43 protein-coding genes, 6 pseudogenes and 1 riboswitch (1 of these 50 cut by a window edge) are annotated in these 57671 nt (G+C 61.3%); of the genes and pseudogenes, 22 read left to right on the forward strand and 27 right to left on the reverse strand.

The window, feature by feature from the left end:
* From AC5RWD_RS03320 to AC5RWD_RS03335, 4 genes are all read left to right on the forward strand, one after another.
* Positions 1 to 710, forward strand: the final stretch of a protein-coding gene (locus tag AC5RWD_RS03320) for a sugar ABC transporter ATP-binding protein (RefSeq protein WP_494018676.1). It extends 811 nt beyond the left edge of the window; the window shows 710 of its 1521 coding nt (coding positions 812–1521); its start codon lies off the left edge, out of view; it ends in the stop codon at positions 708 to 710.
* A gap of 18 nt (positions 711 to 728) precedes the next feature.
* Positions 729 to 1769 (forward strand): ABC transporter permease, encoded by a 1041-nt coding sequence (locus AC5RWD_RS03325; protein WP_494018677.1) that lies wholly within the window; start codon positions 729 to 731, stop codon positions 1767 to 1769.
* Between the two features lie 78 nt (positions 1770 to 1847).
* The gene (locus AC5RWD_RS03330; protein ID WP_494018678.1) at positions 1848 to 3410 is read left to right on the forward strand and encodes an FGGY-family carbohydrate kinase; all 1563 of its coding nucleotides are present in this window, start codon (positions 1848 to 1850) and stop codon (positions 3408 to 3410) included.
* A 118-nt stretch (positions 3411 to 3528) separates the two neighbouring features.
* The gene (locus AC5RWD_RS03335) at positions 3529 to 4296 is read left to right on the forward strand and encodes an SDR family oxidoreductase (protein WP_494018679.1); all 768 of its coding nucleotides are present in this window, start codon (positions 3529 to 3531) and stop codon (positions 4294 to 4296) included.
* A gap of 468 nt (positions 4297 to 4764) precedes the next feature.
* Here the strand turns inward: AC5RWD_RS03335 and AC5RWD_RS03340 are convergent, their stop codons facing one another.
* The 5 genes from AC5RWD_RS03340 to tkt form a co-directional block, all read right to left on the reverse strand.
* Positions 4765 to 6072, reverse strand: a complete 1308-nt coding sequence (locus tag AC5RWD_RS03340) for an MFS transporter (RefSeq protein WP_494018680.1) — start codon at positions 6070 to 6072, stop codon at positions 4765 to 4767.
* Between the two features lie 172 nt (positions 6073 to 6244).
* Positions 6245 to 7057, reverse strand: coding sequence for a triose-phosphate isomerase (gene tpiA / locus AC5RWD_RS03345; protein ID WP_494018681.1), 813 nt, complete (start codon positions 7055 to 7057; stop codon positions 6245 to 6247).
* A 99-nt stretch (positions 7058 to 7156) separates the two neighbouring features.
* Positions 7157 to 7420, reverse strand: coding sequence for a hypothetical protein (locus AC5RWD_RS03350; RefSeq protein ID WP_494018682.1), 264 nt, complete (start codon positions 7418 to 7420; stop codon positions 7157 to 7159).
* The gene (gene tal / locus AC5RWD_RS03355) at positions 7417 to 8565 is read right to left on the reverse strand and encodes a transaldolase (RefSeq protein ID WP_494018683.1); all 1149 of its coding nucleotides are present in this window, start codon (positions 8563 to 8565) and stop codon (positions 7417 to 7419) included. Before tal ends, AC5RWD_RS03350 begins: the two co-directional genes overlap by 4 nt.
* A gap of 31 nt (positions 8566 to 8596) precedes the next feature.
* A complete protein-coding gene (tkt, locus tag AC5RWD_RS03360; protein WP_494018684.1) occupies positions 8597 to 10747 on the reverse strand; it encodes a transketolase in 2151 nt (716 codons plus the stop codon).
* A 173-nt stretch (positions 10748 to 10920) separates the two neighbouring features.
* On the opposite strand from tkt, the pseudogene ribB reads away from it, so the two are divergent.
* Positions 10921 to 11520 (forward strand): annotated as a pseudogene (ribB, locus tag AC5RWD_RS03365) (3,4-dihydroxy-2-butanone-4-phosphate synthase); the annotation flags it as partial.
* A 34-nt stretch (positions 11521 to 11554) separates the two neighbouring features.
* On the opposite strand, the gene AC5RWD_RS03370 reads toward ribB, so the two are convergent.
* The 9 genes from AC5RWD_RS03370 to AC5RWD_RS03410 form a co-directional block, all read right to left on the reverse strand.
* Positions 11555 to 12325: an SDR family oxidoreductase gene (locus AC5RWD_RS03370; RefSeq protein WP_494018685.1), complete on the reverse strand. Its 771-nt coding sequence runs from the start codon at positions 12323 to 12325 to the stop codon at positions 11555 to 11557.
* 18 nt (positions 12326 to 12343) lie between these two features.
* Entirely contained in the window at positions 12344 to 13324 is a 981-nt protein-coding gene (locus tag AC5RWD_RS03375) for a sugar-binding transcriptional regulator (RefSeq protein ID WP_494018686.1), read from the reverse strand.
* A 58-nt stretch (positions 13325 to 13382) separates the two neighbouring features.
* Positions 13383 to 14870, reverse strand: a complete 1488-nt coding sequence (locus tag AC5RWD_RS03380; protein ID WP_494018687.1) for a sugar ABC transporter ATP-binding protein — start codon at positions 14868 to 14870, stop codon at positions 13383 to 13385.
* Positions 14871 to 14941: 71 nt separating this feature from the next.
* Positions 14942 to 15898: a sugar ABC transporter substrate-binding protein gene (locus AC5RWD_RS03385; protein ID WP_494018688.1), complete on the reverse strand. Its 957-nt coding sequence runs from the start codon at positions 15896 to 15898 to the stop codon at positions 14942 to 14944.
* A 69-nt stretch (positions 15899 to 15967) separates the two neighbouring features.
* On the reverse strand, positions 15968 to 16894 hold the full coding sequence (locus AC5RWD_RS03390; protein WP_314192316.1) for an ABC transporter permease: 927 nt from the start codon (positions 16892 to 16894) through the stop codon (positions 15968 to 15970).
* Between the two features lie 118 nt (positions 16895 to 17012).
* Positions 17013 to 17819: an SDR family NAD(P)-dependent oxidoreductase gene (locus AC5RWD_RS03395; RefSeq protein WP_494018689.1), complete on the reverse strand. Its 807-nt coding sequence runs from the start codon at positions 17817 to 17819 to the stop codon at positions 17013 to 17015.
* A 5-nt stretch (positions 17820 to 17824) separates the two neighbouring features.
* Positions 17825 to 19384: an FGGY-family carbohydrate kinase gene (locus AC5RWD_RS03400; RefSeq protein ID WP_494018690.1), complete on the reverse strand. Its 1560-nt coding sequence runs from the start codon at positions 19382 to 19384 to the stop codon at positions 17825 to 17827.
* Positions 19377 to 20348, reverse strand: a complete 972-nt coding sequence (locus tag AC5RWD_RS03405) for a transketolase family protein (protein WP_494018691.1) — start codon at positions 20346 to 20348, stop codon at positions 19377 to 19379. The genes AC5RWD_RS03400 and AC5RWD_RS03405 overlap by 8 nt, the downstream gene beginning before the upstream one ends.
* On the reverse strand, positions 20345 to 21223 hold the full coding sequence (locus AC5RWD_RS03410; protein WP_494018692.1) for a transketolase: 879 nt from the start codon (positions 21221 to 21223) through the stop codon (positions 20345 to 20347). The genes AC5RWD_RS03405 and AC5RWD_RS03410 overlap by 4 nt, the downstream gene beginning before the upstream one ends.
* 292 nt (positions 21224 to 21515) lie before the next feature.
* Positions 21516 to 21657, forward strand: a riboswitch (TPP riboswitch).
* 70 nt (positions 21658 to 21727) lie between these two features.
* Between AC5RWD_RS03410 and AC5RWD_RS03415 the strand changes: the two genes are divergently transcribed.
* The 3 genes from AC5RWD_RS03415 (at position 21728) to AC5RWD_RS03425 (ending at position 23538) form a co-directional block, all read left to right on the forward strand.
* Positions 21728 to 22348, forward strand: a complete 621-nt coding sequence (locus AC5RWD_RS03415; RefSeq protein ID WP_494018693.1) for an ECF transporter S component — start codon at positions 21728 to 21730, stop codon at positions 22346 to 22348.
* Positions 22349 to 22429: 81 nt separating this feature from the next.
* Complete coding sequence (locus tag AC5RWD_RS03420; RefSeq protein WP_494018694.1) at positions 22430 to 22924, forward strand: ribose-5-phosphate isomerase; 495 nt, start codon at positions 22430 to 22432, stop codon at positions 22922 to 22924.
* A 161-nt stretch (positions 22925 to 23085) separates the two neighbouring features.
* The gene (locus AC5RWD_RS03425) at positions 23086 to 23538 is read left to right on the forward strand and encodes a 6,7-dimethyl-8-ribityllumazine synthase (RefSeq protein WP_494018695.1); all 453 of its coding nucleotides are present in this window, start codon (positions 23086 to 23088) and stop codon (positions 23536 to 23538) included.
* A 930-nt stretch (positions 23539 to 24468) separates the two neighbouring features.
* Here AC5RWD_RS03425 and AC5RWD_RS03430 read toward each other — a convergent pair.
* Both AC5RWD_RS03430 and AC5RWD_RS03435 read right to left on the reverse strand, forming a co-directional pair.
* Positions 24469 to 24891, reverse strand: coding sequence for a hypothetical protein (locus tag AC5RWD_RS03430; protein ID WP_494018696.1), 423 nt, complete (start codon positions 24889 to 24891; stop codon positions 24469 to 24471).
* Positions 24892 to 24916: 25 nt separating this feature from the next.
* Positions 24917 to 25216, reverse strand: a complete 300-nt coding sequence (locus tag AC5RWD_RS03435; protein ID WP_494018697.1) for a DUF4193 domain-containing protein — start codon at positions 25214 to 25216, stop codon at positions 24917 to 24919.
* A 112-nt stretch (positions 25217 to 25328) separates the two neighbouring features.
* Between AC5RWD_RS03435 and AC5RWD_RS03440 the strand changes: the two are divergent.
* Positions 25329 to 25558: pseudogene (locus AC5RWD_RS03440) on the forward strand (SOS response-associated peptidase family protein); the annotation flags it as partial.
* 101 nt (positions 25559 to 25659) lie between these two features.
* On the opposite strand, the gene AC5RWD_RS03445 reads toward AC5RWD_RS03440, so the two are convergent.
* Both AC5RWD_RS03445 and AC5RWD_RS03450 read right to left on the reverse strand, forming a co-directional pair.
* The gene (locus AC5RWD_RS03445) at positions 25660 to 26088 is read right to left on the reverse strand and encodes a hypothetical protein (RefSeq protein ID WP_494018698.1); all 429 of its coding nucleotides are present in this window, start codon (positions 26086 to 26088) and stop codon (positions 25660 to 25662) included.
* A 176-nt stretch (positions 26089 to 26264) separates the two neighbouring features.
* Positions 26265 to 26831, reverse strand: a pseudogene (locus AC5RWD_RS03450) (recombinase family protein).
* 471 nt (positions 26832 to 27302) lie between these two features.
* On the opposite strand from AC5RWD_RS03450, the gene AC5RWD_RS03455 reads away from it, so the two are divergent.
* The 3 genes and pseudogenes from AC5RWD_RS03455 to AC5RWD_RS03465 all read left to right on the forward strand — a co-directional run bounded on the left by AC5RWD_RS03455 (position 27303) and on the right by AC5RWD_RS03465 (position 34392).
* A complete protein-coding gene (locus tag AC5RWD_RS03455) occupies positions 27303 to 30227 on the forward strand; it encodes a hypothetical protein (protein WP_494018699.1) in 2925 nt (974 codons plus the stop codon).
* 472 nt (positions 30228 to 30699) lie between these two features.
* Complete coding sequence (locus AC5RWD_RS03460; RefSeq protein ID WP_494018700.1) at positions 30700 to 32925, forward strand: OmpA family protein; 2226 nt, start codon at positions 30700 to 30702, stop codon at positions 32923 to 32925.
* Between the two features lie 402 nt (positions 32926 to 33327).
* Positions 33328 to 34392: pseudogene (locus tag AC5RWD_RS03465) on the forward strand (transposase).
* Positions 34393 to 34475: 83 nt separating this feature from the next.
* On the opposite strand, the pseudogene AC5RWD_RS03470 reads toward AC5RWD_RS03465, so the two are convergent.
* The 3 genes and pseudogenes from AC5RWD_RS03470 to AC5RWD_RS03480 form a co-directional block, all read right to left on the reverse strand.
* Positions 34476 to 35041, reverse strand: a pseudogene (locus AC5RWD_RS03470) (recombinase family protein).
* Between the two features lie 570 nt (positions 35042 to 35611).
* The gene (locus AC5RWD_RS03475; protein ID WP_494018701.1) at positions 35612 to 36676 is read right to left on the reverse strand and encodes a radical SAM protein; all 1065 of its coding nucleotides are present in this window, start codon (positions 36674 to 36676) and stop codon (positions 35612 to 35614) included.
* Complete coding sequence (locus AC5RWD_RS03480; protein WP_494018702.1) at positions 36673 to 37461, reverse strand: hypothetical protein; 789 nt, start codon at positions 37459 to 37461, stop codon at positions 36673 to 36675. The genes AC5RWD_RS03475 and AC5RWD_RS03480 overlap by 4 nt, the downstream gene beginning before the upstream one ends.
* 762 nt (positions 37462 to 38223) lie before the next feature.
* Between AC5RWD_RS03480 and AC5RWD_RS03485 the strand changes: the two genes are divergently transcribed.
* Positions 38224 to 39132 carry a hypothetical protein gene (locus AC5RWD_RS03485; protein WP_494018703.1) on the forward strand — a complete coding sequence of 303 codons (909 nt, stop codon included), beginning with the start codon at positions 38224 to 38226 and terminating at the stop codon, positions 39130 to 39132.
* A gap of 489 nt (positions 39133 to 39621) precedes the next feature.
* Here the strand turns inward: AC5RWD_RS03485 and AC5RWD_RS03490 are convergent, their stop codons facing one another.
* The 5 genes from AC5RWD_RS03490 to AC5RWD_RS03510 all read right to left on the reverse strand — a co-directional run bounded on the left by AC5RWD_RS03490 (position 39622) and on the right by AC5RWD_RS03510 (position 44602).
* The gene (locus AC5RWD_RS03490) at positions 39622 to 41046 is read right to left on the reverse strand and encodes a site-specific integrase (protein WP_494018704.1); all 1425 of its coding nucleotides are present in this window, start codon (positions 41044 to 41046) and stop codon (positions 39622 to 39624) included.
* A complete protein-coding gene (locus AC5RWD_RS03495; protein ID WP_494018705.1) occupies positions 41036 to 41374 on the reverse strand; it encodes a helix-turn-helix domain-containing protein in 339 nt (112 codons plus the stop codon). Before AC5RWD_RS03495 ends, AC5RWD_RS03490 begins: the two co-directional genes overlap by 11 nt.
* Entirely contained in the window at positions 41371 to 42477 is a 1107-nt protein-coding gene (locus tag AC5RWD_RS03500) for a tyrosine-type recombinase/integrase (RefSeq protein WP_494018706.1), read from the reverse strand. The genes AC5RWD_RS03495 and AC5RWD_RS03500 overlap by 4 nt, the downstream gene beginning before the upstream one ends.
* Positions 42478 to 42837: 360 nt before the next feature.
* Positions 42838 to 43479 (reverse strand): plasmid pRiA4b ORF-3 family protein, encoded by a 642-nt coding sequence (locus AC5RWD_RS03505; RefSeq protein ID WP_494018707.1) that lies wholly within the window; start codon positions 43477 to 43479, stop codon positions 42838 to 42840.
* Between the two features lie 211 nt (positions 43480 to 43690).
* Positions 43691 to 44602 (reverse strand): LysR substrate-binding domain-containing protein, encoded by a 912-nt coding sequence (locus AC5RWD_RS03510; protein WP_494018708.1) that lies wholly within the window; start codon positions 44600 to 44602, stop codon positions 43691 to 43693.
* A 111-nt stretch (positions 44603 to 44713) separates the two neighbouring features.
* Here AC5RWD_RS03510 and AC5RWD_RS03515 point away from each other — a divergent pair, with 111 nt between their 5' ends.
* The 5 genes and pseudogenes from AC5RWD_RS03515 to AC5RWD_RS03535 form a co-directional block, all read left to right on the forward strand.
* A complete protein-coding gene (locus AC5RWD_RS03515) occupies positions 44714 to 46030 on the forward strand; it encodes a cytochrome P450 (RefSeq protein WP_494018709.1) in 1317 nt (438 codons plus the stop codon).
* Between the two features lie 34 nt (positions 46031 to 46064).
* The gene (locus AC5RWD_RS03520; protein WP_494018710.1) at positions 46065 to 46388 is read left to right on the forward strand and encodes a 2Fe-2S iron-sulfur cluster-binding protein; all 324 of its coding nucleotides are present in this window, start codon (positions 46065 to 46067) and stop codon (positions 46386 to 46388) included.
* Positions 46389 to 46391: 3 nt separating this feature from the next.
* Positions 46392 to 47630 carry an NAD(P)/FAD-dependent oxidoreductase gene (locus AC5RWD_RS03525; protein WP_494018711.1) on the forward strand — a complete coding sequence of 413 codons (1239 nt, stop codon included), beginning with the start codon at positions 46392 to 46394 and terminating at the stop codon, positions 47628 to 47630.
* Positions 47631 to 47676: 46 nt separating this feature from the next.
* Positions 47677 to 49059: an MFS transporter gene (locus tag AC5RWD_RS03530; RefSeq protein WP_494018712.1), complete on the forward strand. Its 1383-nt coding sequence runs from the start codon at positions 47677 to 47679 to the stop codon at positions 49057 to 49059.
* A gap of 33 nt (positions 49060 to 49092) precedes the next feature.
* Positions 49093 to 49242, forward strand: a pseudogene (locus AC5RWD_RS03535) (aldehyde dehydrogenase family protein); the annotation flags it as partial.
* A gap of 831 nt (positions 49243 to 50073) precedes the next feature.
* On the opposite strand, the gene AC5RWD_RS03540 reads toward AC5RWD_RS03535, so the two are convergent.
* Positions 50074 to 50802: a hypothetical protein gene (locus AC5RWD_RS03540; protein WP_494018713.1), complete on the reverse strand. Its 729-nt coding sequence runs from the start codon at positions 50800 to 50802 to the stop codon at positions 50074 to 50076.
* A 485-nt stretch (positions 50803 to 51287) separates the two neighbouring features.
* On the opposite strand from AC5RWD_RS03540, the gene AC5RWD_RS03545 reads away from it, so the two are divergent.
* The 4 genes from AC5RWD_RS03545 to AC5RWD_RS03560 all read left to right on the forward strand — a co-directional run bounded on the left by AC5RWD_RS03545 (position 51288) and on the right by AC5RWD_RS03560 (position 56936).
* Positions 51288 to 52010 (forward strand): HNH endonuclease family protein, encoded by a 723-nt coding sequence (locus AC5RWD_RS03545; RefSeq protein ID WP_494018714.1) that lies wholly within the window; start codon positions 51288 to 51290, stop codon positions 52008 to 52010.
* Between the two features lie 335 nt (positions 52011 to 52345).
* A complete protein-coding gene (locus tag AC5RWD_RS03550; protein WP_494018715.1) occupies positions 52346 to 54079 on the forward strand; it encodes a hypothetical protein in 1734 nt (577 codons plus the stop codon).
* Positions 54080 to 54200: 121 nt separating this feature from the next.
* Positions 54201 to 54494 (forward strand): hypothetical protein, encoded by a 294-nt coding sequence (locus AC5RWD_RS03555; RefSeq protein ID WP_494018716.1) that lies wholly within the window; start codon positions 54201 to 54203, stop codon positions 54492 to 54494.
* 1737 nt (positions 54495 to 56231) lie between these two features.
* Entirely contained in the window at positions 56232 to 56936 is a 705-nt protein-coding gene (locus AC5RWD_RS03560; RefSeq protein ID WP_494018717.1) for a hypothetical protein, read from the forward strand.
* The last annotated feature ends 735 nt before the right edge of the window (positions 56937 to 57671 follow it).

A 57671-nucleotide genomic window follows, 5' to 3' on the forward strand; every position in this document is an offset into this window, starting at 1 on the left:
AGCTCCGGGACCTCGTTCTGCCCAGCCTGGCAGAACCCGTGAACCTGGTTCTGCAACCGGGGGAGGTCGTTGCACTCATCGGAGAATCCGAGGAAAAGACACAGATCGCCCGGTGCATTTCGGGGCTGCTGAAACCATCATCCGGTGAAGTCCTGGTTAACGGGACAAAGGTTCCGCCAGCCGTCAAGGGCGCCCTTGAGGCTGGCGTGAGGTTTGTTCCCGCGGACCGGGGAGGGGAGGGGCTCTCGCTCCTTCACTCCGTTCAGGACAATCTGGCCCTGGGTGCCATGGCTGCCGAGCGCCGCCAGGACCTTGCCCGCAAACCAAAGGCTGAGAAGGCCTTCGCCCAAGACCTCGTTTCCAAATACGGGGTGAAGATTGCCGGCCTGGAACAGGCCTCCGGTTCCCTGTCCGGCGGCAATCAGCAAAAGCTCCTTGTGGCCCGTGCCATGTCCGACGCGGCGCAGGTCATCGTGTTGGACAAACCGACGCGCGGCATCGACGTCCACGCAAAATCCGAGATTTTCCGCCTCATCCTGGAAGCGTCGGACCGCGGTGTTTCCGTCCTCGTCGCCAGCGACGAACCGGAAGAACTTATGCCGATCTGCGACCGGCTTATCGCCTTCCGCAATGGAAAGGTCAGCGCAGAATTCAATTGCCGGTCCGGAGCAGAACCCACGCTGACCGAACTTGCAGCAGCAACCTCTTAGTTTCAAGGGAGAATCAACATGAGTTCAGAACCACTGGCAGCCCCAAAGCCGCCCGCCAGCACCGGCAGCCCGCGAAAAGGACCCGCCCCCGGGCTAAACGGCCCGAAGGCCATGTCCGCCTACATGAACCGTGACCGGCTGCAGACACTTCTGCTGTTCGCGGCCCTGCTCATCCTGCCGATCGTCTTTGCCTCCATGAATCCGCAGTACCTCTCACCGGGCAACCTCGACAGCATGATGCGCCAAGCCTCCGTGCTGCTCCTCGTCGTCGCTGCCGGAACCGCTCCGATCCTCCTGGGATCCATTGACTTGTCGGTCGGCGCGATAGTGTCCCTGTGCGCGGTGTCGGCTGCACTGCTGGCCCAGTCCATGGGACAGGCAGCCGTGTTCCTCGTGCTGCCGCTTGGGCTGCTCATCGGACTGTTCAATGGTGTGATCTGCTCCTACATCAAGCTCCCCTCATTCCTCGTGACATTGGGAACGTCCTTCGCCTTTGGCGGCATCGCCCTCCTGCTGTCCGGAGGCTTTCCCGTCCAGCTGATCAGCGGTCCCCTTAACGCTGCCTTCCAGCGCAGCCTCTTCGGTATCTTCCCCCTGCCCCTGGTGTACGCCGTCATCCTCTGGCTGTTGCTGATCGTCTTCCTCAGGCGCACCGCAACCGGCCGCTTCATTTACGCAATCGGCGGGAACGAACGCGCCGCGAAAGTATGCGGCGTTAATGTCCCCTGGGTAAAGTCTCTGGCCTTCGCCGCCAGCGGCCTGTGCTGTGCCCTGGCCGGGGTGCTCGTACTCTTCTCGACCACCGCTGCCACCCCTGATATCGGGAACTCCTTCCTCCTGCCCTCCATCGCCGCTATCGTCATGGGCGGCACTCCGCTCTCAGGCGGGCAGGGCGGTGCGGCACGAGGCCTCATCGGCACTCTGATCCTGGTCGAGCTCACCAACGGAATGCTGATCATCGGCCTGCCGCCCGCGGCGCAGCAGATCGTCCAGGGACTCGTGGTCATCCTCGCGGTTCTGTTGACCTTCGACCGCCGCGGAGTGTCAGTAGTTAAATAGCGCCACCGCAGGCCCGATTACACTACAGCGACGGGTCCAATGCACGCTCACGCTGTACCGCAACTAGGAGAAAATCAGATGGCCACTCGGCTACTTGGGATAGATTTCGGCACAGGCGGCGCCAAAGCCTGTATCATCGATGATCAGGGCGAAGTCCTCGCGTACGCGTTCCGTGAATACCCCATCTTCCACCCCCGTCCGGGGTGGTCAGAACACGACCCGGAGACCTACTGGCGCGTGACGTGCGAGATGATTCAGCAGGTGCTGCGGGACACCCAGTGCCTTCCCCAGGAAATCGCGGGAATCGCCGTGTCCAGCGCGTTGCCCTCAATGGTGCTGGTGGATTCCCAGGGCCGCCCCGTGGCCCCTGCCATGAATCTCATGGACCGCCGTGCCCTGGAAGAAGTCAACGTCATCAGGAACGTGGTCGGGGAGTCCGTTATCGAAGACGTGACGGCCAACCGCATCGAGGACCACCCCAACCTGGTCAACCTGTTCTGGTATCAGCGGAACAAGCCGCAGATCTATGACAAGGTCTACAAGGCCCTGACCATCGACGGCTTCATCGTGTCCCGGCTCACGGGTGAGTTCACACTCAACACCAGCTCCGCCGTTTTCTTCGGAGTAGCCTTCGACATCCGCAAGGGCGTGTTCCACAACGAGATCCTGGAAAAGCTCCAAATCGACCCGGAAATCCTGCCGCGCCTTTGCGACAGCACCGACGTCGTGGGAAGCATCACGGTGGAGGCGGCGGGGGCCACCGGCCTCCACGCCGGCACCCGCGTCGTCGGGGGACAGGTCGACTGCAATGCCGGCTGGATCGCCGGCGGAGCGGTCGAACCCGGTGATATGCAGCTGAACCTCGGGACGAGCGGCGTCCTCGGGGTCGTGCACCAGAACATGGACTACCTCAGCTCCCCGGACGGTCTGCGGATGGTCAACATCCCCTACACCACGTCGCCACGGGACACCTTTTCAGCAGTGGCGGTCACCACCACCGGCGGCCAGGCCCTCCGGTACCTCCGCGACACCTTCGGTGAAGGCGAGGCTGACGTTGAACGGCTGCTAAAGGTCAGTTCCTACGACCTGATCACGCTTCAGGCCCGTGACGTGCCCCCAGGCAGCGAAGGACTCCTGGTGCTGCCCTACCTGATGGGTGAACGTTCTCCGATCTGGGACACGTCCGCGCGCGCAGTCATGTTCGGGCTCTCACTCCATCATCACCGAGGCCACGTGTTCCGGGCCTTCATGGAAGGCGTCGCATATGCACTCTTCGACTCATTCTCGGTGCTCCAGCGAACCGGACTGAAGATCAACCACCCCCTCATCTTCAACGAGGGCGGGGCGAAAAGCGAGGTTTGGCGCCGAATCATCACCGATGTCTTCGGCATCCCTACGGCAATGCTGAAGGGCCGCACCGGCGCACCCCTTGGAGACGCCATTCTGGCCGGCGTCGGCGTGGGCGTGTTCGACGACTTCAGCGTCGCGAAGGAATGGTGCACGTATCGCGAGCATCTTGAGCCTGACCAGAAGAACCACGAGATGTACATGGAGTATTTCCAGCTGTACAAGGACATCTACGCCAACGTCCAGGGCAACTTCCAAGACCTCCAATCAATCGTCCGCCGCCACCAAAACTGACCGGCACCGACTTATCTTCGCCCTGCAGCCAGTCACCAGTCTCTACCGGACCGGCAACGGTCCGTCACCACACCGTCCCACCCGGGACACCCCGACGCCTTCAACGAGGAGAACCACAGTGAGTGCCCCAAAGTTCACGCTGGAAAACAAGACCGCCGTCGTCACCGGAGCAAGCAGCGGCATCGGCCGGGCCATCGCCGTGACCATCGCTGAACTGGGAGCCGCGGTAGGCTGCGTCGACCTGCCCGGCAGCGACCTGGAAGGCGTCACCGCCGAGATCAAGAACTCCGGAGGCCGCGCCGCGTACTTCGCGGCCGACGTCACCCAGCCCCAGGACATGATCAATGCCGTAGCCAGCATTGAACAGGAACTGGGCGCAATTTCCCTGGCAGTCAACGCCGCAGGCATCGCCAACGCAGCCCCTGCCGAGAATATGCCCTTGGTTCAATGGCAGAAGGTTCTGGACGTCGACCTCACCGGCGTTTTCCTGTCCTGCCAGGCAGAAGGCACCGCCATGCTCCGCAACGGCGGCGGATCTATCGTCAACATCGCCTCGATGTCAGCCACCATCGCCAACAGAGGACTGCTCCAGGCCCACTACAACACCGCCAAGGCGGGCGTCGTCCACCTGGGCAAGAGTCTGGCCTGGGAGTGGGCCGCACGTGGCATCCGCGTCAACAGCGTCAGCCCCGGATACACCAACACGCCCATGACCAAGCGCCCCGAACAGGCCAGCGCCATGGCCGGCTACGCCCAAGACACCCCCATGGGCAGAAACGCCGAACCCGAAGACATCGCCGGGCCCGTAGCCTTCCTCCTCAGCGACGCGGCATCCTTTGTGACAGGAGTCGACCTGCTGGTCGACGGTGGCTTCGTCATATGGTGACCGCTTTCGGAGGCTAAATACCTCCTCGCGCGCGCGGTGCAGAGACTGTCCGACAGGGCAAAGCATGACCGGTGCAGCCGTTCTATCCTCAGACTGGCTTCCCAAAGGCACCCCCCAGGGATCACCGGCGCCCGCCTCACAAAATCAGCCACATTTTCCGTACTGCACCGCCACCGGTGGGACACTACGGGCATTCGTGTATATCGCGGGGGCGCGGGGAAGACTGAACGAGAGCACCGGAAAATGAGGGTGACGTCCATGGTGGGTTGCACGGCGCCCACACCGAAGGGGTCTGCCTTGGCAAGGCCGCTGTGACGCTTCTGCGGTCTGTGTCTGAGGGCCTTCCAACCTGAGATGAGCCCCGATATGGCAGTTGGCCCCTCCCAGACGCCGAGCGACTCACCGCAGCGCTGGCCGGCAGGAGGAAACCAAGGGCTGAGTGGGACCCCGGCAGCGGGGACTCGCCGGTCACATCGCGGCAGGTTCCGAAGCCTTTCCCGACGGAGCGCCGGGGTCGGGCACGTCTTCCGGCACTTTCAGCCAGCGCACTGCGAAGCCCGCTGCGAGGTACAGCGACGCAAAGATGACGGTGACGCCGCCTGCACCGATGGTGGCCAGGAAAACGGCAACGATAAGGGGTCCGACGAAGGTCGCGGCGCCCGCACCCAGGTTCAGGAGGGCGACGGCGTTGCCTTTCTGCCCGGGGGCCATGAGGGACATGAGCACGGAGATGGGCGTGAAACCGGCCAAGGTGATCCCGTAGAACGCGGCGCAGATCAGAGCCACCCAGTAGTGGGGTCCGACCAGCTGCGGGACGAAGTAGAGGCACAGGGAGCTGATGGCGGAGCCGACGCAGCCGAACCAGCGAAGGGTGCGGTGCCAGCCAAGGCGATCGCTGAGAACGCCAAAGAACAGATTGGCGAAAATGTTGGCGAATCCGAGCGTGAAAATCAGTTGCAGCCACCCGGCTGTGCCAAAGCCTAGCCCGGTGGCGAAGACTGTCGGCATGTAGACGAGGAAGCCGTACTGCGGGGCGGTGTTGATGAGCCGGATGAGGCATCCCACACCGATGCGGGGGTTCTTGTAGGCAAGGCTGATGCTGTTGAGGATGCTTTGCCGGGCTGTCACTCCTGGAGCCGCGAGCCGTTCTCCTCCCTGGGCGGCCCGGATTCCGACCAGGGCGACAATGCCGCCGGCGACGACCATAATGAGCGACACCCACAGGGTCAGGTACTCGCCGATGAGGGGTTCGGTGCCGCTGGCCATGAGGGAGCCGAGCGTCGGCAGGCCGCCTGTGAAGGCGAAATAGAACCAGCCGACTGCGGAGCCGAGGCGCTTGGCCGGGCTTGCGGCGAGTATCCAGACGAGGAAGCCGTAGGCGAAGAGCGGGTATCCGAACCCGCGGACGCCGTAGAGGATCAGCATCAGCGTGAAGTCCTGTGCGGGGACGGCAACGGCGAGGAACAGCACCTCAAATAGGCCCCAAATGACAAGGCCGGTGAGCATGACCCGCCGCGGCCCCCACACGTCCGAGAGGGCACCTGCCAGCCAAGAGCCTGCGGTGACGATGAGACCGTAGGCGGTGATGATTACTGCAGCTCCGGTTTCGGTCCCGGCCCCGTTCGCCGCTAGGAAGGGGGCGATGTAGCCGGATTCGACTCCGTCGCCGATCATGAAAAGGAGGAGCCCGACGAAGCCCCAGATGAGGGGCTTGGGCAGGCCGAGCCGGTCCAGGAGGGCCGGTCCGCCGCGGCGTGCTATAGGTGGTGCGGTCATGCGGGGTACGTGTGCTTTCTGAGGAGGGGCTGGGGATGCCATCTGGAGGAAAATCTTCGGGTCGACGGACTCCGAGAGGGTGCGGGTCCGGCCGCAAGCGGGGCTGCACCCCTGGGAGCAGCCCGCCGAGCCCGCCCGATCAGGCCGGGCGGGCTGGGGAACCAATTCTGGGTCAGCCGGCGAGCTGGCGCTCGAACCCTGCAATGTTGGCGAATTCAACGGGATCAAGGCTCGCGCCGCCGACCAGGACGCCGTCCACGTCGGTCTCGTTGAGGATGGCTGCGGCGTTGCCGGCCTTGACCGAGCCGCCATAGAGGAGCCGGGTCTTGGCCGCGACATCCGCGTTGAAGAGACTGGCCAGTTCCGCGCGGATTGCGGCACACATCTCCTGTGCGTCGTCCGGGCCGGCGACTTCACCGGTTCCGATGGCCCATACGGGCTCGTACGCAACCACGAGCCCGGCGGCTTGGTCGGCGGCGAGGCCCTCGACGCCGGCGCGCAGCTGGGCCAGGGTGTGCTGGACGTGTGTGCCGGCTTGGCGGATGTCCAGGCCTTCCCCGACGCACAGCACCGGCGTGAGTGTGTGGCGGTAGGCGGCCGTGACCTTGGCGTTGAGGGTTTCGTCGGTTTCGTTGTGGATAGTGCGGCGTTCACTGTGGCCGACGAGCACGTATTTGCAGCCGAGCTTGGCCAGGAACTGGCCGCTGGTGTCGCCGGTGTAGGCGCCTGAGTCGAACGGGGAGAGGTCTTGGCCGCCGGAGACGAGGCCCAACCCGTCGTCCTGGATCAGGGTTTGCACGGCGCTAAGCGTTGTGAAGGGCGGGAAGATGGCAACTTCGACGCGGTCGTAGTCGTGCTTTGCCTCAGACAGTGTTTCGGCGAGATGCTGCAGCAGGCTGCTGCCCTGGACATGGTCCATGTTCATCTTCCAGTTGCCGGCGATCAGGGGCGTCCGGTCAAAGGCGCTGTTGGCGGGCGTGCTCATGTGTTCCTCCGTATTGCTTGTTGTGTGAATGGCGGTAGCGTTCGCTTCAGCCGGCTGGGTTAGGGGCCAAGAATGCATCTCGCTGCCCGTGATGTCGGGTTATTGCTTCCGGGGTCGTTCGGCTGGTGTCCTGGCCTGAAGCCGGGTCCCGTCCAGGTTGTGCAGGAGGTGCCTCGTGCCCATACCGTGGCATCTGATCCAGATGATGTCCGATTGCTCCGTTTTGGTCTCGATCCGCGCCATGTAGGTGTATCCGCCGGGCTCGGTGACCTCCACGAGGTCACCCGGCTGGAGCGAACTCCAGTCCTGGGGAGTCTGGGCGCTGGTGTCACGGCTCTCCCTGTGCCTGGTTGAGCGCATCATTTCGGCGTTTCCCATGGTGCTGCGGCGGCTTGGGCTTTCCGGGCGGTGGCGAGGGCGGCTTCGACGTCGGCGAGGAGTTCCTTCCAGCTGGCGACGAACTTGTCGAGGCCTTCGGATTCGAGGAGCGCGACGACGTCGTTGTAGGAGATGCCGAGGTTTTCGAGGGCGTTGAGGGTGGCGTTGGCTTCCTCGTAGGTGCCGGTCACGGTGTCGCCGGTGACCACGCCGTGGTCGAAGGTGGCGTCCAGGGTCTTTTCCGGCATGGTGTTCACCACGCCGGGAGCGACGAGTTCGGTGACGTAGAGGGTGTCCGGGTAGGCGGGGTCCTTCACGCCGGTGGACGCCCACAGCGGGCGCTGCGGCCGGGCGCCGGCCTCGGCGAGGATGGCCCAGCGCTCGGTGGAGAACTGCTCTTCGTAGACCTGGTAGGCCAGGCGGGCGTTGGCCAGGCCGGCCTTGCCCTTGAGTGCCTTGGCTTCGTCGGTGCCGATGGCGTTGAGGCGCTTGTCGATCTCGGAGTCGACGCGGGAGACGAAGAAGGAGGCCACGGAGTGGATCTTTGACAGGTCGTGGCCGTTTTCCGCGGCCTGCTCCAGGCCGGTCTGGAAGGCGTTGATGACGGCCCGGTAGCGCTCGAGGGAGAAGATCAGGGTCACGTTCACGCTGATGCCCTCGGCGAGGGTGGCCGTGATGGCCTCGAGGCCTTCAAGGGTCGCGGGGATCTTGATCAGGACGTTGTCCTTGTTGACCTTCTTGTACAGGTGCTTGGCCTCGGCGACGGTGCCGGCAGTGTCCCAGGCCAGGCGCGGGTCAACCTCGATGGAGACGCGGCCGTCAACACCGTTGGTCGCGGCGGCGATGGGTGCGAACAGGTCGCAGGCGTCGGCGACGTCGGTGGTGGTGATTTCGAAGATGGTGTCCTCGATGGACGCGCCGGCCGCTGCCTCCTTGGCAATGACGGCGTCGTAGTCCGTGCCGGTGGTGATGGCGGCGTGGAAGATGCTGGGGTTCGTGGTGACACCCACAACGTTCTTCTCTTCGATCAGCTTCTGCAGCGTGCCGGTCTTGAGGCGGCCGCGGGAGAGGTCGTCGAGCCAGATGGAAACGCCGGCGTCGGAAAGCTGCTGGGTGGGAGTGCTAGTCATTTCTAATCTCCTTGAACTGTGGGGGAGTCTGTCAGGACTGGAGTCCGGCGAGGGAATCCTTGGCGGCGGCGGCAACTGCTTCTGCGGTGATGCCGAATTCCTGGAAAAGGCGCTTGTAGTCGGCGGAGGCGCCGTAGTGCTCGAGGCTGATGGAGCGTCCGGCGTCGCCGACGAACTCCTTCCAGCCCAGGGCAAGTCCGGCTTCGACGGAGACGCGGGCCTTGACCGCTGCGGGCAGGATGGCCTCGCGGTAGGCGGCGTCCTGCTTGTTGAACCACTCGACGCACGGCATGGACACCACGCGGGTGGCGATGCCTTCGGCCTGCAGGGTTTCGCGGGCCTGGACGGCAAGCTGGACCTCGGAGCCGGTGCCGATCAGGATGACCTGCGGCTCGACGCTTTGGCCGTCCTTGGAGGCCTCGGCCAGGACGTAGCCGCCCTTGGCCACACCGGCGGTCGACCCGAACGTGTCGCCGGTGGCGTCGCCTGCACCGCGTTCCCAGGTGGGAATGTTCTGGCGGGTCAGGACGATGCCTGCCGGGTTCTCGTGGTTCGCCAGCATGGTCTTCCACGCTGCTGCGACCTCGTTGGCGTCACCCGGACGGACGACGTCGAGACCCGGGATGGCGCGCAGCGAAGCGAGCTGCTCCACCGGCTGGTGGGTGGGGCCGTCCTCGCCGAGGCCGATCGAGTCGTGCGTCCAGACGTACAGGGACGGCACACCCATGAGGGCACCGAGGCGGATGGCGGGGCGCTGGTAGTCGCTGAAGATCAGGAACGTGCCGGAGAACGCGCGGGTCTTGCCGTGCAGGCTGATGCCGTTCACGATCGAGGCGGCGGCGTGCTCGCGGATGCCGAAGTGCAGGACGCGGCCGTACGGGTTGCCCTTCCACGCTTCGGTGGAGCGGGAGGCCGGGATGAACGACGGCGAGCCCTCGATCGTGGTGTTGTTGGACTCCGCGAGGTCGGCCGAGCCGCCCCACAGTTCCGGCATGACCGGGCCGATCGCGTTCAGGACCTTGCCGGATGCGGCGCGGGTGGAAACGTCCTTGCCTGCCGGGAAGACCGGCAGGGCGCCGCCGAGCTCGGCGGGGAGCTGGCGCGCTTCGACGCGCTGCAGCAGGGCAGCGGCGTCCGGGTTGGCGGACTGCCAGGCGTTGAAGGACTCTTCCCAGGCCTTGCGTGCGTGGGCACCCCGGTCAACGACGCCGCGGGCGTGGGCCAGCACGTCCTCGTTCACCTCGAAGGACTTCTCCGGGTCAAAGCCGAGGACGGTCTTCAGTGCTGCCACTTCTTCCGAACCCAGGGCGGAGCCGTGGATCTTGCCCGTGTTCTGCTTCTTCGGTGCCGGGTAGCCGATGACCGTGCGCAGCGAAACGATGGAGGGCTTGGACGTTTCGGCCTTGGCCGCCAGCAGCGCCGAGTACAGCTCCTGGACGTCTTCCTTGTATTCCCCGGTCTTGGTCCAGTCGACACGCTGGGTGTGCCAGCCGTAGGCCTCGTAACGCTTCAAGACATCCTCGGTGAACGCGATGTCCGTGTCGTCCTCGATGGAGATGTGGTTCTCGTCGTAGATCACCACGAGGTTGCCCAGTTCCTGGTGGCCCGCGAGGGAGGAGGCCTCGGAGGTGACACCCTCCTGCAGGTCGCCGTCGGAAGCGATGACCCAGATGGTGTGGTCGAACGGGCTGGTGCCGGGGGCGGCGTCGGCGTCGAACAGGCCGCGCTGGCGGCGCTGCGAGTACGCGAAGCCCACCGAGGACGCCAGACCCTGGCCCAGCGGGCCCGTGGTGATCTCCACACCGGCAGTGTGCTTGTACTCAGGGTGGCCCGGGGTAAGCGAACCCCAGGTCCGCAGTGCCTGCAGGTCCTTCAGCTCCAGGCCGTAGCCGGAAAGGAAGAGCTGGATGTACAGCGTCAGGGACGTGTGGCCGGGGGACAGGACGAACCGGTCACGCCCGATCCAGTCCGGGACCTGCGGATCGTGGCGCATCATCTTCTGAAAGAGAAGGTATGCGGCCGGAGCCAGGCTCATCGCTGTCCCGGGGTGGCCGTTGCCCACCTTCTCCACAGCGTCCGCGGCCAGGACACGCACAGTGTCCACTGCACGCTGGTCCAAGTCAGTCCAGGACAGTTCGCGGGAAGCATCGCGGCCGGGTGCGGGAACGTTTTCTGATGACATGTGAATCGGGCTCTCGTTACGCAGGGATGAGGATGAGGCTGAAGTTCGGCCCTTCTGGAAGGATGAATCAGCCGGCCGAGGGGGTTCCGCGGCGTGGATGCCGTAGTGAATTGCTATTCACTACGGCATTAGTATGAATTCGTAGGTTTGGAAGAATCAGACAGGAAAAAGACATGGCACTTGCTGACATCGATGTGGCAGTTTCTGCCCTCAAGGCCGGGCAGCCGATCATCGCGGTGGACGACGAGGACCGCGAGAATGAGGGCGACATCATCATGGCCGCCGAGCACGCAACGCCCGAGTGGCTGGCCTGGATCATTCGGGTTTCCAGCGGCTTCGTGTGCGCCCCGATGACGAACGAACTGGCCGATGCCTTGGAACTGCCCCTGATGACGGAGGACAACAAGGACTCCCTTCGGACTGCTTACACAATCACCGTTGATGCTGCCGGCCAGTCAACGACCGGTATCAGCGCGACCGACAGGGCACGTACCCTGCGGGTGCTGGCCGATCCTTCATCAGGTCCGGCTGACCTGATCCGTCCGGGGCATGTGCTTCCCCTCCGTGCCGTGGATGGGGGAGTGCGGCAGCGGCCCGGCCACACCGAGGCCGCCGTTGACTTGCTGAAGCTTGCCGGACTCACCCCCGTCGGGGTGATCGCCGAAGTGGTCGCCGACGACGGTGAAATGATGCGGCTTCCCGGACTGCTGGAACTGGGGCGCGAAAAGGGCTTGCCCGTTATCAGCATCGCCCAACTGGTGGCCGCCCTGGACCACTGATCTGATCCGGGGCCGCCACCGGCGGTTGCTACTGGGCGCAGAAACCGCCGTCGACAAGGAGGTCGATGCCGGTACAGAACGACGCTGCGTCCGAGAGAAGGAACACCGCCGGGCCGGCCATTTCTGACGGGTCTGCGATACGCTTCATCGGCGTTTCATCCGCGAAAACCGCCATCTGATCAACCATCTCCGGGCGGGAGTTCATCTTGGTCATCGTGTACCCCGGACTGAGTGAGTTGACCCGGATGCCGCGCTGGGCCCATTCCATGGCCAGCGATTTGCTCAGGTGCATCACAGCGGCCTTGGCGCTGTTGTAATGCGCCTGCAGCAGGCCACGGTTGACGATGGTCCCGGACATGGAAGCGATGTTGACGATGGAACCGCCGCCGTTCCTGAGCATGGCGCGCCCTTCGGCCTGACAGCTGAGGAAGACTCCGGTGACGTCAATGTCGTAAACCTTCTGCCACTGAGCCAGCGACATTTCCTCGGCGGGCGCGGCGTTCGCTATCCCTGCGGAATTGACGGCCAGGGTGAGCGGGCCAAGATCAGCTTCGATCTTGGCGACGGCTTCTCCCAGTTCGTCTGCATTCGTGACGTCGGCAGCGACGAAGATAGCCTGTCCTCCGGCTTCCTTGATGCGGCGCACCGTTTCGTCCGGTCCTTCTCCGGGCAGGTCAACGATGCCGATGGCGCCGCTTTGCTGGGCGATGCCGAAGGCGATGGCCTGCCCGATACCGGATCCGCCTCCGGTCACGAGAGCGGTCCGTCCATCCAGGGCGAAGCTGAGTTTCGGGTTCAATTGCTGTCCTTTAAGTTTTTAGGGCGCCTTGTCTGATTCCAGCTTCAGCGCGGTCTTTTTGTCCGTGATAAGTACGTTGATCCATTTGCCTTCGACGGCTGCCCGTATCGCGGCGTACTTCCTGGTGCCGCCGGCAATACCAATGCGCCTGTCGACCCTGAACATCTGCTCCGGGCTGATGCCCAGGACCCGGTCATTGAGTTCGGATTCGATCAGTGTTCCGTGTTTGTCGAAGAACCGTAGGCAGATGTCGCCGACCGCCCCCGATGCTGCAAGGGCGTTGAGATTGGATTCGTTAAGGGAATTGCCTGACTGGACCAGCAGTGGTGATGGTTCCATGCTTCCGATGCCCACCAGCAGGGTGTCCAGCCGGTCCCAGTCAGCGGCAACCTCAGCGACGAAGGGATCCTCCAGCAGGGCATCACGGCCGCCGCGGCTGGACACGATACCGGGAGCGGGAAGGTAGCGCGGTGTGCCCTTGGTGACAGTTGCCAGCCGGTCCGCCAGGTGCGTCGCCCTCACCTGAACTTCGGGATTCCCGACCCCGCCGATGACCTGGACGACGCTTTCCGCGGTCTTGACATTCCGCGGGGACATGGCGTCCACTGTGGCCAGTAGCGTTGAGGACCAGGACGACAGGCCGATCCTGTTCCCTCCGGTGAGCGTCACCTCGAGGTACCCCGCGGCTGTCGCGCCGATACCCCTGATAAGGGCTGCCTCGTCCTCGCTATGCAGATCGGCGATGGCAACCGCCCGCAGCCCGTACTTGGCCGCCACGGCGTCTTCCAGGTCCGATTCGGTTCCGGCGGGTGCCACGACAATGGTCCGGACGATGCCTTCGCGCACGGCGTCGGTCAGCCAGCGGGAGACCCGTGACTGGGAGACGTTGAGCTTTTCCGCGATCTCGGCCTGGCTCAGGTTCTGCTCGTGGTACATCCGGGCGGCCTTGACCATCAGGCCCAGTTGCTGGGGGGTGAAAGTCCTGGTTCTCGGTGCCACGGCGTTCCTTCGTTTGTCGTCAGGCAAGGGTGCAATTATTTCACGTTCCTCCTTTCTCTTAGAGTGTGGCCAGTGACATGACTTTGGACGGGGTGGCCTCGGAGGCATCCAGGATTCCCTGGTTCCGTCCGCGGGCGAGGACCATGACCCTGTGGGCGAGGCCGAGGACTTCTTCGAGGTCGGAGCTGACCACGATGACGGCGTTGCCATTACGGGCGAGGTCCGCCACGACTTCGTAGATGGAGGCCCTTGCACCGACGTCGATGCCGCGGGTGGGTTCATCGAGGATGATCAGGCGCGGATCGCGTTGGAGCCATTTTCCGATCACGATTTTTTGCTGGTTGCCGCCGGAGAGGGAGGACACGGGCAATGCCACGTTGCCCTTCATGCCGATGCCTTTCGCCACGGTTGTGGCGAAGCTGCGCACCTTGGACGGTGCTATCCAGCCCGATGAGCTGACCTTGCCCAGGTTGGGCAGGGCGATGTTGTTCTCGATCGTGTCGCTGACGACCAGCCCCTGCTGTTTGCGGTCCTCTGGAATCAGGACGACGCCGGCTTTGATGGCTGCCATCGGGTCGTCCGGCTTCAGATTTTTCCCGTCGACGACGACCGTGCCGAGCCGGTGCTCGGCTCCGGCTATCGCGCGGACGAGTTCGGTGCGCCCGGCTCCGACGATGCCAGCGATGCCGAAGATTTCCCCGGCCCGGACCGTGAAGGAAACGTCAGTGAAGTCCCCGGCTTTGTCGTGCAGGTCTTTGACTTCCAGCACGATCTCATCCCTGGGCGGGGGCACCTCGGGGAAGAGCCGCTCGACGGGGCGGCCGACCATTTCTTCGACCAGCTGGTGGGGGGAAACCTCACCGGAGGCGTGTTCGGTGATCTTCTTGCCATCCCTGAGCACGACGATGCGGTCGGCGATGAGGGCGATTTCGGCAAGGCGGTGGCTGACGTAGATGAACGACACGCCTTCGGCCTTCAGGGCCCTGACACATTCGAAGAGGGCGTCGGTTTCGGCTTGGCCCAGTGCGGCGGTGGGCTCATCGAGGATGAGCAGTGAGGCCTCGAGCATCAGGGCCTTGGCGATTTCGACCTGTTGTTGGCCGGCGACACTGAGGTCCCGGACTTTGGCGTCCATGCTGCCGTTGAAGCCCAAGCGCTTGAGCTGATTCTTGGCTTTCTCGCGCATGGTGCGGGCGTCGAGGAAGCCGTTGCGCATGGGCCAGCGTCCGATCATGACGTTCTCGGCGACGGTGAGGTCTGGCAGCAGGCGCATTTCCTGGTGGATGAGGCCGATACCGGCGGCGATGGCGTCACCCGGGGACGTGGGTGCGTAAGGTTCTCCGTTCCAGGTCATGGTTCCGGTGGTCGGCTGGGTCACTCCGGCGATGATGCTGGAGAGGGTGGATTTGCCGGCTCCGTTTTCTCCGAGCAGGGCGACGACTTCCCCGGGGTTGATGTCTAGGTCAATGTCCTGGACGGCGATAGTGCCGGGATATTCTTTCGTGGCGCCGCGGACGCGAAGTCCGCGGTTGTCCGCAGTAGGCATTTGGGGCTCCATTGGCTAGAGAAACGGCCTGGGCGGGTGGTGCCCCGGCGGGGCACCACCCGTGGGACGGGTTAAGGGTGGTTGGTGATAAAGGGCTCGACGTTTTCCTTGGTGGTCAGAACGCCTTCCTGGAGCTGCTCGGCCGGCAGCTTCTCACCGTTGGCCAGCTTGATCGCCGATTCGAGGGCGAGCTTACCCATGCCCTGGGTCGGCTGGGTGATGGTCGCGGCCAGAGTACCGTTCTTTACTGCTTCCAGGCCGGCTTTGTCGCCGTCGAACCCGACGATGGTGACACCCTTGACGCCGGCATTGCGGACGGCCTGAGCGGCTCCGAGGGCCAAGGCATCGGCGCGGCCGAAGAAGATGTTGATGCTTGGGTTCGCCTGGAGCATGTCGGTGGCCAGTTGGTAGCCCTCGTCCTGTGCCCACTGCTGTGAGGCCTGACGGGCGACTTCCTTGATGCCGGGGAACTGCTTCATGGCCTCCTTGAATCCGGTGTCACGGGCGACCTCAGGCGTTGTTCCGATCTGGCCCTGGATCACGCCGAGCTGTCCCTTGCCGTCAACCTTCTTACCGACCCACTCGCCCAAGGACTTGGCTGCCCCGACGCTGTCGGTGGCGATGAACGTATCACCGGGTGCGCCTTCGGGGTTTCGGTCAACAGCAACGATGGGAATGTTCGCTGACTTGGCCGCGCGGACCGGGACAGTTGCCGCCGTTGCACCGGCGGGGATGTAGATGATCGCGTCCACCTGCTGGGTGATGAAGTCCTGGATCTGCGAAACCTGGGTGTTGGAGTCGCCCTTCGCGTCAGCGACGACGACTTTGACGTTTTGTTCCTTGGCCGCTGCTTCGACCGACTGGCGGATCTGGTTGAAGAAGTCTGCCTGCTGGTTGGCTACCGCCAGGCCGATCGTCTTCTGCTTCTCGCCGCCGCCTCCGCCGGCGCCCGAGTTCCCGCCCCCGCAGGCTGCCAGGGAAAAGGTGGTGGCCACTGCAACCGCGGCTACTGCGATTTTTCTAAACATTTTCATCTCCATTGATAAATCCGATTGGGGTATTGCTTGGTTGGTGATGCTGGTGAGGGATGGGACCGGTTAGGCCTTCTTGCGCCGGAGCACGTCTGCCATCACGGCGATGGCGATGACGAGGCCGATGACGATCTGCTGGATGAACGGTGAAACGCCCAGGAGGTTCAGGCCGTTGCGCAGCACACCGATCAGCAGAACACCGATGATCGTTCCGCCGATGCGTCCGACGCCGCCGTTCAGGCTTGCGCCACCGATGACAACGGCGGCGATGACGTCAAGCTCATATCCGAGTCCGGCGCTGGGCTGGGAGGAATCCAAACGGCTGGCCAACGCGATTCCGCCGAGGCCGGCCAGGGCGCCTGCCGCGACGTAAACCCAGATGGTGACCTTCTTGACGTGGATGCCGGCCAGGCGGGCCACTTCTGCGCCGCCGCCAATGGCGTAGATGGAGCGCCCGGATGCCCGGTACTTCAGCCACGCCCAGGCTGCCAGGTACAAGGCCACCACGACCAGCAGCGTGACGGAGAAGAACCCGAGGTACCTTTCGGAGGAAAGGTTGAAGAACCACTCCGGGTATCCGACGATCTGCTGGCCGTCGGTGATCAGGTTCGCCAGGCCGCGGGCAATGGAGAGCATGGCCAAAGTGGCGATGAACGGTGGCAGGTTGGCGTAGGTAATGCCCAGGCCATTGAGCGAACCGGCGAGGGCGCCCACGGCGATGGCTGCCAGCATGGCGGCCCACATTGGCCAGCCGCCCTGGTGGGAGAGCCAGCCCAAGACCATGGTGGAGAGTCCGAGGACGGCACCCACTGACAGGTCGATGCCGCCGGTGATGATGACCGCTGTTGCTCCGACGGACAGGATGCCGAGAACGGTCACCTGATCCAGGATGTTGATGAGGTTGCGGCCGGTGAGGAAGAAGGGCGAGGCGAAGCTTAGGACGATGAACAGGGCGATCAGGCCCAGCAGGGCTCCGCCGCTACCCGAAAACATGCGTGCACTGAGTTGTGAAAACATTGGCGCCTTTGCACCGTTTTCCTGGGGTGCTCCACCGGGCCGGTGGGCTAGTTGTTGACTCATGATTGACTCCGTTGGCAGTAGAGGTTGGGCCCTAGTTCATGAACATTCCGCCATCAATATTGATGGCCTGTCCTGTGATGTAGCTGCCCGCGTCCGATGCGAGGAACAAGAGCAGGTTTGCCACGTCGGTTGCTTCGGCGGGGCGCTTGAGTGGTATGCCGTCGATCCACTCCTGGATCAGTTCGCCGGGCTTGTAGTCACCCAGGCGGCTTCCCCATTCACGGTCGTTGTATTCCCACATCTCGGTCTTGACGATGCCGGGGCAGTAGCTGTTGACGCGGACACCGGATGGAGCGAGTTCCTTGGCCAGGGACTGGGTGAGGCCGATGACCCCGAACTTGCTGGCGGCGTAGTGGGGCGTGAAGATAAAGCCTTGGCGGCCCTGTCCGCTGGATGCGTTGAGGATGACCCCGTGATTGCTGGCTTTCAGCAGCGGGGCTGCTTCCCGGCAGCACAGGAAGACAGCAGTGGTGTTCACGGCCAGGACTTTGTTGAATTCGTCCAGGCTGAGGTCTTCAAGGTTCGAGATGGTGATGATCCCGGCATTGTTGACCAGGATGTCCAGCCCGCCCCAAAGCTCGACGGTCTTGGCAAACGTCGCCTTGACCTGCGCCTCGTCAGTGACGTCGGCTACCGCGTGGTCGACGTCAAAACCGGCTGCCCGAAGCTTTTCCGCCGATTCGCTGACCAGCGGGCTGCGGTCAACAAGGAGCACCGAAGCGCCGGCTTCGGCGAAGGCCTGGCCGATGCCGTAGCCGATGCCGCTGGCTCCGCCGGTCACCAGGGCGCGGCGCCCCTTAAAGTGACCCTGAAAAATCTCAGATCCGATGGTGTTCATTGGTGTCACTCCGTTACTGCGGGGGCCAACGCGTCGTGCATTGTGCCGGGTGAGTTGGGGACGAGAGCCGTGGGTTCTTCCGGGGACCAGCGTGCTTTGGTGACCGCCCGGGACCAGCTTGAGCGCCGGCGGTCCGCGTCATGGACGGGCATGGCTGGCGCGATCGCGGTCCTGTTCCTCGGGAGCTTTTCAACTGCCTCCCTGCTGAACAGCCCTGTCTCAATGGCCGCCATGTGCGCGACTCCGAGCGCTGAAAGATCCGGCACCGCGCTGCGCAGCACGGTGCGCTGGCTCAGATCCGACTGCAGCTGCATCAACCACGTGTTTGATGTCGGGCCGCCGTCGGCCAGCACGGAACTGATGGGCGGCGAGACGGACTTCTCGGCCGCCCGCAGCACATCTTCGATCTGCAGGGCAATGGATTCGAACGCGGCCCGGGCCAGATGTGCCGAGGTCGTGCCCAGGTTGAACCCGCTGATCGTGGCTTCTGCACGTTCATCCCACCACGGGGCACCGAGTCCGGCGAACGCGGGGACAAGGTTGACCCCGCCGCTGTCCTCGACCGTCCGGGCCAGTGAGTCCAGATGTGAAACGTCACAATCCAGCACCTTCGACAACCAAACCGCCGTCGCACCCGTGGCGAGGATGTTCCCTTCGAAGGCGTAACGGGGTGTGCCATCATGCCATGCCAGCGTCCGGACCAGTCCGCCCATGTCACCGGGGTGAGCTTCGTCCGGGAGAAGGCCCATGACGGAGCTGCCCGTACCGTAGGTCGCCTTGACTGTGCCCGGACCCCGGACACCGTGTGCGTACAGCGCCGAGTGTGAGTCACCCATGACGGCGTGGACCCGGGAGCCTCCGGCCAGACCACCCAGCAAGGGGGAACTTTCCGCGGTGGATGCCACCACCTCCGGGAGGACCTGGCGCGGCACATTGAAGAGTTCCAGCAGCTGCTGATCCCAGTCGACCGCATCCAGGTTCAGGAGCTGGGTGCGGCTCGCGTTGCCCGCCTCGATCCGATGTTCACCGGTGAGGCAGCTCAGCAGCCAGGAATCGACGGTTCCGGCCGCGATTTTCCCGGCCTTGCTGAGGCGGCGGTCCGGGTCAGCGTCATCGAGCAGCCATTGGATTTTCAGGGCTGAGAACATCGGGTCGATCGGCAAGCCGGTGGACCGGCCAACCAGGTCGCCTGCACCGTCGCCGATCAGGTTCTTTGCCTGCTCGGCGGTGCGGCGGTCCTGCCATCCCAGAACCGGCCCCAAGGGCTGTCCGGTTTCACGGTCCCAGATCATTGCTGACTCGCGCTGCGTGCTCACACCCAGACCCAGGACTGTGCCGTCCAGTCCGCTGAGGCTGTCGGCGACTGCCTTAATTACACTGTCGCGTATGACGAGCGGGTCCTGTTCGACCCACCCGGGTTGGGGGTGCTGCTGCGTGAGACTAACCTGCGCCCGGGCGATGATTCCGCCCGAGCCGTCCATGACCAGGGCCTTCGTTGCGCTCGTGCCTTGGTCCACCGCAACAACGACGGCGGATCCGGCAGGTGCAGGGGCCAGGTTAGTCACGGTTCAGAACCTCGCGTGCTGCCGCGGCGATATGGTCGGCGGTAAGGCCGAAGTGGTCCAGGAGGAAGGCGGTGCTGCCGGTCGGAGCAAAGTGGTCTTTCAGGCCGAGGATGCGCATCGGAACTCGGGCACCGTCCTCCAGCTGGCCCACGACGCTGGCTACTGCGGCGCCAAGGCCGCCGGCGACGTTGGCTTCCTCTGCGGTGATGATTCCGCCGGTCTGGCGGGCGGCATCCTTGATGGCGTCCTCGTCGAGGGGGCTCAGGTAGGTGGCGTTCAGGACTCGTGCCGAGACGCCCTCGCCGGCAAGCGAGGCAGCGGCCCACAGCGCCCGGGACACTTCGGTGCCGGTAGCGATCAGGGTTACGTCGGTACCTTCACGGGCAACGACGAATTTTCCGCGTTCCAGCCCGGCATTGTCCTCGGAGACGTGCGGAACCTTGAAGCGGCCCACACGGATGTAGGTGGGCCGCGGGTCGGCCACGGCGTTGCGCACGGCGGCGCGGGTCTGTGCTCCGTCGGCGGGAACGACGATGTCCAGGCCCGGTAGTGCCCTCAGCCAGGAGAAGTCCTCGACGGAGTGGTGGGTCGGGCCGAGTTCGCCATAGGCCATGCCCGGGCTCATGCCGCACAGGATGACCTTGTGCTGGCTGTAGGCCACGTCTGCCTTGATCTGCTCCAGGGAACGACCTGTCAGGAAGGGTCCCGCTGCGCACACGAAGGGAATGAAGCCGGCGTTGGCCAGACCGGCGCCGACGCCGACCATGTTCTGCTCGGCGATGCCGACGTTGATCAGCCGGTCCGGGAACTCGTCACGGAATTTGGTCAGGTTGCTGGAGCCGACTGAGTCGTTGCACACGGCGACGACTCGGTCGTTGGTGCGGGCCAGCTTGATGAGTTCGTCCGCGAAGTCCTGGCGGTTGTCGAACGTGGGTGCGTCGGTCTGCACGGTTGTTGTCGTCATGACAGCTCCTGGAAAGCCTGAAGGGTTTGTTCTTTGGACGGTACTTTGTGATGCCACTCGACGCGGTCTTCAATGAAGGAGACGCCTTTGCCCTTGACGGTGTTGGCGATGATGGCGACGGGGGAACCCGTGGTGGATGGGCTCAGTGCCTCGATGAGTTCGTTGTAGTTGTGGCCGTCGACGATCCGCACTTCCATGCCGAAGGCGGCAAGCCGGGCATCGAGCGGGTCCAGTCCGTTCGTTTCTTCCGTCCGCGCGCCCTGCTGGAGCCGGTTGCGGTCAACGACGAGGGTCAGGTTGTCCAGCTTGTGGTGGGAGGCCGACATCAGCGCCTCCCAGTTGCTGCCTTCCTGCATTTCACCGTCGCCCGTGACGACGAAGACGCGGGTGCCGGTACCCAGCAGCTTGGCACCGATTGCCGTGCCGACGGCCACCGGGAGGCCATGGCCCAGCGGGCCGGTATTCGTTTCGACACCCGGGACCTTCACCCTGTTCGGGTGTCCGTTCAGCGCCGACAGCGGCGCCATGAAGGTGTCCAGTTCTGAGACCGGGAAGAAGCCGCTGTGCGCCAGGGTCGAGTACAGCGCGGCTGCACAGTGGCCCTTGCTGAGGATGAAGTGGTCGCGGTCTTCCTTGCGGTGATCCTCGGGATCGACGTTCATGACAGCGTCAAAAAGCACCGTCAGGATGTCCGTGACGGAGAAGTCTCCACCGATGTGCCCCTGGCCTGAGTCGGAAATCATTTTCAGGATCGAGCGGCGGGTGGTCTGGGCACGCTCGTGCAACTTCTTGGAGCGGAAGTCGGCGTCACCGGCCAACACCTCTTGGCGGAGGGACCGCCAGGATGCGGCCTGGGAAGCATCTGCAGTTAACATTTTGCATATCCATTCAGTAGTGACTGTATGTGAATCCATGTTACCCACCCCACAATTCGAGTGTCAATAGACGGGGTGGAGGACAGGTTCCCAGCGGAGCATCCTCAAGGATCGCCTCAGTGGCAGTGGTAATCGACGCAGGCTGGAGAGTTCTTGCGGCCGGCAGCGTGTGGGCTTGCCGCTCTGCGGGGGCTGGCGACATTCCTAGGGCGTACCGTTGAGCTGACTGGACGCCGCTGTGGTTTCGGACGCACGAACGTGTATAAATGGGACCAGCCCACCAAGGGCAGATTCATTACGACAGGGGAGCGCCGCCGTCGGGCATCACTGGCACAGCCAGGAAGCCGCGGGTGGGCGCTGAGAGTGCGGACAACCGCAGACCCTCGAACCTGATCCGGCTAGTACCGGCGCAAGGGAGTCGAGTTCTCAAAGTGTCCGGCCGCAGGCACCCCAAAGCCAGCAGCCGGGGAGCGCTTTCCCCTCCTGATCCTCAGGAGGACCATCATGACAACAGCAACAGCTAAAAAGTCCGGGTACAACTGGCGCGTGGCCGACATCGTGGTGGCGGCGCTGATCGCCGTCGCCGGAGGTGTCATTTTCTGGGCCTGGTCCCAGGGCGCCAACCTCATCTCCGCACCACTGAACGCGGTCTACCCGCCCCTGACCGGCCTGTACGCCGGCGGCTGGATGATCCCGGCGGTGCTGGGCATGCTCATCATCCGCAAGCCCGGTGCCGCGCTGTTCTGCGAAACGGTGGCAGCCACGGGCGAGCTGATCATGGGTTCGCAGTACGGCACCACGGTGCTGATCTCCGGCGTGCTGCAGGGCCTGGGTGCGGAGCTGGTGTTCGCCGCGTTCCGGTACAAGAAGTTCAACCTGCCCGTCTCGCTGCTGGCGGGTGCCGGCGCCGGGCTGTTCTGCGGCCTGAACGACTCGTTCGCCCCGTGGGGCTGGAACATCGCCTACGCCGCCGGGGACAAGCTGGCTTACATCATCTTCACCGCCATCTCCGGCGCCATCATCGCCGGCGCGCTGTCCTGGATCGCCACCCGCGGTCTGGCCAAGACCGGCGTGCTGAGCTCCTTCGCGTCCCGCAAGGCAGCCACAGAGCCCGTATTTTCCTAAATCCCTGGACCAGCAAGACTTCCCGCCGTACAGCCGGTCGCATCAGAGGGCGCCCGCTCAATTGAACAGGAATCAACAACTGTGACTTCACCCAATGACCTTCCCCGTGTCCATATCGCCACCGACCACGCCGGCATGGAGCTGAGTGCCCACTTGGTCAAACACTTGTCGGAGAAGGGTTATGCCGTCGTGGATCACGGACCCAAGGAATACGATGCTTTGGACGACTACCCGGCGTTCTGCATCACTGCAGCGCAAGCGGTGGTAACGGACCAGGAAGCGGGCGTGCACGCTCTTGGCATCGTCCTGGGCGGTTCCGGGAACGGGGAGCAAATCGCCGCCAACAAGGTCAAGGGGGTGCGGGCAGCCCTCGCTTGGAACCACTCCACCGCCACGCTGGCCCGACAGCACAATGACGCCAATGTCGTGGCAGTGGGCGGACGCCAGCACAGCGTCGAGGAGGCCGCGGCCCTGATCGAAGCCTTCCTGCAGGAACCCTTCAGCAACGACCAGCGCCACATCCGCCGCATCGGAAAAATTGCCTCCTACGAGAACACCGGCGAAGTGGTTGAGTAACTCCTGCTAGACCCTGGCGGTGCCCATGGAAGGGTGCACCGCCAAGAGCTCCTCCGGATCACTGAGTCCGCGTCCCGCCCCGCTGCCTGGACACATATGCGCCGAGGTCAGTATCAGCATGAAAGAATCCTCCAATGACCTCCCAAAGAAAGGAACTACCCTTGTCACCTCTGGACACTTCCTCCTTCCGCGTAGCGATTGTTAGCGCCCAATGGCATGCTGACATCGTTGATCGCGCCGTCGACAGCTTTCAAACGCGGCTCAAGGAACTTGGCATCACCAACGTCGATGTCCACCAAGTGCCCGGGGCCTACGAAATTCCGCTACTCGTCCGACGGCTCGCAGCGTCCGGCCAATACGACGGCATCGCCACCTCTGCCCTCGTAGTTGACGGAGGTATTTACCGCCACGAATTCGTCGCACAAAGTGTCGTGGACGCCCTGATGAGAGTGCAACTGGAAACGGACGTACCGGTATTCTCCGGTGTCTTAACTCCTCACCATTTTCACGAGCACGAAGAGCATCGCAACCAGTTTTCCCAGCATTTCGTGACCAAGGGGAAAGAACTGGCAGACGCTCTCGCCTCAACTCTTACAACGTTGGCGTCCCTGTAAGTCTGACTCTGGCGTAATATCCGCCATCAGCCTCCAAACTCGGAAGGGGCGCGGGCCTCCCGTTGGAGCTTCTGCCGAGTTAGCGATGGCGGCGGTGTCACCATGCGGGGCGATGTTTGGCCGATATAAGGCGTTATGGAAAGGCTTCGGGTCACCAGAACGTCCCTGGGGGACGTACGGTCATGCCAGAAAATACGTGACCACTGACCTTGGCCAAGAAGGGCCGTCGGCCAAAGACAAGCGTGCCGATCAATCGTTGGGCAGCCCCCCTTGTGAAGGCCAGCGTGACATAACATCGGCTATCGTGTCCAAATCCTTAGGCTTAGGCTTGATCTGGAATGTTTCCAACTCCTAGGGAGCCTGTCAGCACACTGCTGAAAGGCTCCCTAATTCATGGCACACATTTCCGCGCCATCCGCCGCGAGAAGTTGAAATTCGCCTGCGTGCGGCAGAGCATTCCTGTGGCGCCGCTTTTTCCACCACACTTCTGGCCGCTTCTTAACGCGATAACCGATATTCCGTCAAGCTAGCTGCGGTGTCCGGTTTGGTTGTACTTCACCTCGGGACAGCTGATGGCCTCCGGCGGGCGTCTCAAGAGCGGCCCAGCGGAGAGGGAGCTGAGGAGTCAGGTCGTACTGCGACCTCAGGACGTCATCGATCGACGTTTGCCCTGCCAGCGGGGGAGAAGCCCTCTGCCGTTCTCTCCATTTGTCCCTTCGAGACTCACCTCGACCCTACGGGCGTTGCGTGGGTGTGCCCAGCTGAGACACGGCTGCTGTCGGTGCTTTTCTCGAAATAGGGATTCACAATCCTATTGGCATGCCCGGTCGTCTGAGCAAGGCTCTGGAGGGCAGCAAGATGCTGCTGGCAAGCACTACCTTCGCAGATCCTGCGGGATTCTATAGAAGGGCCCGCGGCTGTTGCCGACTTTTAGACCCCTAGGCCCGGGCTGAAGCGGTCGTTCCAGCGCCGGAGCTCTCCGTCCGGCTTAGCCTGCGAACGCTTCAGCTCCAGCAGTAGCCGGTCCCTATCAGTCAGGAGGTCCACGGGGCGGGAGCCGCCCAACTGCCTTGAGGGCGTGACCATCCAGGGCGTGAAGTAGTTGTGTGGAACCTGCAGCTCCATGGCCCTGACGAACAGCGCCGTCACCGTGGAGTGCAGTTGCCCGCCGGGAAGGAACTGGAAGCCGGGGCAGTAGGTGCCGTGGCCAATAAACACGCGGACCAGTTGCCGCATGGCCGGTTCAGGGTTCTCTATGAGCTCGGTGAGGCGGCCCCGAACCTGTTCCAGGGACGGGAGGGTGAACTCGGCGCGGATACTGTCCCAGACCGAGTCCGGAACCGGCCCTCCCATGACCGGGGGTTGTTCGTGCGCTGACTTAGCCCTCACAGTCGACGCAGTAGGCGTGGCCGTTCTTCTCCTTGGCCACCTGGGATCGGTGGCGGACCAGGAAGCAGGACCAGCAGGTGAACTCGTCGTCGGCTTGGGGGATGACCTGAACGATGAGCTCTTCGGCGATGAAGTCGCCGGGCAGCTCGATGCCCTCGACCGTGTCTGCCTCGTCCAGCTCACGAACCACGCTGCGGGCGTCAGGGGTGTTCGCCGAGCGGAATGCCTCCAGGGAGGTGTCCTGCGATTCTTTGACGTCGGATCGGACTTCGTCGTAATCAGTTGCCACTTAGGTATATCTCTTCTCTCTCAAGCTTGCGTTGTCGCGACTGCAACATACAGCATGGCGTTCCTATTCCATAGCCATGGGACAGAATGGGCGCATGTGCGGCAGATACGTGATGTCCAGGGCCACGGGTGACCTTCTCAGTCAGTTCGATGCGAAGGTGGTCGAGGGCAGGCCTCCGCCGCCGAGCTGGAACGTGCACCCACGCAGGACGTTCCGATCATCGTCGGGCGCTTCGATGAGGGTTCTATTGACCGGCACCTGCTCATAGCGCGATGAGGGTTGGTGCCGTCCTGGGCCAAAGACATCAAGATCGGGTCCAAGCTCATCAACGCGCGCAGCGAATGGCGTACGGGGGCAACGCTGTGGTCCAGTGGTTTGATGAGGTCGACCCACCGTCAGCTGAGTGGCCCAGAATGAGCCTCTAACTTATGTAGACCTGGTCGCTACCAGTTAGGGGCCTGCGGTGCCTGTGAGTGGGTTCCCGCTACGGCGTACGAGAGCTGCTCCAGCTCTTTCTTCACTGCAGCATAGCGATCCATCTTAGGGCCGAGACTATTCACAGCGGCAGGGCCTTCCTCCAGGAGTTGGTCTGCTATGTCACGCGCCTGCATGAGCAGCTGTTTCGTCAGCCGGCGCCACTGGCCGCGTTCCCAGCGCCTGGAGCTACCGCCGGCATCGGGCTTCCGATCCTCTAGATACGGCATGTTCGCCAGGCCGTGCTTGATCTCCCGATATAGTCCCATCTGAGGGCCCAGACGATTCACCGCGCCGGGCCCTTGGACCAGGAGCCTGTCGGCGATGGCACGCGCTTGTGCATCCAGCCGACGCCACTCTGCGGATACCTCTGCGGCATCGCGGTCGGAGCGTTCCATGTCTCCAAGACTAATTCGTGGCACAGCGAGTACCTCAAACCGTGGCCGCGGCGGTGTCACACGGGCAGTCATTCCCGCCCCTCCCCTAGCCAAAAATGGGACGCCGATAACCGTGATTCTGTTAAGCTCGCATGGTTCCCGCTTCGGCGTAGCGGCTGGGCCAGCAGGGGAGGACTTTAGGAAAGTTTGGCCTGGCGCAGGTACTGGTAGACCGTTTCCCGGCTGATGCCGTAGTCGCTGGCGAGGACGGACTTGGGGACGCCGGTGGCCGCACGCTGGACCAGCTCCGCCGCCTGTTCCGGTGAGAGGGTCTTTTTCCGACCTTTGTAGGCGCCGCGCTACTTAGCCAGGGCGATGCCTTCCCGCTGCCGCTCCCTGATCAGGGAGCGCTCGAACTCGGCGAAGGCCCCCATAACGGAGAGCATGAGGTTTGGCCATGGGGGAGTCCTCACCGGTGAAGACCAGACTCTCCTTGACGAACTCCACCCGCACCCCTTTTCGCGTCAGGCCCTGAACGAGTGCACGCAGGTCATCGAGGTTGCGGGCGAGCCGGTCCATGCTGTGCACGACGGCTGTGTCCCCGTGACGGGCGAACCGCAGCAGCGCAGTGACTCCGGCCTGGAGGCGTCCCTGCCCGAGGCGTTGTCGGTGAAGACCCGGTCCAGAACCTGGCCTTCGAGTCGGCGTTTCTCATTCTGGTCCAGCGTGCTTATGCGCACGTACCCGATCCGTTGTCCAGCCACCTGAGCCTCCAAACCCATCAACTGTCAGCTTGAGTTCTATGGCCTTTATTGGAGCAGGTCAAGATACGTGGATCGTTTGATGTCAGAGTGGGGTGTGCCCTACTCGAATGGAATATTAGGAGCGCCGGGGCCAGACCAATTACTGGCATCCTCGCATCGGCCCCAGCCATTGGTAGGAGCCTGAGGTGGCGGTGGAGCTGCCCCAGAGCGACTACGGCAAGATGACCACGAGAGACGTGCTAGATGCCGAGCTCAGCGGGCGCCGCTCGACGGAGTGGACGAGCGGTCGGGGACTGCAAGCCGCCGGTTTCCCGGGCAGCCACACTATGGACCACTTTCCCTGGCCCCGTGCTGCCGCCGACAGGCGCAGAACACGGGCCACCGGTTGGCCAACCCCCTTGAAATCATGCGACTCGTTACTGAGTAGTATTGACTGATTGAAAAAATTCCACCATCCTAAGGATCCGTGTGATGAGCTTGCAAGATCAGCGCAACAACGGCCTCAGGGAGCGTGCGATGACGGCTTGGCAGGAATATAGAGGAACACTCCCCTACGCCTCAGAGAGTTTTGGTATATATCAGCCACTACTGGGCTGGAAATCTGGACGTCTTCAGAAACGGATTAGACGCGAGCGACGTGAGATTTATGATGCGCTCGGGAAACGTCTTGTAAACCAGGGATTCTCAAGAGTAGAAGTAATCCAAGAATTTCCACCCCTTAAAGGCCGACGATCGGTCATCAAAGTCAAGCCTTTGGAGCCCTTCGACTATAAAGCGCCGCCAAAGCTTGCTGTCGATTCTTCCATAGACTGTGCGGTTGTGAGACTCCTCGCACAGCAGCTGGGCTCTCAACCACCTACTTCTTGGTCTAGTGTTGTCTCCCCTCCAGCCATGACGGCCCTCTTAGAAGAGCTGGTTCGAACGATCAACAATCCAGATGAAGTCGCATCCGAATCCCCCGCGGCCATCTACGCTAGAAGCTTCCTAGCGGCGGTTAGCCCTGCAACCAATTCGCAAGTGGCCATACGTGCTCTCTTCGATAAAGAAGTGCGTATCGCTGGGTATCTCATATTTTTGGCACAAAACAATCAAGACGAACTTACAGCGCTCTTCTATAATGCGGACATCGAACAAGGGGAAATTTCCGCCCTGCAGGCCGACCCCATGCTTAGCTTCAACGCGGATAGCTGGGAGGCCGTGCTTTCCCCCATTGGCCTGATTCATCTCTACCGACAGTATTTTTTTGAGTTTGATACCTTTCTCGGTCCGCCTGTTGGACATATCTGGTTGAGTCCAGGCGGAACGACCGAACTCATAGAAACAAATACCCGAAGAACTACAAGTGAGCGGGCTACCGAAATCGGTAATGAGACAATCAGTAGAAGCGAGTCTGAAACTACCCGGCAGGACGACCTCGCCGACGCGGTCAGGGAAGAGAACACTTCCAGCGTGAAACTGGGTGTGACCAATGTTGCAAACTACAAAACCCCGGTCTTTCAAGACACCGCTACTGCCAATTTCTCTCTTGACGAGGCAAGCACCGCTGCAAAGGAAACGACGCACAAAATGATGCGGTCACAAACAGACCGCCTCGCAAGTGAAATCAAAAAGAATTTCAAAACAACGTACAAAGTAACGACGGAGACCGTTGACACGGCAAGTAAGCGTTACGTGATTCAGAACACGACCAAGCGCCTTGTCAACTACGAATTGCGTCGAAAGATGCGCAAGGTAGGCGTGCAAGTCCAAGACGTCGGAGTTCAATTGTGCTGGCACACCTTTGTTGATGATCCAGGGGGGGATTTGGGGATCAGTCAACTCGTGCACTTAGGTAAACCCCCTGAGCTTGCGGACCTGGTGCAGCCTGATCAACCGACACATGCTGATACTAAGTTTTCTGATTGTCCCCTAAAGATTCCCTTTTCCGCAATCGACAGTGGGCCGAATGATGTCTCATACGTGAATGGCGGTGAGGCCGAGATTACAAGCACCTTTGGTATTAAAGAAGTGAAGAATCATATCGTCGCCAATTTCCCCTTCACGGCCACACTGGAAACGCCGGGCTTCACCCTGCAGAATGTTGAAATCGATCCTGGCGGGGCCGACCTGCTAGCTTCTATTTCAAGCATCACCTCAACCGCCGCTTCCAGCAAAGGATCTTTTATCATTCATCTGGACCGTGTGAATTTCCACGGAAAGGGTGAAATTGTTGTCACTGCCAAGTGCACATGGGCGCCAGATGCAACATTGATAGAAAAGCTTGATCTGGAATACAGCAAGCGTATGGAGATGTACAACGAGGAACGCGCCCAGCGGTATCGAGATGCATTCATAGAGCAATCCCAAGCTAGGATAAAAGCCGCGAGTGCTATACAGCCTCGCAACGCAGGTATGCTCCGTGAAGAGGAACGTACTGTTATTTTCCGCCGACTTATAGCACAGCTAATGGATGTGGGTGGTGATGCGCCGACGCACGTTACATCAGAGCTCGTGCGGTCGATTTTCGACGTTGACAAGATGCTGTACTTCGTAGCCGCGGAGTGGTGGATTCCGAGACGGCACCGTAGCACCCAGTTCATTGGTTCCCCAACTTCGCCTAACGGCGATAAGGACGCCGGTAAAGACGACGACACCGGTAAAATGGATATCAAGGACATGGTTTTCAGTTCCCTCATCAACTGGGAAAAAATCTTGCCTCTTGTGGGTGCGCCGCAACGTCCGGCAATCCCCATCGCAAACACCGTCGATTGGGGAGGCGCTCGGGAACTAGGCCGTGACAACTACTACATCACTGAGGACTCGTCCCCTGCGAAACTAGGTAGCTCGTTGGGGTGGCTTCTGCAGTTAGATGGGGATGAGTTGCGCAACGCGCTGCTCAACTCTCCTTGGGTAAAGGCAGTAATTCCAATCCGGGTCGGGAAAGAGAAAGAGGCTATCGCCTGGCTACGACAGGCGCATGTTGAAGGGGCCGAGGGGCTTTCCGATGATTACAGACTGCACGACGATAAAGGCACGGAGAACGTTTCTGTATTAGATGCCCTGCATGGCTTGATACATCAAATCAGTAGTTTTCATAAAAACGCGAAAACTCCGATACCTGATGAGGGGGACAGTGACTCGGCTTTTGACAAAGAGATGGCGGGAAGTCTGCCATCCGAGGCTGTGTACGAACACGGCTTTTACCCCTTAGCAGGAGGCGTGCGGTTTGATGGCAACAGTGAGAGGCAGGAACTGTTCTCCCAGTGGATGGAAGTGCTACCGACGGACCAAATTGCCGCAGTGGAAGTCGAGTACCACCCTAAAACTTTGCAGGTCAAAGTAGTCGATCAGCCCTCAATCGAGGAGAGTGCTACGACTACAAAAGAGCAGCGCGGTTCTGGCGAGGACCAAGGTTGATGCGGTCCTACTGCTCGTGGTTCGGGTATCCGAAGAGTTCACTACCCCGGACTCTCGTCCGTTGGGATGTATTGGAAGCCTGCCGTCCGAATTGAGGGGCTACTTAAGAGTGCATACGGTGAAGTTTTCACTTTGGCAATCTCCCTTCCCTATGTCTTACACGTGAAGTCACTACTTCTCTACTCTTGGACAACTGATGGCCCGTCTTCACCCCCCACAACCACCTAGCGCGCCCCAGCCTGGGGAGGCCCCCGCTCTCCCCAAGCCGCCTTCTTCATTCCCCAGCTCTATTCCTCGAAAGGCTGAGGCAGTCTCTCTTCCACCGCGGATTCGATTCGCTAGGCCCAGCCCGGAAAACCGTGTTCTCTCTTTTGACCCGACAGGCCTATACCAGCAGAACGGCGTTCCGATCGAGTTCACGAGACCAAGCACCTACAACAGGAAGCGGTCTGTTCGACAAGTTCGACGTCCCATGACTGTTCAGATCTGTAGCGCGGGGCAAGCTATCGTAGGCTGGTTCGCTATGCCCCCTGGCAGAGGATTCAACGCGCACTTGGGTTCCTGGCCCGACCAGCGTGAGGTGACGCCACTTAACTCAGGCGCCTTTATCGTAGACACCCGTCATCGCTTCAGTAACGGTGAATTTCTGATGCATTGGGGGACTGCGAATAATCGCCAGGATGAGCCGAACAGCGCGGACCCGCATGTGACGGCAGGAACGGGCTTTCCCCCCAGAGCGGAAATTTATCAAAATGTGGGCTGTTTCTCCTGGGCTTCCTCTGCGGATGGAGGCGCGCAGGCGTTCCTCAGATTCGATATGTCGAGTAGCTATGCAGACGTGTTCAGCAGGTATGACACCAGCCCGAGGTTACCTTGGACTGTCATTCAAACTGCAGAAACCTCGACGCGCGAGTATCTAATTCAGCAGCAGGTATCCCCTATGCACCAAGGATGGCAGGCTGCAGTCGTAGATCACTTTGTGAACGCTAAGGCAGACCGACTCCTTGAGGCTTGGCGGCAAACAAGCAATGCCATGGTTCCTCTCGACCGTAGAACAGCATGTCGCAGAATTCTTGACCATCTGGATCAGGTGACAGAGCTATCACCGGGGGAACTGCCGGAGGCACATCAGAAACTTCTCGTATCCACCTTGCGCGGTGTCCTCGGCGGCACTAAGCCGAGGGCTGGCGACGGAACATCTACGCGTCTTGAGCTGTATGAAGCCCTAGCGGCTGGCATTGAACCCGAGGATGAGAAGGCGAAACGCATCTTCGGGTTGTTGAACATTATGGTCGGGGGGAGCAAGGGTTTCGCATACATCGTGGACTTTCTTCCTGTAAGCCCTACGACTTGGTCAAAAATGCTCGTGAAGAACTCCGGGCAGTCAGAAAAAGACAAGAAGCTGCTTGCGGCGGACACAAAAAATACGCCGACAAACGAGATCGATGCTGTTAAGGGGACCTTTACAATCTTCCAACTTGTGGTGCGACGCATCCTTGTGGAATTTGAAATGCGCAACAATTCGCGCGTAAGGGATAGCGATGGGAATTTTGTTTTAAAGGAACCTAATGTCTTGCTGGAAGCGCAAAAAGAATCGCCAACATTTTCGACTACTACGTCAGATTGGTGGAAACCAGCAAAGTCTGAACGCATTGACAAAACCAGCGAATGGTTGTTAGGTGCTTTTTTGGATATAGGCACTGGCTTGGCTGTTAGCTCGAGTATTTTCGATCTATTCGACATCGAGGAGGAACCTAAAAGCGTCAAGTCCGACAAAGAGAAGGAACCGAAGAGTGCCAAGTGGGACGGAGGTGGAAGCGCATCCCTCGGTCAACAGATCTTTTTTTCGTCAGCCCCCGTGAACGCCATTGACTTTCATGGGGCCTGGTACCACGCTGCCAATCTGAAACTACCAAGCGTTTCCGGACCTGGATTTTCCGCGTCCTACCCCAACACCAGCTTTCATACAATGTGTTTAAGGAACGGCACCGTTCTTGAGAGTGTGCGGACAAGTGGACCTAAAGTAGCGCCTGTTAATCCGAATGTTCAAACCGTAACTACTCCTAAGAGTATAAAAGAGGGCTGGGATAAGTTCATTGATGCGTACAAAAAGATCAATTTTAAAGTGCAGCTGTTTACTGTTTCGGCAGGATACGGTGCCATAGTTCACTTCGGGCACGACTCGAAAGTCGCAAAAAATCAAGTCCCTCTCGAAGTTCATCATGGCCTTCTCGGTCAAGAGCATGGAGTCGTGCTGTTCGAGGTTAATTCGCCAGAACTTAAGAAAAGCAGCCAACCATTCCAGGATAGTCGATTCCTTTTAGAAGTTTTCTTGGCAACCAATCGTGCCATCGTGCTGGCCTCCGCATCTCAGATTGAAATACACGGTTTCGCATCCCCGGAGGACACATCAGAGAACAACATGGAACTCTCGGCGGCGCGTGCAGCGACTGTTGTTCAAGCTTTCAAGGATGCTTGGGGTATCCCCGCTAGCGCAAATTCTCCGAAACCTGTCGCACACGGCGAGATTCCTGCACGGGAAGCACTGGGAGGGGACCCGCCAAACGATGCAGGTGATCTAGAAAATTACAAAAAGACCCACCAAGACATTGTGCTGAAAAAGTGGCCATTATGGCGGAAAGTTGAGGTGAACTTACGAGGAGAAGTCATCTTCCGAGCTTTCGAGACCCGGAGGTAGTAGGGCAAGTTCGTCTCCAGTCACGTAGCTGCTTCTACCAGCTACGATGCGGTGTCTGAAGCGCGATGCCTCACGACTGACCGTAGATCAAGGTGGGCGGGGGCGGCGGGCAGCGCACGGCAACTTGCGGGCACCGATCCGCCGTCCTCACCTGAGTTCTCGCACCCACTTCTCCTCCCGTGGCTTGAACGCCTGTGAGGATTGGGGTGGCTGGTCTGGGATTGGCTGGCAGAGTAGGTGCAGGTCGTTCCACCCGCGGTCGTGACTCATTAAACGCTTGGCCCCGTGCCCGGGTGTCTTGTTATCGTCACAGTGCTGTTCCGAAGTGACCTCTACCCGGACTGGTACCGGCCCGCAACGGCCTGACCATGTCCGCGAAATGAGGAAGGTGCCAGAACCGCTATGACTATCGTTGCGTATTCCCACCCGTACGGCGTGGGTGTCGACACCCACGCCCGGAAGCACGTTTTCGCCATCATTGCCGCGGCAAGCGGCGAACGGATCGAAAACCGGTATTTCCCAGCGACGGGCGCCGGGATCAACCGCGCCATTGCTTGGGTTGCGCGTCGCACCGAAGCCGATCTGGCCACTCTATGGGTGATTGAGGGCACGGCTTCTTATGGTGCCGTGTTGGCCGGTGCTGTCGCAGCAGCCGGCTACCAGGTTGCTGAAGCCACGCGCATGGACGCCCTGCCGCGTCGTGGGGTTGGAAGTCCGATCCGTTGGACGCGCACCGGAACGCTTCTGCCGTCCTTTCCTTGGAAGAGGATAAGTTGCGCCGGCCACGGTTGAACGAAGGGGTCCGCGCAGCGTTGCGGGTCCTAGTCAGTGCGCGTCATTCGATGACAACCGACCGGACCAGTGAACGCGTTGACCGCGCTGCTCCGGATCAATGATTTGGGTTTCGATGCGCGCAAGTCGTTGACCGGAAGTCAGATACTGGAGGTGTCCCGGTGGCGGGTCCGTGAAGAACCTCTTGCTGTATCGGTGGCCCTCTCTGAAGCGGTCAGACTGGCCAAGCGCATCGGCGACCTCGACGCTGAGATCAAAACAAACGGCTCCCGGATCACCGAACTGGTTGAGGTCAGCGAAGCCGCGCCGCTGCTGCAGGAATCCGGCTTCGGACCCGTCACGGCAGCTAGTTGTCTTACCGCTTGGTCTCATCAGGGCCAGGTACGTTCCGAGGCGGCTTTCGCCTCCCTGGCCGGGGTCAACCCCATTCCCGCTTCATCTGGAATTACCGTCCGTCATAGGCTCAACCGCGCCGGCGACAGGACTCTGAATAAAGCCCTTCACCTGGTTGGTGTTACGAGGATGGCGTTCGATCCAGCGACGGTCGCATACGTAGCGAAACGGCAGGCAGAAGGGCGATCCAAGAAAGAAATTCCTCGGTGCGTGAAACGCTACCTCGCCCGACGGATCTACCGCACACTCAATGCCCACAGTCCCCGGCCATTGCTACGTTGACAACCATAGAAGAGTCGATAACCGTGATTCCGTAAAGCAGGAGGGCTCCACGTACGTAGGCGCTGGACCGGCAGGGGAGGGTGTCAGGCCAGCTTGGCCTGACGGAGGTACTGGTAAACCGTTTCCCGGCTGATGCCGTAGTCGTTGGCGAGGACGGATTTGGGAATTCCGCTGGCGGCTCGCTGTACCAGCTCGGCCGCTCGTTCCGGTGTGAGGCTCTTTTTCCGCCCGCGGTAGGCACCGCGCTGCTTGGCCAGGGCGATGCCTTCCCGCTGCCGTTCCCTGATCAAAGAGCGTTCGAATTCGGCGAAGGCCCCCATGACGGAGAGCATGAGGTTGGCCATGGGGGAGTCCTCGCCGGTGAAGACCAGACTCTCTTTGACGAACTCCACCCGCACTCCTTTACGGGTGAGCCCTTGTACCAGGGAACGCAGGTCATCGAGGTTGCGGGCGAGCCGGTCCATGCTGTGCACGACGGCTGTGTCCCCGTGACGGGCGAACCGCAGCAGCTCAGTGACTCCGGCCCGGAGGCGTCCCTGCCCGAGGCTTTGTCGGTGAAGACCCGGTCCAGAACCTGGCCTTCGAGTCGGCGTTTCTCATTCTGGTCCAGCGTGCTTATGCGCACGTACCCGATCCGTTGTCCAGCCACCTGAGCCTCCAAACCCATCAACTGTCAGCTTGAGTTCTATGGCCTTTATTGGAGCAGGTCAAGATACGTGGATCGTTTGATGTCAGAGTGGGGTGTTCTTCAACCTGACATATTCAGCCCTGACTCCTTCAACTTCAACTACTAGCACGAGGGTCCCCTTGGCACAGTGATTGAGCCTTCCCTGTCTCGTTCCACCCATTTGCATCGGGGCGGAAGGCCACTGCCTCGCCGGGCCGAACCGGGGCGGACTCAACCCTCGCCTCCGGCGCACGCGTCACCGTCGTCCGCACACTGCTCTGGTACACCGGCCCGCATAAGGAAGCAGTGGAAGCTTCCATTAATATCGCCGTGGACACCCTGACGCCATTGATGTCCGAATGTGGCGCGATCTCCTCGGAAATGGCCATGGTCAAGGCTGAGGGCTACATGTCCCTGAGCGGGACGCTGTCAAAAATGTGGTCGTCATGCCTAGCATGCGTACGGACGGCGGCAGCAGCGGCGTCCCTCCAGCCGAGGCTGGAGGCACGTCTAGTTGAACTGTTTGGGCAAGTCACTACGGTGCGGCTTTCCCTAGTCTGGAGCGCTTGCCTCTGATGTCTCCTGTCTATTCTGACCGTAAGAATTGAGAAGCCATTCGGCAGTCAGGACGTCAATCACCTTCTCCTGATAGTGCTCTTCGATTACTGCCCGCACAGCAGGGTCCTTGTACATCCGAAGGCATGCGTGGCACCGATGGGCGTACTTGTCCTCCCATCGGATAGACGGATCATGTTCTGCCGCCCAAGCCAATATGCGTTCGGGGCCTTCGACGGCTATCCAGTGCTTGAGGAAGTCTTTGTCCCCAGTCTTGACTGCATCAGCGATTTTCCCTGTAACGATGTTGCCGGTATGGAGTTCAGGGATCAGCCGGACGCCTATTCCGCAGCACGCCGAAATCGTTCCGTCGGACCCTACAGTAGTCGTGTTCAGGACGCTGTCACATCCTGTCCTTGCGGATAAGTTTGCGCGGTTGGCCGTAAGTTCGGGGCTGTATTCGATGTCGCTCTCAAGCGTCAATGGCATCCACGGACTTTCGAGAATATGCAGTGACGCATTCGGACTTCGCCCGAGCACCTCGCGAATGAGCGGGCTCTCGTCGATGACCTGTCTTGTTACGGCTCTGCCATCCTTTACCTCAACCATTACTGAAGCCGGTAATCCCTTTTCCAAGGCGGCGCAGGTAGCAAATATGACCCTCTCAACTGGGACGAAGCGGGCATGCTCATCGCCAGTGCTAAAGTTGATCTCGTCCAATCCTGCTGTGTCCAACCGGTCGAGCCATTTCTCCGCGGCTTCCTTGGTCCGCGCCCACCAAGCGTTGGTGACAAGCCTGGTCCGTAGTTCTCGTTCCCTCGCGTATTCGATGAGTTCGAACAGGGCGTCGCCAGCCAGAGTTGCTTCCCCACCGGTAAAAACAACCAGCTCAAAGCCAAGGTCTGATGCCTCCGTGATCGCTGCCCTTAAATGCTCTGCATCGAGGCGTGTCTTCTCCTGTGGCTTGCTCAACGTCCCGCAATGTGAACAGGCTGCCGTGCAACGGTAGGTAGGCATCAGTGAGAGGGTGCGCGACGCCTTCGGCGTTTCATACGGTTTCATCTTGCAGCGCCACGGTCATTAGGATCAGTGGACCTGAGGGTGCCTGCTGCCCTCATGGCCTCGGCTTCATTAGTGAGCCCCTCAAGTAACAATCTGCTTAGCCTGTCCAGATCAGTGCGCGCGAAGCCCCCTGGCGCGTTCTTGCCATAATGATGGTTAAGCACTGTGGCTGCTATCACAGCGAAGACAGCTATAATCACAACGACGTAGGCTGCAACTATGTTGACAGGAGGTGCGTCGCCACCTCCTGGGCGGCCAGCCAGCACACTGTCTAGTTCATGATTTTTGACAGCGAGCAGCGTCGCAAGCAGCTCGCGGTCGACGTTAGCTACGGCCGCCCCAATGATCTCTTCATAAACTTCTGTGGCTTCAAGCTTTGAGGCTAGTGCCCGTCCCGCTTCCTCTTCGCTGAGGTTCGGAAATTCTGTTCTCGCTCTTTCTCCGAGTGCAGCTCCGTAGCCATCAGCCCAGGCCATGAAGCCCTGATTGCTGAGCAGTGAAAAAAGGAGCCTGTTGCTTCGGCTAACTACGCTCTTGGGTAAATTGGGTTGGCCGGGGAACAGAGCCTTGGTCAAGATCGTGCTCGGGTCTCGTAAATATAATTGCCGCAGCGTTTCATCGCTTTCCATGCGCGTTAACAGTGCTCCAAGCCGATCACTGTAGTCCGGGAGGTCAAGGAGTAAGAGCCGGTGAATTTCCATTTTCGGTCCCTTCGTGTTGCTCTGTGGAATTAGGACGTCGTTGACCTCCCGAAGACACTCACTGACGGCGTCGTCGAGCGACAAACGATTGGCTTAGTATGCGCTTCCCGTGGCCGCGGGGGAACACGCAAAATGTTCTCGTTGAAAATGCCTCAACCAAGTGCACAGCAGCCGACAACTAGCTCTTTTGCCTAGTATCTTCAGCGGCAACGCAGACCATAACGCGGGCCACGACGGAAACGCGCAGCGGGCACTGCAGCTTGGTCGGAACTGCCCCGTCCAAGTCGTGAAGGGCTGGTCGGAGACGAGCAGCACCGAACCGCCGCACAGGGCCTTGGGGGAGAGGTTGCCCAGCACGTAATGCTGAAACGAAAACGCCCTTGTCGTAGAGGCGTTCTACTGCCGGCTGATCCGGCTTTCCCCAGGCGGCGATGACCTTGCGGCGGAAACGGTGGTCCCCAACAAGCCCGTCCAGCAGCTGCATTGAAGGGCCTCTCGATGACGAACGCCGTTCCGGTGTTCCAGCCTGGTGGCAGCGAATTCCCGTCGTATGCTTGCTTTGGGATGTTTCCACTCCCACGAAGCCTGTCAGCATTGCTGACGGGCTTCCTAAGTTTTCAGGAGCCCGGCACGACCCTTGCGTCCGTTCACTAACTGAAGCCCAACCGACGAAGGCCAGCTGAACTACAGCCGGACTAGTTCTGGCGGCTTTTTTAGTCCCATTCCCAAACGCCGATAACCGCGATTCCGTCAGCATAAATCGATTAAGTTCATATCTACGGCATCACTGGCAACGTTGCTGGTGTCCAGCAGGAATCGGATTACTCCCAATGCCATACTTGACCCATGTCTGACGACGCTCTCACCGAAGACAACCAACCCGCGTTCACAGAGCAGATTCAGCTAGTTGGTGGCGTCAACTTCTCCACCTGGCCTGACCTGAAGTGGAGCAGAGCGAACACCCACATTGCGGCGTTGCAGTCGAAGTTCGGCGAGTGGCACGCCAGCGCCCCCGTATCGGTCCAAGCCGTGCTGCGCGAAGACCGGCAAGGTATCGATCTGGTTGCCCGAGTCCCACGTGGAATACCGAAGCACGAATGGTCACTCGATCTCGGCGATGCGTTGCACAACTTCCGAAGCGCATTCGACGCCGTGGCTTGGGGTATGGCCCATTTCAACGATGCGGAGCCAACACGACCGAAGAGCGTCACCTTCCCAATCTGGGAGGACGAAAAGCGGTGGAAAGATAGCGTCAAGGCTTGGATCGGCGATATCCGCCCGGAGTTTCAAGAACGGCTTCGGATTATCCAGCCCTTCACCTATGCAACTGGGGGTGTGACGGTGCTGTCGATGCTCCACGACCTCGATATCCAAGACAAACACCGCGACATCCTGACAGTCTCGGCCGACCTGCACCAAGTCAACCTCAACGGAACATTCGAGTATGATGACCGCGACACCCCAGCCATGCCACGCTTGGAAATGCACCCGGACAGCAGGTTTGAGGATGGTGTGGTACTCGGGACGATCCACGCCGGAGGGCATATTCGGATGGTCGGTGAGATGATCCTTCGCCCAAAGATGAAGGTGCAGCTGAACTACAAGAACGCAACTCACGACGTTGTACCGCTGCTCCAGCAGTTTGCCGTCGAGACTCGCAGGTACCTCGACATCCTTTTATATGGGCTGGCTGCGCCAGATGAATCCGAAGGGGCCGAGTGGTTGCCGATGGATGTAGGACCGCCCACCACATAGCTACTCAGCGTGATGGGCGGATCTCGCGCGCTCGGGCGCAAAGGAAACAATTCCGTTCGTCGCCTCCAGGGCTCACGCGCGTCACCGCAGTCGAATGAGTCTGTAGAGGAGGGGCTGCTTTGCATCAGATGCAATAATCGCGGTTTTACTGGCACCCCTGCGTATCCAATGTGTGCGTATTGTCGATGAATGGCCCGCTGGCGCAGATCGCTGAAGGGCGCTCTGAAGGCGTGGCGACGTCATTCATGCCCGGTTATGCTGAGCCATGAATTGGCCACGATTCGTATTACACGGGATTCTTGCAGTGCTTGCGGGTGTGATCGCCGCTGTCAGTGCCGGGGCGCTTTTTCCTGAGCTTCCGCAGTGGGCAATGACCGTGATCGGCGGGGCAGTTACTGGCTTTTGCATGCCAGTTGCCGTTGGCCGGAGTCGCAATTCCAAAGGTCCCGAGAAGGACCCGCCTAAAGAAGAACTCGACGAAGATCGAGGCTAGGCGGAGGCCCAACAATGAAACTCCCTAAACGTCGTGGGCCATGGCGGCGAGGTGCCCCGTACCGGAGTTGACGGGCGCCCTTGTTCATTCAGGGTTCCGTCCGCCGGTCGACGTACCGGGACCATGCGTCTCCTGCGGCGTCTGCGTGGAGGAATGCGACTTGGTAGCTGTAGCCGAGTGCGTCGGCGACCAGTGGTGGCGGGGTGACGGAGAGGTGGTGGCTGTGGGACGGGCGCTGGATGTTTGCCGAACGTGATGCTGATCGTGCCGGTAGTGGCGTTGATTCTGATGGCGTCGGTTCGGAGCGCCGCCACCCGGACCAGGGGCTGGGCATAGAGGAGGAGCAGTGTTCCAGCGACTCTGTAGGGCAGGGATTCGCTGGTGCCGGTGAGCAGTTCCCGTAGCCAGGCGAGGCGTTGTTTCTGCGGGATGGCGGGTCGGTCTTTAGCGGCATAGTGGCCGATTTCGACACGCATATTCGTGCCGGTCTTTTTTGCGAAGACGAAGAAGGTCCGGACGGCTTTCCTGGTTGTCGGCCCGGTCGTGAGCCAGGTGTCCACGTCCTGCTGGGTGCAGGTTGCGGCGGTGCGGTTGTGGGTCTGCCAGAGCCAGTCGAGGAACTTGATGGTTTCGGTGATCTCCTGTTTGGCGGAGTGCACCGGGCGCTGGGCCGTTTTGTTGCGGGTTGCCATGCTGCGGATCCGCCGGAGGTGGTGCCATTTGGCGAAATGCTCGACGGGTTTGGCCACCTCGGCGGGCAGGAGGCGGAGCTTGGCATCGATCCAGGTTTCGAAGCGGGTCAGATAGGGGTCCTGATAGGGGAGGAGCCCGTGATGGACGAGTATTGCCCGGAGGTGGTCGGCTGCCCGCCCCGCCGTTTCCCGGTGACTGTCGAGACCTTCGTGGGTCAGGGGAGTCTGTCCGCTCGAGACTGAGGTCAGGAGCGCCTGGACCTTCGGGGAGCGCTTCCAGGTGATGATGCTTTCCGGTCGATCGGCTTGGCAGAGGACGTCAACCAGACGGTTTGCAGTTGTCGGATCAGCCGGATTTGTGAGCAGCAGGGTGGTGAGATCATCCCTGAGTGCGCAGCGGGCGCAGATGCCGCGGCGGTAGAACTCACCTTCGTGGCTGCAGCGGGCGCAGTGGAAGTTGTGGAGGATGCCGGCGCACGGAGCGCAACGGGGTCCTCCCTCCTGTATGGGTGGGCCGGGGAGCAGTCTGTGCTGCTTGCAGTCGGGGCAAGTGCCGTGGGTGCGGGTCGCCACGGTGAAGCAGGGACCGCAGATCTTGCCTTCGGGCCAGGTTGCCCTGGTCCTGCCGGCGTTGCGGCCGCACCTGGCGCACTGGACGGAGCCGGTCGTGCGGGGCCTGCCGCGGACGGTGTTGCGCGGTGTGAGTCCTTCCGGGAGGTCAATGGTCATCGTCGATGATGCGGGCGCGGCGCGGGCGGACGGTGCGGTTGAGGTCCACCACGTTGGGGGAGTTGGCGGTTCCGGTCTTGCGTGCCCGGACATCGGCGGCGGTGACGGTGATGAGGTCTTCGGGGCCGCAGGAGAAGATGTCGCAGATCGCCGCGATGACCTGCAGCGCGACCCGTTCGGGTTTCTGGTTGACGATGCGGTAGACCTGCGGCCGGGAAAGGATGATTCCGCGCTCGGCTAGCAGTGGGATGAGATCGGTCGTGTTGTGAAGTCCCCGGGCCGCCATCAGCTCGGAGAGCCGCCACGTGTATTCGACCTTGCGCTTCATCCCCGGCCTCCCGACTGTTTGCCCAGCGCCTGGTCCATCGTGCGGTCCAGGGACGCCCGCAGGGTGGTGTTGCGGAAGTCGTCGCTGACGAATTGGTAGATACCGGTGGTTGACGCGTACTCGTGGCCCATTTGGTATTGCACGAATCTAGGATCCCATCCGGCTTCCAGCAGGTGCGTGGCGTAGGAGCGCCGCAGGGAATGCAGATCCAGCCCGTCTGAAGGTATTCCCAGCTCGTCGAGATAACGCCGGAGGCGCCGCAGGAGGGTGGATTCGACGATGAGTCCACCGCGTTCGCTGGGAAAGAGGTCCAGTGTGTGAAGGGTTCCGCGGCCGTTGGCGAGCCAGTCCTCAAGGACGCCGGCGGTCCAGTCGAAGACCGTCAGGACGCTGCGGGGCTTGGGCGGTGATGCCCTGCGGGATTTGCCGAACCGGACTTTGCAGACACCGTATTTCCCGAACTTGCGCGCGTGCGGGTTGGTTGCGAAGTCGACGCTCTGCAGATGCCGCAGCTCGTTGAACCGCAGCCCGTAGGAATAGGCCACCTTGAGCATCACAGCGTCGCGGTAGGCCGCCTGCCAGCCCTTCTTGCCGGAGGCTTCAATGAGTTCGACCTCGTCGTCGGCGTGGTCGAAGATCCGCTGGAGCTCCTCCCTGGTGAAGGGACGTTTCGAGGGGCGGCCCTCGAAGTCCTGCACATCGGTGGAGGTGTTCCACTCGTAGAAGACCTGGGCCGGATGCGTGCCGAAGCGCTGTTCACAGACCCGGTCCCAGCCATAGTCGGGGTTGGCGACGTAGGAGGTGAAGTGGCGCAGCGCGGACTGGTGAGCGCGCAGAGTCGAGTGGCTCAGGTGCCGGATCGAGCGCAAATCCCCGAAATACTCCTCGACATGGGCCGGGGTCCAATGCCACGGAAATTCATTGACGTGGTCGACGAACCTGCGGACGTATCGGATGCGCTGGTCAATGGTGTCGAACTTCAGGTTGCGCGATAACTGCTGGTTGCGCCAGCCATCCAGCATCTCGTCGAAGGTCTGCTGTTCGGGATGGAGCAGCTGGAGGGAGCCCAAAAGCCGGACCCGGCCTGATCCATCGACTGCCATTTCGCCTCCCGAACCTGCTTCAAAAACTGAATCAATGATTCATTAAATGCATCATCACAACAAATCTGCAGGTCAGAGGCCTTTTTTCTGTCGTTCAGTGCGTTGGCGCGGAGCCACGCGCCATGGCTGCTGGTATCGATCGGCCCCGGAGAAAACCCTTCAATGCCGCGCCATAAGGGCTCATTAAAGATGCGGCCCAGAACATTGCGGGAGAGGGCCTGATTGATTCATCTGATGAGATACGCAGAGTACTACTTGACGTAACGTCGGTTATCGGCGTTGGAAAATGGCTGGGGGAGAGCCGTAAAAGAGGCTCTTTCCTGGCTGCTATTCGTGGAGTTTTCGGTCGCAGTCCCAGCGTCAGAACAACGTAGACAGTGTCCGGTTGACATCGGCGATGTCCAGAAAGGCCGGCTCAAAAGGTTCAGTAGAGCCGGTTATATCGGCCGCCCAGGCACAGTACTCGGCATGGTCAGGATGAGACGGATCGGCCAAGGCGTCCATGATGTCCTCGTACCCGGGCAATCCTCCAGAGTCTTCGAGCGGGCCGCGTCGGGCGCCGTCGACCAGCCGGGCCGCCGGCGCGCCTTCGTCGGCGGGGCGTCGGGACACCAGCTCGAGCCTGTGAAGCCAGCTGTCACCGAAGTCGTATTCGTAAAAGGCCACCGCGGAGCCCAGCGCGAACAGCTGCTCGAGGGAGAGATCCTCCTCAGGTCTGTCGTCCGGATCAAAGCACTCCTGTTTCGGGAGCCACTGCAGGTCATCGGGAATCTCGCCGTCGACAGGCCGCAGCCGCACAAAAGGCTCCAGGGCTGTGAACCCGTGCAGATGCGCGTCTTCCCAGCCAAAAGCCACCTGCAGAACTTCGTGTACCTGGTCGAGTGCCATGGGGCTTCGAATCTCGAGCAGACGCCATATCTCAGGCACGCTGTCGACCAGCACCACGCGAACCTCCAAGATCGACTCCTGCCCGCCACCGCTCCCGGCCCCAAGTTTGCCCATCAGACCATTCTTTCAGCCCCTGCGGGCCGTCCTTCGAGGACGTCAGCGACCTCTGCCCTGCTTTGGGGCAACTTGACGAAAGATCAATTATCGGCCGTTGAAAACGGCTTGGGAGCGGCAGGAGGATGAATGTATTAGGTGCCCGTCTTGGGGAACGTGATATGTGCAGTTATTGCCTTGGGAGTGCGTTCACTTGCCCCCATGTGGCAGATCAACCCTTGGCTGGCTTGCCGTATAGCTGCGCGGCGAGTGTGATCATCGCCTCAACGCTTCGGGACGGCCGGATGGCTGCGGGCCAGGTGATGGATACGGGAACGTTACGCACTGGGGGCTCGATGGGCCGGACCGCGAGTGGGCGGCCCTCGTAGGATTGGTTGGATGCGGGTTGCTGGACTAGGATCGCGTAGCCCATGCCGCGCCCCACCAGCGATCTGGTGACCTCGTAATCCAGAGTCCTGAACCTGATGTTCGGCTCTATGCCCGCGCTGGAAAACATCATCATCGTGTTTTCCCGGCTGGGATTGACGTCCAGCAGGATCATCGGTTCATCAGCTACGTCCGTCAGTCCCAGTGCCGGGTGCGCGGCAAGTGGGTGGTCGGCGGCTAGGACGATCGCTGGCACGGCGTCGAAGAGTCTTTGGCTCACCAGCCCGTTGGGCAGTGACAGGTCGTAGGCGATGGCCAGGTCCAGGGTTCCAGATGTCAGGCCGCTCTGCACTTCGGACTGCGGACCAACGAAGAAGTCGAGTTCGACGAATGGATACAGTCGGCTGTAGTTGTCAATGAGTGCGGCCAGGACCGTAGGCGCCAGGGTTCTGTAGCAGCCCAATGTCAGGGACCCGCGCAACTCGGCTCCCGCATCCGCGGCATGAAGTTCCAGGTCGGTAGCCGCGTTGAGCAGTCCCTTGGCCCGGTCTAAGACGTACCGCCCGGCGGCAGTGAGTGCCACGCCGTGGGCCTTGCGCCGTATGGTCAGTTGCGCTCCAAAAGCATGTTCCAAGGCGTTGATTGCTCCGGCGACCGCCGACTGGGAGACGAGCAGAGCGTCGGCCGCAGCCGACATGCTTCCGTGCTCAGCAACAGCGATAAAGATTTCGAGTTGTCGCAACGTGTAGCGTGCCACTACCTCTCCTCACTAAAACCGTGGATATAGCTCAGATAGTTGTACTTTACCGGGGATATGTTCTAACCCACACTGAGTTCAGGCAAAGTCGCGCAACACTTAAGGAGACCAATGATGATCATCGAGGGAACGCCCCAAGCCCCAGGCTGCCAGTTCACGGGGGCGCTGCCGGAAGATGCAGCGGAGCGGAGCGCACTGCTGGCCGCTGTTCCAGCGGACCACGGTGTCGTCGCAGATTCCTCAGCTGCTGCGGCCGCCGTTGAGGCCCCGGTGGCTGACTGGGTGACCATACCGGACCTGTACCGCGACCCGTTCCCTATGTACCGGCGCATGCGTGAAGAAGCTCCGGTGCACTGGGTGCCGGCAGTGAACCGCTACATGGTCACCAGCTACGCTGCCTGCCACACCATTGAACAGGACGCGGATACGTTTTCCGCCAACGAATCCGGTTCACTGATGAAGCGGGCGATGGGCCACTCGATGCTGCGCAAAGACGACCCGGAACACAAAGTGGACCGGGACTCCTACGGCAGCACGCTGCGCCCCGGAACGATCAAGAATCACTGGGCATCAATCTTTGAGAAGAACAACACCAACTATCTGGAAGAGCTCGCCGTCAAGGGCCCGGGCGCTGATTTCGTCTGGGATTATGCCGCCCCCTACGCGGCAGAAAACCTCAGGCTGATCTGTGGCTTCCACAACTCCACCCAGGAGGACTTCCAGCGCTGGAGCCAGACGATGATCGATGGCACCGGCAACTACGCCGATGACCCCGCCGTATGGGCCAAGAGTGAAGCATCGTCCAAAGAAGTTGATGCGGCCATTGATGACATGATCCCGTACCTGCGTAAGAACCCGGATCCATCGCTGCTTTCCGGGCTGGCCTCCATGCCTATTCCACTTGAGTCCATCAGGGCCAACCTCAAGATGACCATCGGCGGCGGCCTCAACGAGCCCCGTGACGTGCTGGCCACAACGGTCTGGGCACTGCTGTCAAACCCGGGCCAACTGGCCGACGTGCTGGCGAACCCGAAATTGTTCTCCGTCGCGTTCGAAGAGTCTGTCCGCTGGGTCGCGCCCATTGGGATGTATCCGCGCCAGACGACCCGCGAAACAGTCCTCGAGGGTGTGCGCCTCCCCGCCGGAGCGCGGCTGGGTGTCGTGCTCGGCGCCGCGAACCGCGATCCTGCCGTGTTCACCGACCCGGAGACGTTCAACATCCATCGGCCGAAGAAGCCGCACCTTGGCTTCGGTGGAGGCGCACACTTCTGCGCCGGGACCTGGGTCGCCCGCGCCCAGGTGGCCCAAGTGGCGATGCCCGCGCTCTTCGACAGGCTGCCCAGTCTGCGGTTGGACCCTGATAACCCCTCTATCGACGCCGGCTGGGTATTCCGCGGACTGATCAAAATGCCGGTCCTCTGGAACTGAAACCAGCCCCATCCAAGCACTCCAAGGAAGAATCATGCCAACCATCACCTTCGTACAGCCCACCGGAAAATCCGACACCGTCTCTGTGGAGGAAAAGACATCTCTCATGCGCGCCGCGGTCGCCAACGGCGTTGAAGGAATTGTCGGCGAATGCGGCGGCCAAGCCATGTGCGCCACCTGCCATGTGTATGTGCGCCCCGAGTTCGAGGACGCATTGCCCGAGCTCAGCGAGGACGAAGACGAAATGCTCGACTGCACTACGGCAGAGCGGACAAGCCAGTCCCGCCTTGGATGCCAGGTGAGCGTCGGTGCACACCTCGACGCGATCATCGTCGACGTCCCCACGGACCAGGTCTAAACCATGGGGGTAATCATCATCGGAGGCGGCCAGGCCGGCATTCAAGCGGCCGACTCCCTCCGCTCCGGCGGATATACCGACAGCATTACTATCCTCGCCGAGGAAGAGGGCCTGCCATATCAGCGCCCGCCCCTGTCCAAGGACTACCTGGCCCCGGCCGGCCGTCCTGAGGCCCTGCCACTCCGGCCAGCAACCTTCTACACCGACAACGACATTGGCCTGCGCACCGGTGTCTCCGCCACGGACATCGACCGGGACAACAAGACCGTCACCATCTCAGACGGGACTGTGCTTCCCTACGACTACCTTGTCCTGGCCACTGGTTCCCGCAACCGCAAACTGACCTGCCCCGGAGCGGAAACGACAGGCATTCACAGCCTGAAGACTCTGCAGGACGCAGAAGAACTCCACGCGGCCCTCGCCCAAGCCCGGGACGTCATCGTAATTGGAGCAGGATTTATTGGCCTGGAATTCGCTGCAGCCGCAAGAGCCCACGGATGCTCCGTGACAGTGCTGGAATTTGCCCCCCGACCCATGGCCCGGGCCCTGACGCCTGTTATGAGCGAATGGTTTACCGACGCGCACCGACGCAACGGTATCGAGCTTCGTCTGGAAGAAGGCATCAGCCATTTTGAAGCTGGCCCTGATGGCCGGGTCTGTGCCGCCCACTCCACCACAAATCGGCGTTACCCGGCTGATCTCATTGTCGTCGGTGTGGGTGTCATACCCAACGACGAGATTGCCGCCAAGGCCGGACTCGAAACAAACAACGGCATCGTCGTAGACCAGTCCCTGAGAACTTCAGACCCCCGAATTCTCGCCATCGGCGACTGCGCGAACTACCCAAACCCCCACACCCGGACCAGAACCCGGCTCGAGTCGGTCCAGAACGCTGCGGCGCACGGGCGGCACGCAGCACAGGTCATCCTTGGCGCAACAGACCACTACGAAGAAACACCCTGGTTCTGGTCAACACAAGGCACACTGCGCCTGCAGATGGCCGGAATGTCCAGCGCCGGTGACACAGCCACACTCATCGGAGACCCCGCTGCAGCTAAATTCTCGGTCCTGTGCCACCGGGACGGCCAACTCGTAGCAGTCGAATCCGTAAATGCCGCAGCAGACCATATGGCCGCCCGGAAACTTCTATCCGCAGGCCTGGGACCATCACCCGAAGAAGCCCAAGCCCCAGGCTTCAACCTGAAAGCACATACACAGCAGGCACTTCTAAACCCCGCCTAGCACTCTCCCCCCAAGACACCGCCTTCACCCAAACGCAGGAGAAACCATGCCCAGTGCATTAACCGACGCCGCGGCGAAAAAGACGCAACGCCGCGTCGCCTTCGCCACCATCGTCGGAACCACCATCGAGTGGTACGACTTCTTCATCTACGCCACAGCCGCAGGACTCGTCTTTGCCCAAGTCTTCTTTGCCCCCGCGGGCGAGTCGATCGGGCTTCTGCTGGCATTCGCATCCGTGGGGATAAGCTTCCTCTTCCGCCCGCTCGGAGCCTTCCTCGCCGGACACTTTGGCGACCGCATCGGCCGACGGCCAATGCTGGTCCTAACACTCATCCTGATGGGAGCCGCCACCACACTCATCGGAATCCTGCCAACTTACGAAACTGCAGGAATCCTGGCCCCCGTCATGTTGCTGCTGCTCAGGATCCTCCAAGGCATCTCAGCAGGCGGCGAATGGGGAGGCGCAGTACTCATGGCCGTCGAGCACGCCCCAAGGGACCACCGCGGCCGCGCCGGAGCCTTCCCTCAACTCGGAGTACCGCTGGGCATGCTCCTGGCCTCCGGAGTCACAGCTGTTATGACCGGATGGGTCTCCCCCGGAACAGCCTTCATCGAATGGGGCTGGCGCGTGCCCTTCCTGCTCAGCATCGTTCTGATCGGCGTCGGATACATGGTCCGGCGCGCAGTCGACGAATCCCCCGTGTTCCAGGAAATCGCCACCAAAAAACAACAGACCAAAGTCCCGGCCGCCGAACTGTTCCGCAAACACTGGCTGCTGGTCCTGCTCGCCGCACTCGTCTTCGCGGGAAACAACGCCGCCGGCTACATGGCCACCGGAGGATTCATCCCCAGCTACGCCACAAGCCAGGTAGGCCTGGACCGCACCGACGTACTCCTTGCCATCACCTTTGCCGCCGCCATGTGGTTCCTCTTCACGCTTCTATCCGGCTACCTGGCAGACAAGATCGGGCGCAAACGCACCTACCTGATCGGCTTCGCCTCCCAGGCACTCATGGTCTTCCCACTGTTCTGGCTCATCGACACCGGCTCACTGCCCCTGCTCTACCTCGCCCTAGGCCTGTTCACCATCGGACTAGGACTCAGCTACGGACCCCAGGCAGCCTGGTACAGCGAGATCTTCCCGGCCTCAGTCCGCTTCTCAGGCGTTTCCATCTCCTACGCCATCGGCGCCATCCTAGGCGGTGCGTTCGCACCGACCATCGCCCAGGCACTCATACAATCCACGGGCAGCAGCGCTTCGGTTTCCCTTTACCTGCTCGGCATGACCCTACTATCCGTAATCGCCGTCCTAATCCTGCGGGACCGGCCAGGCATCGACCTCTCCATCAACAACCAGGCCGAACAGGAAGTCGGAGCCACAATCTTCGATAAACGCAGAGAACCAGCCTACGAAAACGCATCCGTCTAGCAGCACAGGGCCCGTGGTCAGACAACGAACAAGTGGCAACCCATGCACCCACGGCTAAACGCCAGCACCGTTTACATCAATGGAGGGAAATTCAAGCCCATCGCTCCCTTCGGCGGGACCAAACGCTCGGGCTTCGGTCGAGAAAGCCGCATCGCGGGACTTGAAGAGTTCGTCCACTCTTAATCTCTCCAGTCCTGACCCGAGCACGCTCCACATCCGCCAGCAATCCGCCGGACAAGGCAGTCATTACAGAGGCAGTGCCCGCAGAAACTCCGGCACGCGTCCTCGGAATGCTGGACTAACAGTCACAGGCCCCGGGGCCCGCCCAGTTGGAGTACACCCCAACCTGACGTCAGGGACGTAACCGAAGAGTCGTCAGAATAGAGTCCAGATTCTGCTTTTCTGACACAGGCCCAAGAAACTATCTGAGCCCAACCTGACACTATCGACGCATCCCAAGGTCGGTCACATATGGATATTCCGCGGACATCGATCAGTCGTGTCGGATAACCAACGGACTCATACCTACCTAATGACCAGCCAGCCCAAGGGCGGCGTCCACCGGAGACCGCCTTGTGGAGACATGTGCCGATGCGGCGTACAGACTGGACCCGCACCCATGAGGTGACCCCTGTGGGGCCGGCGGCGGCTGGGGGGAGGTGCCCGGTCTCAGAAGGCTCCTCTCGCCGCCGGCCCTAGGTCCAGTCAACCGGGATGCGGCGCTGTGGGCACGCGTAGCGTCTACCCGTTTCTCACCTCCCGGCGCTACCCGTCTGCGCAGATAGGGCCCGCTGCCTGTGTCGCAGCTCGCCGCCGGCCTGGCACCGCTCGCTTCCAAACCGGCACGCAAGGCAACCCGGCTGGTCCAACCGGACAGCAAGGGGCTGCGCGCAAGGCCATTAGGGAAGCGAAGCGGAACCCCTACTCATCTCGCTACGCGACGAACCCCTGAGGCCGCGCGTGACGGCACACTGGGAACCGCATCTCAGCATCATCGCCCGGGACGAGCATGCTTTAGCGGACGATGGCGGTTGCGTTGGAGAGGCCGGATCCGCTCAGGTATCCGGTTCTTGCGGCGACTACCTTTACGGAGACCTTTCTGCCTTCGTAGGCCGTGGTCAACCGGTAGCTGGCGCCGGTTGCTCCCTTGACCGCGACGCCGTTTCGCGGCCACTGGTATGAGTACCGGGTCGGAGTGACGTGCCACGTGCCGACGCTCACGGACAGTGTTCTGCCCACGAGGGCCACACCGCGGACCGTGGGCTTGACGACATTAAGTACTGTCGGGGCGATAACGGTGCCGGTCGACGCGGAGGTCCAGGAGATCTGCAGGCGGCCGTCGAAGAGGTTGGTCAGCATGGTGACTGTGATCTTGCGTCCTACATCGGCGGCGGTGAGCTTGTAGGTGGCTGCCCGGGCCCCGCTGATGGGTGCACCGTTTCGCTGCCACTGGTAGGTGAGCAAGGGTTCCACCGGGAATCCTTTGCCAACGGGCGCTCTCCAGGTCGATCCGGGGGCTGCCTTCAGTGTCATGCCCTGCATTACGGTTCCGCTGATGGAGGGCACTGTGGTCTTCAGGTCGGCGGCGCAGTGCAGGACCTGGTCGGTGCTCGATACGAAGCCTGACTGCCCGGGGCCGCAGAATGTTGCGGCCAAGGCCGGTGCCGGACCCAGGAGGAGTCCTGCGCCTGCCAGAACCGCAACAGTCGCGGCCGAGAGGTTTCGCTTGAAAATTCCGGACATGTTCCCCCAATGTGTCGGCTGCTGCCGCTCGGTTAAGGGGGATTTCAACGGGCCGCTTGGGTCCACCCCCCACGGGTAGCAGGCATCGGTGAAAAGCCCTGTGAATGAAAGTACTCGGCCTCAGGGGAAGGATCCACCGATTCCAGAAGTCCTGCGCCAATCCTGAGATTCAAGCGCGGTTATCTTGATGGAACCTTGAGATCCCCACCTGAAAATGGGTGACGTGACGTTCTTGCCGTTCCTGTCCCAGCCGACGAAGCTTCCGTAGGAGTTGCCTCAAAGTTCAGGGCCTTGGGACCAGGGAACGGTCGTCTCACCCGCAGGCTGGCACCCTGGGCGGACTATTCATGGGGAACGGCAGCGGATACGTAGTCGGCCCTCGAAGGTTAGGCATCCTGCCTGTGCCTGCAGCATTTCACTGTTAGCTTCAAGCAATAGCTCAAGTTGTCCAGGCAATATCTCTTTGCGTTCCATTGGGGGAAATCATGTACGTCAGCGGTTCAGCACGATTCCGGGTCACGGCGAAGCTCATTTTCCAACCCGGGCGGGCGATGTCCCTGGCGCGGGCGGCCGCCGCAGCCGGTGTCGCTGCCGGCCTTCTGCTTACCGGGCTCTCCGTACCGGCTGAGGCCGCGACGGTGTATAAGGCACCGCTGCGAACGGCGGTCCGTGCCTTGGTTGTTTCTGCCGAGGTCAACGCAGGGTATGACAGGGACCGGTATTTTGGCGTGTGGAAGGACACCAATGGCGACTGCCAGAACACGCGCCATGAAGTCCTGGTCTCGGAATCGAAGGTCCGGCCGACGTACACAAGCCGCGGATGCACCGTTAGCAAGGGACGGTGGGTGACCACGTGGGACAACCGTGTTCATACCTCTCCTTCCACCGTGCAGATCGACCACACCGTTCCTGTTGCCGAGGCGTGGGGATCGGGGGCCCGGTCCTGGACCCAGGCACGCCGCGTGGCGTTCTACAACGATCTGGCCGACTCCCGCACCTTGAATGCTCAGACGTCGGCGCTGAATGCCTCGAAGCAGGCAAAAGGACCGGAAGCGTGGCTGCCGCCGGCCAACAAGTGCTACTACATCGGTCAGTGGGTCGCGGTGAAAATCCGTTGGGGGCTTAGGGTCGACAGCTCCGAAAAGGCTGCCTTGACGCGCTGGGCAAACGCCTGCCCCAACGTCACGCTGACAGTCACCCGCGTCTAGGACCTCCCCATCCAGGAAAGCCGCGCGGCCACCTTCGTCCGCGGGCATCTGGCTTCCGCATTGTTCAACTCTTTCTCGTAGTATCCGAATTTGTCTTGACGGCCGTCCATGTTGCCGGTCCGCCAGTTGGAGGGAATCAAAAACATGGTCGTGTCACGACTCCTGAGGTTTTCGGCCCTCACGGCTGCCGTTGGTCTTGCCCTAGGCATGGTCGCTGGGCCAGCGGGCGCCGCCATAACTCCAATGGCCCTGGTCGGCACGGACCACTCTGCCCCTGTGTTGGTCGGTTCCTCGATGACTCCGGCGAGTGTGAACCCGGCGTCGGGCCTGCCCAAGTGACGGTCAGCGTGCACGTCACCGACGTTTCCGGCGTTATGCCCCCGAAGATTGAGATGTACCACCCGGTTGTTGGCCAGTTCCTGCCCAGCGATCCCATGGTCCTGACCAGTGGGACTGCGCAGGACGGTATCTGGAAAACGACGGTGACGGTCCCCCGCGGCACGCCGTCCGGAAGATACAAGATCATGTGGACGCAGTCTGGTCTCCAGGACGTTTTCGGAAACTACATCGACCCCCCGGAGATCACCCAGACCGTCACGGTTGCAGCCTCCGGCACGGACACCGAGAACCCAATGCTGTGGAGCCTGACTGCCTCCGAGTCGGAGCTGGACGTCACCGGCGGACCCGCGCCAGTCAACCTGACCGCCCACATCACCGACCCCGCCGGTACGGTCGCCCCAACAGTTACGCTGACCAACTTTGAGGCCAACCAGTTCCTCCAAGCACCGATGACGCTTATCGCCGGAGATGTCACAGACGGAACCTGGGAAGGAACCATTAAAGTCCCGTCAGGGGTGGCTTCCGGCCTGTGGACGCTCCGAACATCCGCCCTGCAGGATCTCCTCGGCAATACCGACTGGATGGGCGGCAATGAGCGGGAGGTCATGATCACCGCGGGGGCTCCTGACACCGACCCACCAGTCCTGGTCAGTTCGTCGGTTTCGCCAACCAGCGTGGACCTTAGCGCCGGTCCGGCCACGATTGTCGTCAGGGCCCACGTGACCGACACTGCCGGTGCGGAAATGCCGGGTTTTTCGCTGTCCAACGCGGCAGGGCAGGAGTACTTTCCCGGGCCCATGGTCCTCACAGCCGGAGACCCCCGGGACGGATACTGGGAGCAGGAGATCACCTTCCCCCAGGGAACGATGCCCGGCCAATGGGATGTGACGTTCGTGCCGACGCCGGACGTGCTCAATAACGTGGACTACTACTACGAACCCGTCACCGTCCCCGTGACCGTCAAGCGTTCAACTCCTGTGATTCCGGCGGCCGTCCTCTTCGCCGGCGTCGACGGCAAGACAACCCCCACATACACCATCCCCGCGACAACCGGTATCGACTACCTCGTCGCCGGCAAGGTTCTCACCGCCGGGAAATACACCGGAGCCGGCACCGTGACCGTGACAGCACGGGCCCGCAACGGATACATCCTTGCACCGGGAGCGAAGACCACATGGAGCGCGTCGTTCCCCGCGGCCCTGACGGGACCCCTTCCGACGATCACCGGTACCAAAAAGGTGGGCTACACCCTCACCGCAGTCCCCGGTACCTGGGGTCCAGCGCCCGTGACCCTCCGCTACCAGTGGTACCGCGCCGGCGTCGCCATCACCGGCGCGACCGCGAAAACATACGTGCTCTCCGGGGCGGACGCAGGCAAACAGATCAGCGTCAGAATAACCGGCGCCAAGACCGGCCACCTGCCGGTGACAAAAGCGTCCGCACCGACCGCAAGCATCACCCCGGGCACTCTCGTCGCGCCTACCCCTACGATTTCCGGCACCCGCCGGGCAGGTTACGTCCTCACCGCGAATCCGGGAACCTGGACCAGCGGGACAACCCTGCGCTACCAGTGGTACAGATCCGGCGTCGCCATAGCGGGAGCCACAGCAAAAACCTACAAGCTTGTTACCGCCGACAGGTTTGACACCATCAAAGTTCGGATCGTCGGATCAAAGGCCGGCTACACCACGGTTACCAGGTTCTCGGCCTCCACATCCCGGATCCCCTAAGCCCCATAAACTTTCATTGCTGCGAGCAGGGCCCGAAGGGTCCCCAGGCGCAAAACATCACGACCCTCTAGTCCGCAGACATAAACCCAACCGACCTGTGTCGTGAGGTCAAGACGCGCCGATGTTCACCCACCTGATGGACCAGTTGAAGATCAATCGAGCCGGCCCGGGCAGGCCACGAACCCGCCCGGACCGAGTCCGCGGTGACAAAGCCTACTCATCCCGTGCGATCTGGACCCACCTGCGCGACCGCGCTATCGTGGCGGTCATCCCGCAAACCTCCGATCAGATCGATCACCGAAAACGACGCGGCTCCACCGGCGGCAGACGCCGGCCTTCGATAAAGACGACGACACAGGCCGAAACGTTGTCGAACGGAACTTCAACATCTTCAAGCAGCGGCGGGCCTTGGTAACGCGCTAAGACAAACTCGAACTCACCTACCGCAGCGGAGCCGTTCTCCGGGCAGGTAGCATCTGGCTGACAGCTTTAGGAGACACGCCCTAGTTCGTTTCCCGCCTGCCGGGGGCGATCCTGGCTGTCATGCCTGGAAAAGCTGGCAGAGCTTGGGAAGCGGAGCCCGCCTGCTGCCAGTAGTGTTAACCGCAGCTTCTCTCTTCTCAACATGACATTTCCTTGAACAAAAGGCGAACCTCGCTCAAACCCCCGGAATAAGCTGAATCACCTTTGTGAAGCTAATCGGTTCGGAACACACTCCTTCAGGAGTGCACGTCACTAGAGTCAGGGTCGCTCGTGCCGGTCCTGGCGAGAACTTCCCCCGAACAGGTTCGGCAATGTATTTATGGCCTTGCTCAGCGCCTGAGCAATCGAAAGTATCCGTGGACGTTGCTGTCACTGGCTCGCCCCGTTCCCTGTTTCCTCTCGGTTGGGAAAGGGCCAGAGTTGTATGCGCGGTGTCACCTTCATCGCAAATGAATGAGAAGCTGCCCCGCACAACTTGGGTTTCCCGCAGTGTGGCATCGTCTATGTTCACAATGCTGGCTGCAGCGACAGCGGGCTCGCCGACAATGTACCTCCCAGCCAGATCAGAGCGAGCAATCCTACCGTGATTCTTGTGGTTCTCATGAGGACGTCCTCAAGGTTCAACAGATTAGAAAGACGCCGCATTTTCAGAACATCTTCTGAATCCACTCGGGCTTCGGTTGATTTGCGGCGTTGGAAAGGCGTCTTGGAAGATCGCCGACGAAGCAGTTACCTGCGCGGTTAGCCGTCATGCAGTGCAAGTGATTTTAGCCCCGGACAAGTTGTGGACAAAGTAGTAGAAACAATTTTTTCCTAAAGTGATCCTTTCTGCCTGCGTTCGGCAAGGCTCTGACTTCCTCATTCGCGGAAAATTCATGTCGGCCCGCCGGCTTCCAGCACACGAGCCCGGCGGTTGTCCGCGTTCGTCCATCAAACCCTAGCCCGTGCAAGCACGGTGCCCGTTCGCTACAAGCTCGGTGAAGTGGTCATCGGCGACGACTCCTTCAACGGGCGCATTCAAGACCTGGTGCCGTCAAGGACGGCACCATGTTGGGCTGCAAATGGCAGAGGAGATCGTCCTCTACGACTACCGGCAGCTGAGACGGCCGGATTAGCAACCAGACCAAAACACGCTAACCCGCCCAACCCAGCTCGAATCCGAACGCAGGAGCCAGACTGCCACCCTCTGGAGTCAGAACCCGCAAAGCAAGGAATGGCTCTACCTGCTACACGGAGGCGTTTTGCAACCCTTGCCATTCAAAGTCGACGCGAAGCCCGGGAACGGGTTGGTCTTGGACCACGGACGTTCAGGGGCCGGCTCCCCTCTAAGAACGGGTCCCATATTCCTGAAAGACACGAACTGCTGCGGCGACCAGCGCGTCAAACCTGAGAGCCCAGCGATTGTCCCCGGGTGCGCTCACTCTGGCATAGCCGATTACGTTTCCCGGCACGTCAGTCACCCTTCTCCGACCGTCTTGAGCGGTTTTCTTTTCGCGCAACTCTCCGCTGAGCGAGGTGAGCCGGCGCTCCTTTGCTGCTCGTCGGACTTTCTGGGGTGCGTCCGTTTTATGCGGTCGTGTTCAACATCGGCTGCGAGCGGTATCCTCTGTCCGGAGGTCACCTGTCCGCGCACCTCTTCCCTTCGGAGAGCAAATTGAAGACACGCAGCATGCACCACTCGATGGCAGCAGCCGCTCTGGCAGGCGTTGTGCTCACCGGGACGGCCTGTAGCGCCCAGCCGGGTGGGCCGCAGCGGTCCGTCGCGTTACCAGTGGCTACCCCGACGTCCACGGCTGTACCGACACCGGCAACGACCACGTCCTCATCTACTCCGAACGGGGAGACTCTGCAAGGGCACAGTTTCACTTTCCCTGACGGGCACATCTCGTTCAGGTACCCGGCCGGCTGGGCGGTCAAGACCGAACAGGGTCCGTACCTGACCGAGGAGGATAAGGCCGGTTCCGTGATTGCTGTGGTGACAGACAGCTCCGGGTCAGAAGTTGCCCGTGTCCTCAGCGGCATGTATGGCGATGCCGCTGCCGGTCCAGCCAAGCGGACCGTCCTGGATCACGCGCCCGTGCTCGGAATCACTGATAAGGCTGGGAAGCCCACAGAGTTCGGTTTCGGTTACGACATCATCGCTGGCCGCCCGTTCTATTTCATGGACGTCAGGATCGCCGACGAGTTCCTGCCGTCCCAGGACAATTCCGGAACAAATCAAGTGCTCCTGCCCAACGGGGTCATCTCTGCCTTTGTGGTCTTCCAGGACGAGAAGAAGCCCGCCTTCGCAACCCCTGAGGTTGCCAATGCCTGGACGGGAACGGAGAAGTTCCGTCAACTCAAGGCCCTCTTGCTCAGCCTGGAATATAAATAGGCACCATTACCCTAGTGGTCCGCAAAGTCATTATGTGAAGCGTCTTTGCGGAATTGCAACGGGCAAACCAGCCACCACGACCGACTGTTAGCCGAGAATGGCGGTTAGGTCGCAGCTTGAAAAGGCGGTTTGCCATAGGGGCGGGCATCTATGTCTCAGAACCCTAGCGTTTTGCGACAAGGGGCAGGACTCAAGAGTTGGGTTGCGCAAGAGCCTCTTGCGTAAAAGTCCAACACCGTTTCTCGGACTATTGGCTCGGCTGCCCACAGCCGGGGACAATCTTGATGGGTTATCCACCGCTACTGCTGCTGAGGGAGCTTTCCTGATGGCTCCCGATTTCCAGCCGTGGATAACCCGGATTGACCCCAACTGTGGACAGCCCCGCGTGGTCACCTTGAGCGTTGGCTACCAACACATGGTTTAGAACAGCCCGGGGGGGGTTCCTCGCACGGCAGCCCGGGAGAGGGTGACGGCTGTTGAGTTTTTCCATTTCGGCTCCGGGGAGTGCGCCGCAGACGACCATCCCGGAGCGTTCGACGAAGCCGCGGGCTTTCTTCCGTTACATGGTCTGGAGCACCATTGCCACGCCAGAATAGAGCGCTACCACGCCGCTGGATTGTTGTCGCTGCCACGCAAGCTCAAGCCTCCACCGTTCCTCGTCCGCCCTCTGCACGAATCGGAGAGGGCGGACGAGATCGGTTGTTGTTCTCAGCTATGTCACCGACGGGCATTACA

The organism is Arthrobacter sp. CMU6, from assembly GCF_059090205.1.

Bases quoted from the DNA above. Each gene is read 5' to 3' on its own strand.
- AC5RWD_RS03385 (WP_494018688.1), bottom strand. From the start codon at position 15,898: ATGTTTAGAAAAATCGCAGTAGCCGCGGTTGCAGTGGCCACCACCTTT.
- tpiA (WP_494018681.1), bottom strand. From the start codon at position 7,057: ATGAGCACGCCCGCCAACAGCGCCTTTGACCGGACGCCCCTGATCGCC.
- AC5RWD_RS03455 (WP_494018699.1), top strand. From the start codon at position 27,303: ATGAGCTTGCAAGATCAGCGCAACAACGGCCTCAGGGAGCGTGCGATG.
- AC5RWD_RS03330 (WP_494018678.1), top strand. From the start codon at position 1,848: ATGGCCACTCGGCTACTTGGGATAGATTTCGGCACAGGCGGCGCCAAA.
- AC5RWD_RS03390 (WP_314192316.1), bottom strand. From the start codon at position 16,894: ATGTTTTCGGGTAGCGGCGGAGCCCTGCTGGGCCTGATCGCCCTGTTC.
- AC5RWD_RS03515 (WP_494018709.1), top strand. From the start codon at position 44,714: ATGATGATCATCGAGGGAACGCCCCAAGCCCCAGGCTGCCAGTTCACG.
- AC5RWD_RS03560 (WP_494018717.1), top strand. From the start codon at position 56,232: ATGCACCACTCGATGGCAGCAGCCGCTCTGGCAGGCGTTGTGCTCACC.
- AC5RWD_RS03460 (WP_494018700.1), top strand. From the start codon at position 30,700: ATGACTGTTCAGATCTGTAGCGCGGGGCAAGCTATCGTAGGCTGGTTC.
- AC5RWD_RS03505 (WP_494018707.1), bottom strand. From the start codon at position 43,479: ATGGGCAAACTTGGGGCCGGGAGCGGTGGCGGGCAGGAGTCGATCTTG.
- AC5RWD_RS03475 (WP_494018701.1), bottom strand. From the start codon at position 36,676: ATGAAACCGTATGAAACGCCGAAGGCGTCGCGCACCCTCTCACTGATG.
- tkt (WP_494018684.1), bottom strand. From the start codon at position 10,747: ATGTCATCAGAAAACGTTCCCGCACCCGGCCGCGATGCTTCCCGCGAA.
- AC5RWD_RS03500 (WP_494018706.1), bottom strand. From the start codon at position 42,477: ATGGCAGTCGATGGATCAGGCCGGGTCCGGCTTTTGGGCTCCCTCCAG.
- AC5RWD_RS03325 (WP_494018677.1), top strand. From the start codon at position 729: ATGAGTTCAGAACCACTGGCAGCCCCAAAGCCGCCCGCCAGCACCGGC.
- AC5RWD_RS03415 (WP_494018693.1), top strand. From the start codon at position 21,728: ATGACAACAGCAACAGCTAAAAAGTCCGGGTACAACTGGCGCGTGGCC.
- AC5RWD_RS03540 (WP_494018713.1), bottom strand. From the start codon at position 50,802: ATGTCCGGAATTTTCAAGCGAAACCTCTCGGCCGCGACTGTTGCGGTT.
- AC5RWD_RS03490 (WP_494018704.1), bottom strand. From the start codon at position 41,046: ATGACCATTGACCTCCCGGAAGGACTCACACCGCGCAACACCGTCCGC.
- AC5RWD_RS03410 (WP_494018692.1), bottom strand. From the start codon at position 21,223: ATGTTAACTGCAGATGCTTCCCAGGCCGCATCCTGGCGGTCCCTCCGC.
- AC5RWD_RS03340 (WP_494018680.1), bottom strand. From the start codon at position 6,072: ATGACCGCACCACCTATAGCACGCCGCGGCGGACCGGCCCTCCTGGAC.
- AC5RWD_RS03350 (WP_494018682.1), bottom strand. From the start codon at position 7,420: ATGATGCGCTCAACCAGGCACAGGGAGAGCCGTGACACCAGCGCCCAG.
- AC5RWD_RS03445 (WP_494018698.1), bottom strand. From the start codon at position 26,088: ATGGAACGCTCCGACCGCGATGCCGCAGAGGTATCCGCAGAGTGGCGT.
- AC5RWD_RS03530 (WP_494018712.1), top strand. From the start codon at position 47,677: ATGCCCAGTGCATTAACCGACGCCGCGGCGAAAAAGACGCAACGCCGC.
- AC5RWD_RS03495 (WP_494018705.1), bottom strand. From the start codon at position 41,374: ATGAAGCGCAAGGTCGAATACACGTGGCGGCTCTCCGAGCTGATGGCG.
- AC5RWD_RS03405 (WP_494018691.1), bottom strand. From the start codon at position 20,348: ATGACGACAACAACCGTGCAGACCGACGCACCCACGTTCGACAACCGC.
- AC5RWD_RS03395 (WP_494018689.1), bottom strand. From the start codon at position 17,819: ATGAACACCATCGGATCTGAGATTTTTCAGGGTCACTTTAAGGGGCGC.
- AC5RWD_RS03520 (WP_494018710.1), top strand. From the start codon at position 46,065: ATGCCAACCATCACCTTCGTACAGCCCACCGGAAAATCCGACACCGTC.
- AC5RWD_RS03380 (WP_494018687.1), bottom strand. From the start codon at position 14,870: ATGCCTACTGCGGACAACCGCGGACTTCGCGTCCGCGGCGCCACGAAA.
- AC5RWD_RS03430 (WP_494018696.1), bottom strand. From the start codon at position 24,891: ATGGGAGGGCCGGTTCCGGACTCGGTCTGGGACAGTATCCGCGCCGAG.
- AC5RWD_RS03525 (WP_494018711.1), top strand. From the start codon at position 46,392: ATGGGGGTAATCATCATCGGAGGCGGCCAGGCCGGCATTCAAGCGGCC.
- AC5RWD_RS03555 (WP_494018716.1), top strand. From the start codon at position 54,201: ATGTTCACCCACCTGATGGACCAGTTGAAGATCAATCGAGCCGGCCCG.
- tal (WP_494018683.1), bottom strand. From the start codon at position 8,565: ATGACTAGCACTCCCACCCAGCAGCTTTCCGACGCCGGCGTTTCCATC.
- AC5RWD_RS03545 (WP_494018714.1), top strand. From the start codon at position 51,288: ATGTACGTCAGCGGTTCAGCACGATTCCGGGTCACGGCGAAGCTCATT.
- AC5RWD_RS03485 (WP_494018703.1), top strand. From the start codon at position 38,224: ATGTCTGACGACGCTCTCACCGAAGACAACCAACCCGCGTTCACAGAG.